Origin of the sequence: Arthrobacter sp. Soil762 (genome assembly GCF_001428335.1) — a bacterium.
Taxonomy (GTDB): Bacteria; Actinomycetota; Actinomycetes; order Actinomycetales; family Micrococcaceae; genus Arthrobacter.
In genome coordinates this window covers 1-55,940 of record NZ_LMSG01000007.1, presented here as the reverse complement: position 1 = coordinate 55,940, position 55,940 = coordinate 1, and the positions used below count along the sequence as shown (strand labels likewise).

Genomic DNA, 55,940 nt, shown 5'->3' with positions numbered 1-55,940 from the left:
CCCCGCAAGCTCCGCCGGCCGCCGGTCACGCTTGCGCGGGCGCAGCACCACCGTGAAAGCACGGAAATACCCGCCGGGTTAGAGTGGAAACACGACGACCAGGCAGGAACCAACCATGAGCCACGGATTCATCCTCACCGATCAGGACAAAGCCCCTGAAGGCATCACCGCGGCCGAAGAGGCCATCGAGCTCGCCATCCTGGGTAACGACGAAACGAAGTCCCCCGCGGACTTCACCTGGGACAACCAAGGCCAGCAGTACTAAGACTCCTGCAGCGATGTTGCTGCACTTATAGATTTCCTTTTGCTGAGGGAAAACAGGAAGGGCCGGCGCCTGCAAGGTGCCGGCCCTTCCGCCCGTTAACAAGCCCCTGGCGCGACTAAAGTACTCACTCCCTGGGGGAGCTGGCGCGACTAAAGTACGGGATTTTGTTTGGTGTTCGGGCAGGCTCGCTGGGCTCGCCCCGGTTGCGGTGCAACCAGTTGAGGTCGTCCGCTCACCTTTGTCTACGTCTTCGACGTTTTTTGGTTGCTGTCCTTCGGATTCTAGGCGTCCGCTCCACCCCGTCTAGCCCCTCCTTCGTCGGGGCCTGCGGCGAATGAATTTCCCTCCGGCGCTCCTTCGTCGCTGATTTCCTCCGCGAATTTCCCCCACCTTGCCCTGCGGGTAGACAGGGCTCCGTCGGCCGCCGAGCAAGCGAGCTTGCCAGCAACCAAAAAACAACGGGGGAGAGGGGCAGCTGGCCCGGTTACGAGGTCCCCTCACCATCCCAATCCTCAGCAAAGGACAAACACCATGAACATCACCGGAGACCGTACGGCCCGCGCAGCACTGACCCGCCTGTTTGAACCCGCTGATCGGGTTGTGGCCGCCATTATCGGCCAGCTCGGCGCGTACGCCACGTTGCGCCTCCTGACCGGAGAGCAGGCACCCCACGCCCTGAAGGGCGTCACCCCGGAAGAACTTACCGCCGCAGTGGCCCGCGCCGCACAGCACTACACCGGAGACATTGACCCGCAAAAGGATCTGGACGACGCGGCCGCGATGGGCGGCGGGTTCCTCATTCCCGGAGACGAGCACTGGCCAGAAGGTGTGGATGATCTTGAAGTGCCCCCGCTTGGACTTTGGTACCGGGGGAACCTCACCGCCGGGATCCCGGCAACTGACCGCTGCGTGACCCTCACCGGATCCCGGGACTGCACTGCCTACGGGGCAGCTATCGCCGGAGACTTCGCCCACGGCCTGGCCCAACGCGGCATCACCGTTATTTCCGGTCTGGGCTACGGAGTGGACGCGATTAGCCACAAATCCGCGCTGGCCGGAGGAACGCCCAAGGCGATGTCGACCATCGCCGTGGTCGCCGGAGGCGTAGACCGGTTCTACCCCTCAGGAAACGCCGATCTTGGCCGGGCCCTTCTTGGAACCGGACTCATGATTTCCGAAATGCCAGCCGGGACCGCCCCCACCCGCCACAGGTTTCTCCAGCGCGGCAGGATCATGGCGGCCCTGTCCGGTGCCGTGTGTGTCGTGGAAGCCCGCTACCGTTCCGGCGCGCTGAACACCGCCCACCACGCCGAAACCATCGCCCGTCACGTCGCCGTCGTGCCCGGCCCGGTGACTTCCGCGAACAGCGCAGGCTGCCACAGGCTCGCCCGGGACGGTTCCGCCGTCCTCGTGACCGAAACCAACGAACTGATGGAACTCCTCACCAGCTAAAGCTCAGCGGTGGCCGGACTCCAAAGTCCGGTCACCGCTGGCGGTCCGCCGCTCACCGGATCCGCTGGGAGCGTGGTCACCAGCGACGGACCGCCATAAAGCCCCCTGGACTCCACCGCCTACCGCCGCTTAACTAGCGGCCTGCCCCGAAGGAAGGACACGAGTCGAATGTCGTACCGTGAAGATAACGTCACGCCCATGGTTGCAACCCAGAACAACAGGAGCCACAAAGTGCAGAACGACGACAGGCAGGAAAGCCCGCAACGCCGCTATGGCCCTTGGTATCGCTCTGGTGAACCCTGGATGCTGATCGCCCTAGCTGTCGCCACGGTACTCACTGCGTGGTCGGCATTGACCAACAAGCCCCAAGCGATTGATTACGCCTGCGCCCGTCAAGTTTTTGAGACAGCTTGATTGATTTTCTTCTTACGCTGCTATCTGGTTGATCGTGTTTTGGTATTCGGCCAGGGCGCGTGCCGGGGGCAGGCCGCGGTTGTTGGCATGGGGCCGGCGCCGGTTGTACCAGGACTCGATGTATTCCATCACCGCGGTCCTGGCCGCCATGTGGTTGGGAAAATCGTGGTGGTGATACATCTCGGTCTTCAGGTGCGAGAAGAACGACTCGGCCACCGCGTTATCCCAGCACACCCCGACCTCTCCCATGGACTGGGTGATGCTGTTCGCCGCGCACCAGCCCTGGAACCCGGCAGAGGTGTACTGCGAGCCACGGTCGCTGTGAAAGACCGCCCCTCCGGGGTGAAGCCGGCCATGGTCACGTGCCATGCTGAGCGCGTCAATGATCAACGAAGTGCGCATGTGGGAGGCCATCGACCAGCCCACAACCATCCGGGTCGCCAGATCGATCACGGTGGCCAGGTACAGCCATCCGGAGCCGGTGTGCAGGTAAGTGATGTCCCCGACCATCCGTGTTCCCGGCACGGTGGCGGTGAAGTCACGGTTGCCGTCACCGTCCTGCATGTGGTTGCGTATATGACCGGTCCTGGCAGCGGGGTCAACGACCGTGGTCTTCTTCCACGCCCGCATCCGCACCGCCCGCAGGCCCCGCTTTTTCATGATGGCACCTACCGTTCCCTGGGCCACCGGGACGCCCTCATGGCCCAGGATCGTGGTGATCTGGTCCCTTCCGGCCATGCCCTTCTCGCGGCCAAAAACACGCTCCACCTCCAGGGTCAGCTTATTGTGGCGGAGCTGTGTCGGGGTCGGTTCCTTCGGGGCCGTCCAGCGGTAGTACGAGGATCTGGGGACCTTCAGCTGGTGGCACATCCAGTCGATCTTGTAGTTGGCCTTCTCCTGCCAGATAAACGCGAAGTAGTCGTCTATCGTTGCTTCGCGGCGAAGAAGGCGCTGACTTTTCCCAGGAACTCGATTTCCCGTTTCAGCTCGGCGTTCTCGGCCTGCAGCGCCTTGTACTTCGCCCACTCCACCGGGCCCGGCTCATCGGCAGCCACGTCGGGATGCTCTTCCTTCCAGACCCGCACCCAATTCCCCAACGTCCCCTCATTGACCCCTATATCGGCCGCGACCTGAACAACCGGACGGCCCGAGGAAATCACCAACTCAATGGCCTCAGCCTTGAACTCCGGACTGAATTTACGACGGCTAGACATGAAACAGATTCTCCTAAACCCTGTCTCAAATCACCATACGGGCGCAGCCATCTGGGGCGTTGTTGTCGTGTTGGTTTTGGTGTGGATTGTTTCGCTATTCCGCAAGTGGCAGCGGCGGCGAAGCCCTTCTCAATGACGGGGCGTAGGGCCTAAACAAGAAGTGCAGAACCACAGGCTAGATGGTCGGGAGCGGACATGCTCCCGGCCATCCCTCATTTCCGGGGAAAGTTCGGGCGGTCCGCCGCGCGTGGCTGGCTGTGGGGGGTGGTAGCCGGCGACGAACCGCCTTCCCGACAAGGAACGGTGGTGGCCCACCCGGGCGTGCCGGTCTCACCCTGGGCGGCCGGGATCCTGGGCGGGGGCACTGCGGGGTCCGGGTGAGGGCAGTCTCGCCAGGGCTCGCCCCTGGTTTCCGCTGCGCTTCACCCAGGTAGACGGGCGTCCGCTGCGCGTCACCTTTGTCTACGTCTTCGACGTTTTTTGGTTGCTGTCCTTCGGATTCTAGGCGTCCGCTCCACCCCGTCTAGCCCCTCCTTCGTCGGGGCCTGCGCCCTGGATGATCTGCTGCGGCGCTCCTGCGTCGCTTATTTCCTTCGCAGATCCCCCACGTCTTGCCCTTTGGGTAGACAGGGCTCCGTCGGCCGCCGAGCAAGCGAGCTTGCCAGCAACCAAAAAAACAACGGGGGGAGAGGGGAAGCTGGCCGGTCACCTGAGCCGCCCCTCCCACCCAATCCTTGGGCAAAAAGGAGCCACACCATGAACACAACACCCACGCTTGAAATGATCGACCCGGCAACCCTGATCGTTGACATCAACGTCCGCAAAGACGCCGCCCTGACCCCTGACTTCATCGCCAGCATCAAAGAACACGGCGTGATGGAACCCGTCATCGCCCACCGCAAGGAGGACGGCAACGTGCACGTCCTGATGGGCCAGCGCCGCACCCTCGGAGCCGTCGAAGCAAAACGGGACCTCATCCCTGTGATGATCGTTTCAAGCCCCGAAGAAGCCGAAAGGATTCTCACGCAGGTCGTGGAGAACATCCAGCGGACCGAACTCACTGCCGCCGACGAGGCCGACGCCTACCACCAACTCTCTCTGATCGGCGTCTCGGCCGGATCGATCGCTAAAAAGACCGGACGGGCCAAAGCCGCTGTAGAAGGCGCACTGAAGGCCAGAGCATCCGACGCCGGAGCCGCCGCCCTGGGCAAAGGGCTGACCATCGAGGAAGCGCTCATCATGGCCGAGTTCGAAGGGGACCAGGACGCGACCGAGGAACTGGAATCGGTCATCCAGGATGAACCAGACCAGCTGTTCCACGTCGCCCAGCAGCTCCGGGACGACCGCGAACGCGCCGCCGCCCTCGCGGCCTTCACCGCTGAACTGGAAGCAGCAGGAACCACCATCGTTGATGCACCCGGCTACGGCGACGACAACGAAACCCTCCGCGTCAGTTCCCTGACCCGCGCCGACGGGGAACGAGCCACAGAGGAAGACCGGAACGCTGTCTACATCGAAACGGGTTACAAGGGCGAATACTCCACCGTCCCGGTGATCGCCGGATGGAAGGAACTCGGCTTCACCCCCCGGCACAGCTACCTGTCCTCATCATCGGCCAACAAAGGACCCATGACCGACGAGCAGAAGGCCGAACGGAAGACCCTGATAGCCAACAACAAAGCCATGGATTCGGCTTCGACGATACGCCGCGAGTTCGTGAAGGGTCTGCTGGCACGCAAGCAGGCTCCGAAGGGCTGGCAGTACTTCACCGTCCACGCCATCACCCACCACTCCGAAACGGCCAGCGGCTACGACGGAGAGGTAGCCGCAGAGATGGTCAGCGCGAAGGTCGAAGGGGAGAAGACATGGGCATGGAACCCGCTCCGCACGCACGTGGCCAAAGCCACCACCCGGCCCGAGTTCTCCCTGATCGCGCTTGTCTGCGCGGGATATGAGAAGACCATCGCCAAGGACTCATGGCGGTCCCCGTCCCAGACCCACCGGGACTACCTGAACCAGCTCGTCACATGGGGATACACCCCCAGCGAAGTCGAACAAATCATCCTCGATAGCGCCAAGCCAGCCGGGGACGAAACGGCAGCCTAAGAGCCCTTGCCGGGCGGAACCCCCACCGCCCGGCAAGGCCCCGCCGTACTCACCACGAGCAGGGCAGGGACCCTCCCAAAGTCGGGCGGTCCGCCGCCCAGGGCGAACCACAGCAGCCACTCACCAGCGACGGACCGCCGTTTCCCGCGACAACGCAGAATCCACACCAGGTGCCGCACGCACCCGAAACAGGACTGCTAAAGTCGTCTACAGATTTCCTTTGCCCAAGGGAAAAACCAGGAAAGGCCGGCACCTACGTGCCGGCCTTTCCGCCGTTAACCCACCAGGTGTCTTCCCTCGCCGCGAGAAGCGGACGGCATGCCCTGGCTAGCTCTCGGGCTCAGTCACGTACGTGACCCGGTCTGCGCTGTAGTAACCGCAGAATCCGTCCAAGGGGAAATGCACTCCCACGCAATACACCGCTCCCACGGAACCAAAGTTATGGCCGCCGTGAACAATCTCTCCCAGATCCTCCCGTCCAATTACCTTGACCAATTTCCGCTTATTTTCCGGTGTTATGTTGATGCTCATAGCCCCAGTGTTCGGCGGGAAAATGGCCGGTTGTGGGATGCCCCGCAGAAACACAAACGTGTCTCGTGCCCGCCGGGCATGAAGACGGATACGTCCCCCATGGTCCAGGCGTTGGCGTTGTCCGGCCCACCTGGTCGTTGTGGCCGGCTTCTTTTCAGCAGGGACGACACACATTTGATGTCCCGCTGCGGGTTCCGGAGCGAAGGATCCTCACCCATGGGGCAGGTCTTCAAGCGCGGGGGGATTCTCCCGAACTGCTGCCGGGCGGTGGTTACCACAGCTGGCGACGGCGACAATCACCACCCAGTCCCGCAGGCCCGCGTCCAAGCAATGGTGAACAAATCCGGAAACCTTTTCCACAAATCTCCTAGGGGGACTTGTGAAGAATCTCCTAGGGGGGATAGAATCGAGATATGGAAACAAGTGGAGCAGCTCGGCAAATGACCCAATCCGGCTACTGGTGCCGGTGTGGATTTACCGCAGACCGCAGTCGTGCCGCAGACCAGGGACGCATTGCGGCCCACGAAGCCATGCATGACGCCGAAGATGATGCCTGGCTGGCCGCCAACGGCCTGCAGGCGATAACGCCAACTGATAACCCCTAAAACACAGCCGCTCGGAAAGGAACCGGATCATGATCCACAAGTGCATTGCCCTGGTTGTTCCCGCTCGATTGAGCGAGGAAGTCACCGCCGGAATTCTGGACGTCCGGCACGGGACACTCCAAGCCCTCTACGGGCCACTCGATTGCATCGTCTGTGGCGATTGGCAGGTCTACGTCCGGGCCGACAGCAGCAGCGGCCTACGGCCCAACGTTCGGGCCACGCAACTACTCCACGAGACGGGGCTCTATCTGCCCGAGGTTGCAGGAAACGCCCTCTACCTCGGACGCACGGACCACGGCTGGGACACCGACGCACCCGCCCATCTGATCCGACTGGCAGAGCGCCTGTTCGATACACGCCTGGCAACCGCCGAACTCGTCTAGACACCCATGTGAGCTCCTTGAATGACCGCCCTGCCGGCTACGCCCGGTAGGGCTTCATTTTCGCTCAGAAACAGTTCCCGGCACTTCCATATCTCCATGGATCCCAACATCCCCTAGCTTCTCCTAGCCCGCCTAGCGGTGACGCGCAAGGGGGGCTAGCGTGGGTTATGAAGGAAGTTAAAAGGGAAAGAGGCAAGCACGACATGTTGGCCTCGCCGGAAGGGACGGCTGTTCTCCGGCACCGGACCATCAGCCCGGGAGCCGTCCGGCAGATACCCAAGGGGCTGCCGGCCACGCCGAGCGGCTGGCAGTAACCTTCCCGATAGAGGACCTCAGGGCCCCTGCCGGCCCACCGCCCGGCAGTACGAGAGGAAACAATGACCATCAAGCGCGAGCTCGAAGCTGTAGCCCATAAAGAGGGCAAGTGGTGGCTGATCCACATTCACGAGTTGGACCAGGTCACGCAGGCCAGCAGGGCAAAGGATATCCAGGACATGGCCACGGACCTTGCGGCCGTGGTGCTCGACCTCGACCCCGACGAGGTTAAGGTCAATGTCACGCTCCGGGCCCCCGATGAGGCCATGAAGCGCTGGACCCAGGCGAGGGTAGATATTGAGAAAGCCCAGGAGCTTTCCGCCAAGGGAGCCGCGGAATCACGCGCCGTCGTCGCAGAACTCAGCGAGCACTTCACCATTACCGAAGTCGCCCGCATGCTCGGCATCTCCACCCAGCGAGTCTCCCAGCTCAAAGCAAAGAAGCCCGCAGAAGCATAATCAGAAATCTACAGAAACAACGTCCCCACGCGGACAGGATTCCCGTGGGTGAACAGTTACGCAGCAGCGGGACCATTCGTCGTGGTCAGGTTCTTTTCAGCCATGGACGACACGCATGTGAAATGGGGGCCATGTTCCGAAGTGACCGAACGCTGGCCCTGGCTGACGTACGGCCACGGAATCGCTGTGCAGATGCGTACTGAAATTTGTGCAGACGGGTGCTGAAAATGACAGCAGGCGCCGGACGCTGACGGACCCACCACCCCTAAAGCTCGCATAAAAGTGATTCAAAAACCTCTAGATTATGCGGCAAAAGCGTATTTATTCAGTTGAATAATTGCTAGAATGGAAGGTATCAAGTCAAGCAGTCGAACGAAACTTTTACCCATACGAAACCAGGTACTGAAAATGACTTCCATCACCGAATACACGGTCTACACCAAGCCGGAATGCCCCAACTGCGATAAGACGAAGGCTTACTTCGAGTCCAAGGGCATCACTTACATGGCCGTGGATATCACCGAGAACCCCGCAGCGCTGGAATACATCACCGAAGAACTTGGCTACGCCCAGGCGCCCGTCGTGCAAAACAATGCCGATGACCAGGACCACTGGTCCGGGCTCCGCCGGGACAAGCTGGTCCAGGCTTCCATGAACCACAGCCAGGCGGCGTGAACACCATGGCGGATGCGATGCCGGTGGACCGGTTCACCCTCAGCCCCCGACGGATCACTGACGCTGACTGGTTCGGCCTTGAAGCCAACCCGTCCGGCACCATTAACGTCCCCATCCACGACCCGTATCTGGCACCGTTGATCCAGCCGGTGCCCGGGGCCCGCGAGAATGATCGTGAGTGCCAGCGGCCCACACGCCGACGCTAAATTCCCATTCGAAGGAGACCGATGATGCCTGAATTCCACGACCAGCTCCGTGCCCGCGTCCAAGGCAGCTACACCCTGGAAGCCGGAACGGAAATGCTGATCCGCGCCTTCGGCGGCAGGTTCGCTGAACCAGGCAACCCGTGGATCGATGAGGACCCCATGAGTGGGAAAACGTGGATCGACTTCGGAGAGATCCCGCCCCATGTCGGGTCGCTCTCCGGTGGGGAGCGGCGGTTCCTGATGCTCGCGGCATCCGTGGCCGCCGATGTTCCGGTGGGTGTTGGCGAAATTCTCGACGGACTGGACCGTCCCCTGATGGAGATTGCCCTGGCGGGGTTCGCCCACGCCTCCGGAAGTCACGGGCACTCCGGGCTCCAGTTCAGTGATGATGGCTTGTCCTTTGTGCGCGGCGACCGCCCCGGCACCCTGTACCAATGGCCGGAAGAGACAACCAAGAGCTGACCATGACCAAACCGACGTCGCACATCACCCCGTACTTCACGCATGCCCAGGCCGATCAGGTACGCGCAGCGCTCCAAGCCGCCGGCCCCCTGGAAGGCTACGCCTCCCTGTCTGATTTGGTGGTGGCCGCGACGATGCGGGAAGTGAAACGCCTGCAGCGCAAACACAACGGCGGGCAGAAGTGGGAAGGCGTGCCTGCCGGGTCGATGCGTCCGGGCCGTCGCACCCGTGCAGAAACCGCAGCCAGCGAGGACAGGGCATGAGCCCCCACCGCGCACACCGCCGGCACATCGGAATGCTTGTGGCCGCAACGGCGGCGACCGCCGTGTTCTTGACCGGCTGCAATCCATACGACAACAAACCACTTACCCTGGACGCCGGGGAAGTGCCCGAGGCGGTTGGATGCGAACCGACCGGCACGGCGCCCAAGCCTCCGGCTCTTGTCTACGATGCCGGCGGCCCGTATCTGGTGGAGAGCGTGGTGGATGGGGACACGATCCGGATCAGCTGCAACGGGACCTCCACCCGCGTCCGGCTGGTGGGCGTGAACACCCCCGAGACCGTCAAAGAGGATTCCCCGGTGGAATGCGGTGGCCCTGAAGCGTCCGAATATCTGCACTCCCGGCTCGACGGCAAGGACGTGTTTCTGTCCGCGGATCCCGCCCAGGGGGAGAGGGATAAGTACGACCGTCTGCTGGCCTATGTCTGGACCGCAGACGGCGCACCGGTCAACCAGTCCATCGTGGAGCTCGGCCATGGGGAGGCCGCCGGTTACGGCAAGGACTATGCCATGAGCCGCATCTTTGAAGCGGCCGCGGAACAAGCCAGGGACAAAGCCCTGGGCTTGTGGGCCTGCCCGTCACCACCCGCACACGACCGTTAGGACCGGACCATGTTCATCTTTATCTTCCTGGCAGCTTTCGCGGCTGTTGCCCTGGCTGGATGGATCATCTACGCGCTCACCCACCCGGTCCGGGCCGGCCAAGGCATCCTGATCTTCCTCTGCAAAGCCGCCGGCGTGATCGCCCTGCTGTCCGCGCTTGGTTTCTGGATCGGCCAGGGCTTCGCCCAGGCCGTCCCCGGCTTCCTGTTCATGGCCGGCTTTTTCTTTGCAGCCAACAAGCTCGAGCTGCGCTGGCGCAGCTGGTGACCCCACGATGAGTCCCACCCCGGCAGAACGGTTCTGGGCCAAGGTCAGTAAAGGCCCGCGCCCGGGTGATTGCTGGCTCTACACCGGAGCCGTCTCTGACGATGGGTACGGGCGCTTTACCTTGAACGCTGAGGGACGCACCCGGGCGGTACGCCCGCACCGCTTCGCGTTCCATCTGGTGCACGGGCTGCCGCTGGATTCCTTCGGGGATCTGATGCACTCATGCGATGTGCCGATCTGTGTCCGGGCCACGACCGGAGCGGACACGCATCTGGATCCCGGAACGAACCGGGAGAACATGGCCGACCGTCTGGCCAAGGGCCGGGACTCCAACGGATCGACGTTCCGCTGGCGCGGGCTCTCCCGCGCACTCTTCGCTGACCGGTCCCGCCTGCTGCGCGATGAAGCCCGCGCGCACGGCTGGGACCGTGAGGACCGCATCCGGGCACTGCTCACCGGGGCGGACCCCGACGCCCCCACACTCTTCTAGAACGCGGCACCCAAGACGCAGATGGTCCCCGGCAGTACTGCCGGGGACCATCGTTGCGTGTGCTGGTTCGTGCTTAGGCTGCCTGCGCCGTCGCGGGCTCTTCCTTGCCCCGGGCATCGGCGGCATTAACGGGCGTGGACTCGCTTTGCCCGGCCGCGTCGAGGTCGAGCAACTTCTTCAGTTCCGCGCCGGAGACACCCAGGCGGGAGGCAACGGCGGACTTCGGTTCGCCGGCAGCAATCATCGCGGCCACCGTGCCGGCGGCGCCCCGTGTTGCCGCTTCGGCGTCTTCTTCGGCCTTGGCCAGAATCGCGTCAGCCTTCGCCTGGGCATCGGCGCGTACCTGGTCGGCCTGTTCCTGCTGCTCGAAGAATTCGGCAGCGAGGTCGATGAGTTTTTCGTGGCGGGCGGTGAGCTCCTGGGCTTTCGCCCGTGCCTTCTCGCGTGCGGCCAACTGCTGTGCGGACTTCCGTGGTGCTGCCATGTTCGTGGGTCCCTCCCCCTGGGTGGTTTCCATGGAACAGACCTAACGGCTAGCGCAGTGACTGGCCCATGGCCTGCGTGGCCGCCGGATCGGTCCTCGCTCTCGCTCGGCCTGGTCGTCAGCGGTTGATCCACTCGTGAACCAACCTACAGGAACGGACCTCACGATGTTCGGAGGATGCGTGGATTGGTTCCCCACACCTGGACAGCCCCGAGAGAAACCATGTCTCTGACCTGCCCACCTGTGGACAACCCAATCCGTAGCGGTTCCACACAATCGAACGCACCGTGGATAACGAAAAGCATGTTACCCACCGCCCATTCTCATGTGCAGAACCGCATCAAAGACTTGATGGCCAAAACAGAGTGCTTTTGCCTTCTGATTTTCTCCCCTGTCGAAAGGCAAAAGCACTCTTAATCTGTCACACCTCATGCATCATCGACGAGTGAGGTCCCCGAGCGGGTAGGCTGGGGCGATGATGACCGTGCACAAGCTCAGTGCCGGCGACGGATACACGTACTACACACGTGAAGTCGCCAGTGGTGACGAGCTGCGCACGAAGGACCGTTCACTGGGGGACTACTACACCGTGGACGGGAACCCGCCGGGCCAATGGGGCGGCGCCGGAGCTGCACTCCTGGGCGTCACCGGTGCGGTCACCGAGACGCAGATGGCGGCCCTGTTTGGTGAAGGGCTGCACCCGGACGCCGCTGCGAAACTGGCAGCGGACCCGTCCGCGAAGGTCGCTTTGGGTCAGCGATACCGTAAGTCAACGCAGAAAGACTATGAGCTGCAGGCGCGCATCAACACCGCCACCGGCGACTTCCAGCGGATAAACCACCGCGAGCCTGACGCGGACAATAGGCGCCTGATCCGGACCAAGGAAGGCGCCCAATACTTCCGCGAACTCAACGGCCGGAACCCTGGCGACAAGGAAGAACTGGGCAAGTTCATCACCGCCCAGACCAAACCCGGGTCACAGACCGTCGCAGGCTATGACCTGGTGTTCGCACCGGCCAAGTCCGTGTCCCTCCTGTGGGCTGTCGGCGGCGAGGACGCCCGCAAGCAGATCGAAGCCGCGCACCACGAAGCCATCGAAGAGACCATGGCCTTCCTCGAAAAGGAAGCCACATTCACCCGGCGCGGCCGCAACGGCGTCCGCCAGGAAGACGTGGAGGGCGGACTCGTCTACACGACATTCCGCCACTACGACTCCCGCAACGGGGACCCGCAGCTGCACGATCACGTCGTGGTTTCGAACAAGGTCATGGGCGCTGACGGGAAATGGTCAAGCTTGGACGGGCGCCTGCTGTACCAGTTCAACGTCGCCGCGTCCGAGCACTACAACCGGACCGTCATTGAGAAGGTCTGCACCCGCCTGGGCGTCGGAGTGACCGAACGCAAAGTCTCCGGTGACCGGCCCGTGATCGAGATTGCCGGGGTGGACCTCGCCGCCATTGAAGCCGGTTCCTCCCGCTCAGGGGATATCAAACCGGTACTGGATAAGCTGGTGCAGCAGTTCACCGATGACCACGGCTACGCGCCGAACACCAAGGCGATGATCGCCCTCGCGCAGCGGGCCACCCTCGATACCCGGCCCGAGAAGAAGGCCGCCCGCAGGCTCTCTGACCTCGTGACCGAGTGGACCGAAGAGTTCTCCCAGGTTCCCGGCATGGCCGTTGGACCTGCCGCCGTAGTGAGGGCCCAGGCCCACCGGCATGACGCCCGCGACGCCGCCGAGCGTGACGGCAAACCGCTCGTAACCCACGCTGACGAAGTGGACCCGGCCATCGAAGCCGCCGGTGTCATCCGCACCCTGGAGCGCAGCCGTGGCGTATGGGGAGAACACCACATCGACGCCGAAACCCGCCGCCGTCTGGGATCCAAGTTCGGTGAACTGCCCATCCCCAAAGACCTCATTGAACAGGTCAAGGCCCGCGCCATCGACCAGTTCTCACTGCGCATCACTGCGACCAACCCGGCCTCCGAGATTGACGCCCTACGGCTGCGGAACGGTGCCAGCCGGTACGGGAAAGTCCACTCCACCCTCTACACCTCCTCCGGTGTCCTGCACAGCGAAGACCGGTTGCTGACGGCCGCCCAGCGCACCGTTATCCCGGCAGCGACACGGGACGCTTTTGAGCTTGCCTTGGCCACCCAGGAAAAAGAGTTTGATGCCGGGCAGCTGCGCATGGCCGGGGAGTTCGCGTGCAGTGACAAGCTCCTGGTGGTCGGTGTCGGCCCAGCCGGTGCCGGTAAGACCACTGCCTTGAAGCTCGCCGCCGACACGGTAAGGGAGGCCGGCGGCAAGGTGATCGGCCTCGCCCCCACTGCCGCTGCTGCAGCAGTGATGGGCAAGGAGCTGGGGGCGAACGCGACCACCATTGACTCCTTTGTTCTCGGCTACAAGACCCAGAACCCCAACAGGGTTGCCCTGACTCCAGGGGACGTAATCTTCCTCGACGAAGCCGGCATGGTCGGCACAGAGCTGTTCGCCGCCGTCGTCACCATCGCGGAACAGCACGGCGCTGTCGTCCGAGCCCTGGGCGATGACAACCAGCTCTCTGCCGTTGGTTCCGGCGGCGCGCTGCGGTACTTGAAGAACACCGTCGGCGCTGTGCACCTGGAAGACCTGCACCGCTTCCGGAACGCCGACGGCACGCCCAACAACGCCGAAGCCGCCGCCACGCTGGCGCTGCGCGAACCGCCTGCCGTTGGTGAAGATGACCCGTGGGCCTTCTACCGGGAGAACCGCCGCGTCGTCGGCGGGGACGCCGAAACGATGACCTCCCACGTCTACACAGCCTGGGAGAAGGACACTGCCGCCGGTAAGCATTCAGTGATGATGGCGTTCGACAACGCCACCGTCACCGAACTGAACGCGCGCGCCCAGGCCTACCGGCTCGGCACCGGGACCCTGGCAGATGGCCCGGCCGCGACACTGCGTGACGGGCTCGCCGCCCGGGCCGGGGACGTCATTGTCACCCGGCAGAACAACCGCCGGCTGTCCCTGAACCGGGGCAAAGACTTCGTGAAGAACAACGACGTCTGGACCGTCACCGAGGTCCACGCCGACGGGTCCCTGACCGCCAAGCACCAAGGCCACGCCGGGACGATCACCCTGCCCGCAGACTACGTGCAGGGGAACACGATGCTGGGCTACGCGGCCACCATCCACCGCACCCAGGGCCTGACCTGCGACACCACGCACGCGCTGATCGGCTCGGGCCTTTCCCGCTCCCTGGCGTACGTCGCCGCGTCCCGTGGACGGGAATCCAACCACCTGTACGGCGTGGTCCAGGAAGGCGAAACCCTGGCCGACGTGCTGCGTTCCGTGGCGGGTAACCACGACGGGAACCTCACCGCACACGAACAGATCGACGCCGCCCGTGCAGCTGCCCGGGCACTGCCGGACATGGTCAACGTCTACAAAGACATTGACGACCAGGCCAACGAGCTCCGGATGGCCAACACCGCGCGCAGCATCCTTGGTGAAGGTGAGGCGGAGCCGTTCATCGACTCGGACGCGTGGGGCGCGATCGCCACCCACCTACGCAAGGCAGAGAACGAAGGCTTCAACGTCGGCAACCTCCTGACCGACGCCGCCCGGGATCCGTTCGAGGAATCCCAGGACGCCGGGGCCGTCCTGGCCTGGCGCGTGGAGGACAAACTGGACTACTGGCGCACCCGCGCCGAAGCACCCGTGCGCCGGCCACTGGAAGCCGTCAGCGACGAAGCTCTGGAACGTCTCCAGCGCCGCGCCACCGGTGAGCTGATGCGCGCCCAGGCGAACACGGCCGAGAACCCCGGTGCCCCTGCACCGGACAGGCGGGACCTGGCCCGGACCTGGCTGGCCGAGACCAAGGAAACACCCTGGCAGTCCCGGCTCCATGGCCACGTCACCGACGATGACCTGGACGCCCGGATCACCCGCGCCAAAGAGCAGCTGCGCACTGACGTCACGATCAACGATGACCCGGCGGCCGCCAAGGCCCGCTGGCTCGCCGGTTCCATGGAGAAGGAGAAAGCCTTGCGTGAGCTGATGCCTGAGCCGGTCCGTGCAGATGAAGCCTATGAACGCGGCGCGGTCACCAACTACAGCCGCGACGAGAACGCCCCCCGCGTCCAGGCAGCCGATCAGATCCTTCGCCGGATCGAAGCAGAGCAGCTGCTCCGCCGACGCCTGCCCGCACCCGTGGCCATCACCCCCGCCCCGGATGGTCTGCCGGCATGGATGGCGCCGGCCGACGTCATCACCCACAAGGACACCCCGGCACTGTGGCGCAAGGAACTCGAAGGCCGCCGCGAGGCCATGGCCCAGGAGGTCAACCGTCTTGGATCCCAGCTGGCCGCCGCCCCGCCAGCATGGGCCGAAGCCCTCGGGCCTGTCCCCTCTGACGCTGCCAAGCAGCAGCAATGGCGGGACCTGGCCGTGGAGGTCAAGACCTTCCGCGACACCTACCGGATCCCGGAAACCGAGACGGCCGTCCTGCCCGCCGAGTACACCGAAAAGGGAACCGGTGTCGAGCTGGCAGCCCGTGTTACGGCAATGCACAAATACTCCGCACAGACCGCGAAGGAACCCCTGTCTGCAGCGGACTCCGCCCTGATGGCCGATGCCGCCGAGGTCCAGGCAACAGTGGCCATCGAACCGACGCCGGCAGAGCGCGTGGTGGACGTGCTGCGTGAGGAACGCTCACAGGACGTGACCCTGACCCCGGAGCAGGAACGGGATGAACACGTTGCCGCCACGGCCCGCAAGGTCCGTGAGAACCTGGACGCCCGCCAGGGTGCACCAGCGCCGGAGCAGGCTCCGGAAGCCGTCATCGAGGCGCTGAAGGACATTGCCGCACGCCGGGAAGCGGAGCGCTCAATTGGCGACGCTGCTGGCGGGGAAGCCAAGAAGTCGTGGCAGGAACGGTTGGCAGCGGCACAGCAGAAGCAGCCTGCCATCGGCAACGACTTTGCCGAGAAGCTCGCCCAAATCCGTAAGGCTCAGGAAGACCAAGCGACTGAGGAAGCAAAGCGCAAGACTGCACGCCGCGGACCCAGCGTCGGACCCGACCATGGACGCCTCGGCCCCACCCTGTAGGGCGCTGACCTGTTCGCCGAATTGCTCAGAGCCAAAGAGCCGTCCGCGACGCAGATAGCCGCCAAGGCCTGCCTCTCCGGCCCACGCTGCACCGGAGAGGCAGGCCATAGGCATCTCTAACGTGAAGGCAGAATAGGGTGATGACGACTACCAAGCCTTCTCCAATTTTTGCGAAGACAACCCTGGAACGGGCTGCGGAACAGTTGGACGGATCAGCGCTGGCAGCTAAGGCACATACACCCTTTGGTGGGGCGGCTGCGGTTCAGCGGATCCTGGGGCAGGCTGGCGGGACCACCCTTGCCGGCTCCTTTGGTGGGGCGGCTGCGGTTCAGCGGATCCTGGAGCAGGYTGGCGGGACCACYCTTGCCGGCTCCTTTGGTGGGGCGGCTGCGGTTCAGCGGATCCTGGAGCAGGTTGGTGGGACCTTGCTGAAGGATCCTTCGCTCGTCCAGGCGAAAGACGTGGAGGAAATCGCCAATAAGCTCCGAGAGGCAGCGGACGAACAAACTGTGGTCGCAATTGATGCGGCTTACAGCCAAGTAATTGATGCCGACACCGCTGAAGGCGATGGCGTCAGTGACTTAGCGCTGACGTTACCTTTCCACGATCGTTACGTCCGGGCCACGCTGCAGCTCGTGGCAGTGACGGCTTATATGTCTGTTGCCTATATCGTCGGGTTGACCGCCGCTTTCCTGCCTCCGCTTTCCGCTGCTCTTTGGATGTCGGGCTACACTCCGAATCCGAAGCTGGTATGGAGAGCAACCGGAGAAGCTTGGGCTCGGATTCTGTCGCCGGAAAACAACCACTTCCCGCCAGAACCGCCGGAAAAGAATATTTGGTGAGAACGTTTTATCAGCAGAAGGGGCACGGAACATATGTTCCGTGCCCCTTCTGCCTCGGTCTACTCCGTTGCTCCTGTAGCTCCCAGTTCGGCAAGGAAGTCAGAGAAACCTGGATCGGTTGATGGTCTGAATGAGGGTCGGTGGTCTTTGTGGCTTCCTTCGTTGATGCACTCACTGAAGCCCCAGGGTTTGGACCTGATGCGTTCGAGCATGGGCCAGAACGTTCCGTCGTGCCATGAGGCTGCGTCCGTCACTGCATTTTTGTGACCGTAGTAGGCGGATCGCCATGCCACCCACGCGGCCGTGAGCTCTTCAACGACGGCTGTATGGAGGTACCAGCACCCGAGGATCCGGGAACTGTCCGTTACGCCGTACCGCTCGTTGATCCAGTCCACCCAGGCGCCTAGGGTTTCCATCAGCTCTGCGGCGTGGGGTCCGTCGAGCTCCTTCCAGTTCCACGGCGCAGGTTTGCTCTTAGGCGGGGCAGCAAGAAGATCATCGACCATCTCCACCAGTGCCTGCATGCCGTCCTGGAGGGCACCTATCTGCCCGACGTGGTTCAGGACTATGTCTTCCACGGAGGGGACTTCAACGTCGGCGGGCTCGTCCTCAAGCGTGGCGCTCATGCCTTATCCCCTCGCGTGCCGGCGGCTGCGGATTCAATGTCTGCGGCCTTTGTGGCCGCTGCGGCTTCGGTGAGCCGGTCCTGCTGGTACTGGGTTGCTGCGTTCGCTTCTTTGAGCGACTGCGCCGCTTTCTTGTCTTTGGTGATCTGGTCGGCGTCGGGACGTTCCCACCACGGAGTGAGCTTCACACGGGCCGGGGCCACGTTGCTGTAATGCATGAAGGCCTCGCCCACGGGCAGCTGCTGAATCTCGTAGCCGCGGATAACCGGGCGTTCTTCCTCACTGGTGGTGCGTGAGGACCCGTTCCTGCCTTGGGAGGTCGAAACCCGCTGGTGCCGGGTGGTTCCCGCAGCACGGGCAATCTTGTCGAGTTCGTCGAGTTCTTCCAGGCCCGGCAGGAACAACCGGATCGAGGAGGTTCCACGGATGGCAGTGGCGGCCTCAGCACCCCACCGTTGACGGTTCTGGGCGAAGGACTGGCTGAATCCGATGATGCGGATCCCGCGGCCACCGGAGTCTGATAGTGCGCTTGCCATGTCCGGGATGGCGGCAACGTTCGGCGCTTCATCCAGGACCATGGTCAGGACCGGCCACAGCCTGCCCCCCGGGGCGCCCTGGGAAATGCGCTGGGCCTTGCGGAACATGAAGTCAGCAAACATGGCCACCAGTGGTGCCACCGGCGAACGTTCCCCGTCGGTGAGCAGGTACATGGTGTTCGGCTTCTCCAGGAACTTCTCCATGGTGAATCCTTCACCCTTGCGCGGGCTGAGGATATGCATTGCCTTGGGAGAGGACAACGGTTCCAGCAGGCCGGCCAGGGTTTCCTGGATGGAGTCCACGGTTTCCCCCGCGCGGGAGGAAATCAGCGCCTGCAGCCGGGAGGTGAACGCTGCGGGAGCGTTGTGCCGGCGGAGGATATCGAGCGGTTCGGTGTTGGAGAAGTTGTTGGTCCACTTCACAATGTCCTCGACGCTTTTCCCGCCCAGCGCTGCTGCGTGGAGGAACCGACCGAGCACGGCGGCTGCCTTGGAGTTGAAGAAGTCCCCGTTCTTGACGTCCCCCATGGGCTGGGCTCCGGCCCAGGCCTTCCCACGGGCCAGGGCCTCGTCGGGATCCTCGCATCCTTCGATGACGTTCCAGCGGACTATGTTGTCCCATCCGGAAATGTCCTGGAGGTCAAACACGGAAACACTGCCCTTGCGCTGCCGCGCTACGGCGGTGAGCATCGGCAGGTCATTCTTCGTGGACGTGGCGATCACGGCACCTGGTGCGTCCAGGACGATGCCCACGGCGAGGAACAGTGTTTTTCCGGAGCGCTGCGGTGCGAACACCCACATCGAATCCTCGTGCTGGACATAGAGGGTCTGCCCGTCGAGCTTGCACAGCGCGACGATCATTTCATCCTCAGTGGCCTCCGCAGGGAGTTCCAGCGACTGTTTGGCTTTCGCCAGGGCAGCCTTCTTGCCCATCCGCTTTTCGAGGTCCGTGTAGCCGGGCAGGCCGTCGTCGCGGTGGCGTTTGGAGCCGAACTTCGCGCTGAGGAAAGCCGCCCCAACGATAGAGAGGATGGCCAGGATAACGAGAATCCAGGTGGCCGCGCCAGGCCAGGCGAATGCGCCGGCCTTCACCTTCGCCCACAGCGCTTCAATGTCGGTCCACGGCATACCGGTTGGCGTGATCAGCTCACCAAGGAATGCCGATACCCATCCCAGGACGGCCAGGACACCGATGATGATGGCCAGGCCGATCTTCATGACCGAATCCGTGGACATGGATTTGCTGCTCATGCTGCTTCCCCCTGTGCTCCGGCTTCGACGTTATTCAACGTGGCGGTGGATTTCATGGCCTTGTCCGTGTCGGTCAGTTCGATTTCGAGGGCGCTGCGGACGTGGATGGCGATGAAGGGGTCTTTGCTGCCGATCCGCATCATGCAGGTTCCCTTGGTCAGGGATGAGATATCGGCTGCGGATCCGGCGGGGAGGTTGAACATCCGCTCGCATGCCCAGGCGTCATCGGACTTCTGCTGCTTGTACAGCAGGACCGTTCCGCATTCTTTGAGCATGGCGATCGCCGGGCTGTCTTCGGGAATGTCGGAGATGTGGTGGAACGCGAACATGCACGAAAGGGACAGTGCGCGGGAAAGCTTGGTGTTCCGCCGGGTGACTTTCGCGACCGAGCCCTGGACGGTGTGCCAGGCTTCCTCGATCACCAGGACCGTGGGAACCGGTTCGGTCTGCCGGTAGAGGGTGTTCGCCAACCAGGTGTTGATGATCGTCATGACAATCGCCAGCGCCGGCCCGTCCTCCGGGAGCAGGGACACGTCAAAGACCGTGAGGCCTGCGTTGAGGGTAATCTCCTCGCTCGTGGGACCGTCGATCAGGCCGGCCAGGTCGTCTTCAATCATGCGTTCGAGCTCGAACGCCGGGTCCTGGCCCCACTGCCGCAATTCCTCCGCCGTCAGGTTTGCGGCCTCTGCGGTGCCCTTGTCCGGTGAGTACAACGCCTTCAAGACGTGGCGAACATCCGCGACTTCGTTGGCGGCCGCAGCGGCCCGCAGCGCCTGCTTGTGGGCCATACGCACGGCTTTGCCCTCTTTGGGCAGCAGCGGCCGACCCAGGGCCTCTTCCACGACGGCCCGGACGAGCATGGACTGTCCTGCAGGGGTGGAGAGTGCGGTGTCGTCATGGTTGTCCTCGTGGAGGCGGGCCGCGATCCGGGGATCCAGGATGTTAATCCTCGCCCCGCCCCCGCCGACCATGAACTTCACCGGCGTAATGCCCAGCCGTTCGGCCAGAGAGGTGTATTCGCCGCCGTTCTGGTCCAGCTGGTACTTCTTATCGATCACCACGACGCGGCGGCCGAGGATCAGCTGACGCAGCACGGCCCAGGTTTTGATGCCCGAGGACTTGCCCTGTCCGAGGTCACCGATGAAGCAGACGTTCGGGGATTCGAGCTCGTTGCCATAGGAGGTGAAGGGGTCATGGACGATCATCCACCCAGACCCGGCGTCGATCCCGAACGCCAATCCCCGGTGAGAGGTGGGCGGGGAGGCGATCGCCATGTGCGAGAATTCCATCTGCCGTGTAGAGGACAACACCCCGGGCGCCGCCGGGTCGTAGAAACCCAGCCGGGAAGCCCGGACGTTTTTGTGCTCGTGACGCCAGGGGATGGAGGCAGCGGCCTGGGCCTCTGCCCTTTGGCGGAGGTTATCTTTTCTGCCCTCAGTCTTCTTCGTGGTGGTCCCGGACCGGCGTCTGGCCTCGAGGGCATCTTCGGTGGCCACTGCTGCCGCGTTGTGCTGGGAGACCCGTGCGCCGCGGGTCTGGGAGCGCTTGGCGCGGCGGGATTTGCTGGTCAGTGCCCAGGGCATCCGTAGCCCCTTGATGAGTTTCTGCGTGGTGTTCATCGGATTCCTCTCGTGAACGGCATGGTGGTGATCAGGGCCAGATCGTTGCGGTGATCCATCCAGTCAATGAATTCGATCCCGGCGTCCGCGGCGGCGGCTTCGATCAGGTCAGCGGTGGCCAGCAGCTCATCTTCGGACTCCACGGAGTAGGTGATGTAGAGCGCGTAGGAGGCCCCGTGGTGTCCGGAGCCCGGTTTCAGGTCCAGGAGCCGCTGCCGGGAGGCGCCCATCAATACCTCTTCGGCACCGTCAGAGAGTTTCCCGGATTTGCGGACGTCGTTGTCCTTGGCAATGTCCATGGCCGCGTCCGTGCGGGCCTTCCCGCGTGCTTTGCGGGCATCTTCGAGTTCCATGACCATGGAGACCGAATGAACGACCGCCGGCTGGATGCCGCTGACCAGTGCCTGGAGGGCCGAGACCGGGACGGCTTCGGGGCTGAACGCCGAGGCAGGGACGTATCCGGTGCGGGTATGCCAGTGCCCGTTGACAACCACCGAGGACTCAGAGCTTTCCCCGTCCAGGTGCTGCCAGCAGTCGGCCAGGTCAGCGCCTTCGTGGTCGTCAATGTCGTAATCCGGGTCCTGCAAATGACGCAGCAACCCGGCCATCTGTCCCGGTCCCAGGGTCCGGTAGTCCTGGATGGAGCCCATCATCTGCGCTTGGGACAGGGCCGAACGAATCTCCTGATAGATCGCCAGCCCGAGGCCGGTGTCACCATCTCCGAGCTTGTCTGCTTTCAGTGACAGGGTCGCTGACTTAGGAATCCGGAACGTCTCGTAGGTCCGGTGCTGTTCAGAGCGGGACTGGAGGGTCTGCACCAGGTCCCCGTAGGAGGCCAGCAGAATGTTCTGCACTCCCGGGGCCTGTCGGTCCCGGATCCAGATCAGGTGATCCGTGGAGTCCATCGGCACGGCCCGGGAGAGCGACTGCACGTGCGTCACCAGGGACTGCCGGCGGGCCAGACGTGCCAGGAACTGACCCCTGGCCACGTACGCGGAATCCTCCCGGTTCTCCTCCCGGATACCGGAGGACGAGCCCATGACCTCGACGGTGACGGTGTAGTACGGGACTTTGATGGCGCCCTGGTGCCGGAACACCGTCATTGGCCCGCCCGGGGTGAGGACGGTGAAGGCCCGCACGTCCCCGACCATGAGCGGGACATTGTTCTTGTGCCGGACCGGGACCTCGATCATGCCGTTCTCGTCCGCCCGGGCCCGGTCGGCCTTGCCCGCCTTGACCATCCGGGTCTGGTCCCGGAACTTCACCGGAACGAACGTCGCCGTCCCGTTCTTCTTCCGGGAGCGCTGATGCCTGGCCTCGATATACAGGGCACCCAGGGAGCGGTGTCCAGTCATTTTGCTCGGCGTCGTCAGCAATACACCGGCACCGACCAACACGGCCGCGATCAACAGTCCCACCCAGATCATGGCCGCTGAGGCGACGATGGCGAGGACACCAAGACCCACCGAAAGACCCAGGCCAATCCACTCCGGACCGGTCCGGTTCCCCCCGAACAGGCCACGGCGTGAGACCTCACCGCCGACAACGACCATTCTTCCCATGACTGCCTACTCCCCTGCGTCTGTACTACTTACCGGCCACTGATGTGGTCGGTATCGGGTGCCATTGAATTGACGCCCTGGCGGCCGCGCATCGAGGCCTGCCGTGCGCTCTCGCGGCCAGCGAGCAGGAACGCTGTCGCGCCGCCGGCGGCGACCTTCGCGGAACCCCGCGCCACGGATCCGGTGCCCCGGCCGACAGCTGCAGCACCACCGCGCAGGGACTGAGCCGCCTTGCCGGACGGGGTGCCCGCCCGGTCATCGGCCTGCATCTCACCCAAGGTGCGGGTTTCAGGTGCCGCTTCGCTGCCGGATTCCTGGCCGGCAGAGCCCTGCCGTGCAGCTGCACCGGCACCGCGCTGACCACCGGCGCCGACACCGGCACCAACAGCGGCAGTACCGCCGGCTGGGCCGCCCTGACTGGGCCGTGAGGACCCGCCGGGGCCGCTGCTCCCGCCGGAACCGGACTGGCTCTGTGCCGTCCGGCGTTTGCGGATCATTGAGCCCATGGCAGCGCCCGCGCCGGCCACCATCGCCGCGCCGGCAATTGACGGGCGGTTAGCGCCCAGGCTTGTGGCCGAGGACGGCAGGATCGGGACGAACTTGAACAACAGGGCCGGCGAGAACGCCAGCACCAGCATGGCCGCGGCCGCAGTGAACACCGACGATGCGTTGATCATTGCGTCATCCGTTCCCTCGCCCTGAAACGCGGGACGGCTGCTGATGAAACTGAACAAAGCCCCCATCAGCAAAAGGATCAGCGGCTTGGACAAGGCAATACCGAGCCACAGCGACCCGGTTTTAGCCACGCGGGCGCGGTACTGCGGGTGGATCATGAAACCGATCATCAGCGCCAGACCCACACCCAGCAGATACAGGGCGAGCGGCTGGAGGGCAAAGAGCCCCAGAAGCGCCCACGCACCAACGAACAACAACCCGAACAGAAGCACGGCCGCCAACGGGCCGAACACTCCGTTCGACTCATAAGAAGCGAACCGGGAAATCGTCGTGGCGAAATCCATGATCTGATTCGACGTCCACGGACTGATGGCGCCGGTGAGGTCCGTCAACCAGCTATTACCCACATACGCCAGAGCCGGACCGAAGATCGCCAACAGGATCGACAGCGGGCCGAACCAGAACAACGATTGCCGCACCGTATCGAAGTCGATCTTCTCGTCCGAGAGATCCTTGAACAGCTTGAAATACATCAACGCCAGGAGCACGATACCGATCCCGGAGAAGATCCCCCACATGTCCCGGAACGCGTCATCAACCTGAAACGAGGAGACCTTCAAGAGGTTCATCAAAACCTCGTTCGTGGCTGTGACGCCGGCCTCCTTGGTCGAATTCGCGAACTTCTCAAACCCGTCCTTGGCATTGGCAATGAAAGCCACAGTGTCCACTGCACCCAGCACGAACTGACCGCCCGGCTGCATACCAACAGCCGTGCGCAGGGCAACGCCAGCAAGCGGCTGAAACTTTTCCCACGCTGCCTCAGCTATGCAAAAACCAGTGGTTACCGGACGGGCACCTTCGTTGGCCAGGGCGGCACAAAACTGGCTTTTGCTTACCTCGGGTTTGTAATCGAGGGACTGTTCCGGGGTGGTCAGAAAGCTGTTGAATGCCCGTGCGGACATCCCTTCGCAGTCCTGGCCAACCATCGTTAAGCTCATCGGATTCGGCTTGCAGAGGTTCTTGGCCATCTCCCGGTTGAAGCGGTCGCGGATGCCATCCCGTTCGGCGGGCGGCAACCCCGCCAGACGTTTCAGCTGATCGGCATTCAGCTTCTCGGACGCGTTCACGTCGTCCGCTGCCTGGGCAGCTCCCGCGGTGATAACACCGAGGCCAAGGAATAAGACCAGGAACGCGGCCACGAGCCGCAGACGGGTGCTAGCGCGTAGCGTTCGCATACTCGACCCACCCTTCCTTGCTCAGATCCTCGAAGTACCGGGCCACCAGGGGCTCATCAAGTGGCGGTATCTTGCCAGTGGTAGTACCCCCGACACCTCCTGAGGGGCCTTTGTCTTTCAACTGGGACACCAGGTCTGCGTCATTGACACCTGTCACGACGTTGGAGATTTTCCAGTCGCCCTTCCAGGTCAGCTCCATGGTTCGGGTACCGAAATATGCCTCTGGCAAGGTGTCGCTGGTTCCGAGGGCACCAAAGAACACCTGCACTAGGGCCGTCTTCTTTGGCTCACAGGACACGGTCCGGTAGAGGCCGCCGGCCTTGACGTCAGCCTGGTCCATCCACCCGCCCCCGAAAGTTTTTAGCGCCGTACCTTGGGCTTTGGCATCGGAGATGATGGTGCCGGGAAGAAGGACCGTCTCCAGCCACGGCCCGGGGACGGCAAGGGAATTCAGGGTGGCCTTCTGGGTCCCCCAGGTTTCCAGATGCACGTCAACCAATGTTGGTGTGTAGTTGGCGGCCGCCTGGACTGCGGAGTCGCAGGTGCCGTTGTAGCCAGTGGGGGTTTTGCCATCGGCAGCAGTTTTTGTGCCGCCCTCTCCGATGTTGATTTTGGAGACAGGGAAGCCGAACTTGCCGGCAACCATGCCGTTATCGGCGCTTGGTTCAGGCTGTGCAGCCTGTGCGCCCGGCCGGAGGTTGATGAGCACCACGGCTATCGCCACGATAATCAGCACGGCGGCGATGGCCGCGAGGGCTTTCCAGTTCTTTTTCATGAGTCGCATTCCATTCAGTGTCGGAGGTTCCGTGCGAGCTGGACGCCCAATAACTGGCCTCCAGTGCTCCGATTAGGCTCCTGCTGCGCCTGCGACGGCGAGGAATGCTCCGATGAGGACGCTGGCGCCGGCGACGCAGCCGAAGGCGATACCGCTTCGTTTGGCACCTGTTGCCCCGTCGGAGATGTCGTCCACGCGTCCGTCCTTGCGTGCGATGCCCCACTTTGCGAGGTTCCAGATGAACGCTGCCGTGACTCCCAGCAGTGCCAACGCCCACAGGCCGCCCATGACGAGCTGGATGGCTCCTTTGAACTGGACGCCGAACACGTCAATGCTGGGTGTGACGCCGTCCAAGGGGTTTTCCGGGGCGGCGGCGATGGTGATTTTGGTCAGGATGTTGCTGAGCATGATGAGTGGTCCTATCGGTTGGTGGTGGAGCGGTTGTCTACCTCGAGCAGGCCGGCGGCGATTTCGGCCGTGGCGCGTTCGAAGGCGCGGCGGGCGGGATCACCGACCAGCTGCCAGTCGATGATCGAGCCGGTGTCCAGGGCACCGTCGTAGGGAATGTCGATGATCGTCCGGACAGCGGAACCGAGCTTTTCGCGCAGGTCCGCCTGCTCTGCGGCCGAGACTTTGGCCCCGCCGCCTTGGGTGACAATGACCACGGCCTTATCGACCAGGTTCTTGTAGTGCGGGTTCCCGGTGCGTTCGGTCATGGATTCGAGCTGCTCGATCATGCGAAGCGCGGAGACAACGGCATTGCGTTTGAGGGTTGTGGGGATCACGAGCTGGTCCGTGACCTCGATGGAGGCCAGCCAGTTTGCGGAGCGGGTGTTGTTGCCCGTATCCACAATGATCGTGTCGTAAAACCGGCTGACCACGGTGTGGATCCGGTTGAACTCATCCGCTCCGATGGACTTCATCCGGTCCGGGTCCTCGTCCGAGGCCAGGACGGAGAACTGGTTCTTGCCCTGATGCCGCGTGTAGTAGGTGAAGTCACCCTTGCGGGCGGAGATGGTTTCGAACTTCGCCAACACATTCAGCAGATCCCACACGGTGCGGGTGGACTCGTTGGAGTTGGTCCGGACGCCAAGGGTGCCCATCATTTCGTTGATATCCCAAACGATGGCGTGCTGGCCCGAGTGGATCCCGAAGGTGGAGCCGATCCCGACGCTGCAGGTGGTCTTACCGACCCCGCCCAAGGGCTGGGCGACCATGATCTGCATCGGGCGCGAGTACACGCGCTGGATCGCGGACAGGTCCGTCCGGCGTGCCAGCTCGGCCGCACCGACCTTGGGCTTGACCAGGCCGAAGGTGATCGCCCGGAGAAACGCCTGCCAGCCGGTAGCTGGTGGAAGCTGATCGTTGACGTTCTCCTTCCGCAGCACCGATGCGCTGCGGCGGCCACTGACCAGCGGGCCGTGCACGCCCTCGGCTGCGGACTCTGCTGGCTCTCTGGACGGCTGGACGGGCACAGCAGTGGCCTCCGTGGCAGGTACGGCGCTGATCACAGGCTCAGGAGCCTCTTGCGGGCTGTCCTCAGATGCCGGCTCTGTTGGATCGAGGAGGCTGATAGGGGCGCGGGACTTTCGCTCCGCGCCTGACCAGTTGGTACTCATGAGTTCTTCCTTTCACTCGTGGTGTGCTGACTTCGGGAAACATGTGTGGGCGGGAGGAACCGTGCGTCCTGGAACAGAACCGGGCCGGGCCCGCCATCCCTTGGGGCTGCTGTGCTGGTGGATGTTTCGTACTGGGCCAGCGGGTCCGTGAACAGCGGTGCCGTGCCGAACTCGTCAAGGCTCACGCCGTGGTGCCCGTTCACTGGCTGGCCTTTGAGCTGATCGAGGTCACAAGCCAGGGATCGTCCTGGCCAACGCGGTGCAGCATCATGTCCCAGGGGCCGTCGTTGGTGTAGAAGGAGGCCGTGACAGTCATTGGGTTCTCTGCCTCGCGGCTGATCGAGGGACCATCCGTGATCGTGGAGAACGGCACCCGGGCCGGGTCGATGTACCTGGCATCCTCCGCGTAGGCAGCAGCCAGCAACGGCTCCAGTTCGGAAAACCACTGCGTCTCCGGGACATCCGGGCGGGCGAAGAGCTTCATGGCCTTCGCCGCGGCCTCTTTGACCTTGACCTCGGAGTTGGCATCCCAGGTGACATTGGGGCCGTGATAGTGCTCGGTGGCGTGGTCGTGGCCGTCGTCGGCCGAGTGCTCCGCCTTTTCGTTTCCCCCGTCCGCGGAGGCGGTCTCTGACGCTGAAGGTGTCGTGCTGGCAGTGTTGGAGGCAGGTTCCCCGGCGCAGGCCGCCAGCAGGAGCGTGGTGGCCATCAGGGCCGGAGCGAGTACGAGTTTCCGCATCAGAGGATGCCTTTCTCTTTGAGGATCGGTGTCGGATCGATGGTGGCGTTGATCGGGATCATCGGATTCGGGAGCGCACCTGCGTAGAACTCCATGTGCAGGTGACGGCCGGAGACGTTGCCCGTCGCGCCCTCAGTTCCCAGCGGAGTTCCGGCGGCAACGGTGTCGCCTTCCTTGACCTTCAAGGAGCCGGCTTCCATGTGATACATGCCGATAGTGAGTTTGCCGTCCAGGGTCTGGCCCGTGACGCCCGTCCCGAACATGCCTTCAAGATTCCGGATCTTGACGATTTTCATATCCGTGATGGCCAGGATCGTTCCGGCCTGTCCGGGGGTGGAGAAGTCGATCCCGTAGTGGAAATTAGCCAGCACTCCCCCGGCAGTTCCCGGAGGTGCCGGCCGGGGGCCGTAGCCACTGGTCATCACCGCATCCGGAAGAGCCTTGACCCACTTACCGGCAAGATCCCCAACGATCTGGTTGCCCTCACCCGGGCAGACACCGGACGGATCAACCAGGGCAGCTGCTTCCCCACCCAGCGCCTTGACGATTTCCGTAGCCTTGGCACGGAACTGCGTGTAGTGGTTCGGGTCAGCGTTGCGCTGAGCACGGTGGATCGCAATCGTCGGTTCAAGAGTGTCCCAGCCCTCCACCCGCTGGAGTGCCTTGAAGAAGTTCGTGGCACTGATGTGAGGATCCATGCGGTCCTCATAGGACCCCCACGCACCGTTGGCCCGCTGCTGGAACAAACCGCGGGAATCCGGGCCGGCACCATCACCGAAATCAATCACCCGGAGCGTGGATTCACCAATGGACGCCTGCACCCCGATCAACTGGGCCGCTACGGGCAATCCCAGATCCGAGGCTGCTTTCATGATTGCCGCCGCGTTCTTCATCTGCTCGCCATCGAAACCGGCCACTCCCCCAGCCGGGGCCGGACCAGCGGCCACGCCTGCAGGTGCAGCACACGATGATGCTGCCTGCGCAGGGTCGCTGTCATCCAGGACAACAGTGACAAGGCCAACCGTCAGCAGAGCGACAATCGACGTGCCGGTGATGACTTTTCGGGCGATCATCGCTTCGCCGCTATACGGTGATTGCGGCGGGTAGGCAATGACGCGTTCATCGGACACTGTGTGCCGAACGGCAGGATGTTCTTCAAAACCTGTTCCTCCCCCATGGGCATCGCTTCCCGGTCTACTGCCAGCTATCGACAATCAAGTCGTTGGCTGGCAGGCAATTCTTCTCTCGTTCCCAACCAAGCTGCTTGTCACATCGCCAGCTACAATTTGACTGTAGCTCAAAGTGCATCATTTAGCGATACACTTTGTTCTAGAACTCAGGGCTATCCAAATAATCGGGCAAGATAGACGCATGCCGCGCCTCATCCAGCCCAATCACCCGCAGGAGGTTGAGGCAGCCATCGAAGTTCTCGGAAACCGAGCCCACGCGGCCATCCTGCGTTACCTGCACCAGAACGGCCCGTGTACCACCGGCGAAATCCTCAAGGGAATCGTCCTGGACGGCAACAAGAAGCTGACTCGGCCCAGCCTCCAGCATCACCTGGAAGCGCTCGAAGCTACCGGGGTGGTCACGGCCGACTCCCCCGCAGGCCAACGGCACGGCAAACGCGTGAAGTACGAGGCCAATATTGATGCTGTGGAGTTCGAGATGCTTCCTGCCTATGTCAACTATCTCCGCGGTAGATGAGATCCCGCATTTCATAACAAGCCTTGTCAAAGAGCAATACCTTCTTGTTTCCCTAAGCACGTTACATGGCCGTAGTGAACATGTGCAACGCCTGTAGTGGGCATGGGTTGTGCCTATATCAGGACTGAAGGACGTTACGATGTGTGGGTTTCCGTTTCTGCCTTGATCGGCGCTGGAGGATGAAGACCTAATGTTGACGACACGGCGCATCCTGGCATGCCTGGCGTTCCTTGTGCCGGCTGCCGGGCTATCTGGGTTCGCGGTCGTCATGGCCCGCAAGATCGTCAAGCGGGGCCCAAAGGACTACCGCCGGGCCGAGGTGATAGGAGACGGACGCCGAATCCGCATCGAGTTGGACGATTACACCAAAGCCCCGGGCGACTTCGGCGTGTTCGACCCGACGACAGAGAAGTACACGCGAGTCGGCGACGTCACGCTGATCAATGAGGATCAAAAGTACGTAGAGCGGCGGATCGATCCGCCCGGCTCCGGGCCGGGCCGTCTGGGGCCAATCGTCGATTGGACCCCGGATGTGTTCTTCGAGCCCTCTGCCGTCGGCGGACGCTACGAAGAGGTGGGCGTTCCCACCGCCTACGGTGCGGCGCCTGCATGGTTGTTCGAGGGGAACACGGACGAATGGGTGATCCACATCCACGGCAGCTGGACGGACCGCTCAATCATGTTCCGAGATGTCCACGCTTTCAGTTCATTGGGATTCACCTCCTTGGTTCCCACATTTCGCAGCGACCCGGAGGTCAGCCCACCACAGGCCGAATCGAGTCACCTTGGGCAAACTGAATGGCGTGACGTGGAAAGCGCTGTGACCTACGCCGTAGCTCATGGAGCCAGGCGCATCATCCTCTCCGGCTGGTCAATGGGTGGCACCATTGCCCTGCTTACAGCGGAGCGCAGCGCCCACCGGGACCGGATCGTAGGGATTGTCCTGGTAGGGCCAGTCACGAGCTGGCGTAAGACCATCACAGCAGGGGCGGCGCGGGCCGGCGTCCCGGCGATTGGTGCCGGCCTTGTCATGTGCCTGCTGCAGACTCCCCCATTCGCGAAGATGCTCGGGCTGGAGGAACCAATCGATTTCAATGCACTTGACTGGGTCGATGTACCTAACCGGGTGGCAGTCCCGACACTGGTCCTGCACTCCAACACAGACCAAGAGGTTCCCTGGGAGATCTCGGAGGCATTCCAACGTGCGAATCCGGCCACCGTCACTTTGATTTCACTACCTGAGGCTCACCATACCCAAGAGTGGAACGCTTCGCCTCAGGCGTTTACCGAAGAACTTACGGATTGGGTCAGGAAAACGCTCTTTACTGACCCCAGCTAGACCCGCGCATCGAGCTTTGTCTCAATGCGATCGATCCTGGTTTGAATAGATTCCGGGAACGTCGTCAAGTTCGCCCGCTCGTAGTTGTGCAGAACAATAAGGCTTTTGTAGACGCCATTTTCGAGCGTTTCATTGAAAAGGTCCCATGCCGGACTGACTCGTGATCGATCCGCATTAACCCGCATCCTCAACCCAGTCAGCCACAGAGCATCGATCATCCAGAGACGCAACCTCGGGAGCTGCTTCGACAGGAAAAGAATCAGCCACCCCGCCGCCGTCACCGAGAGGCCTGCGTAGAAGAGGCGGTCAAACCAAGATCCGATCTCTCGGGCGAAGGCGTCCCAGGGGGAGAAAAGGAACAACACCACGTACGTAATGTGGCACGAAACAGCCACCGCAACCACCAGTAGGCCCACTGAGAACGTTGCATACGGGCCCTTGGCCTTGTGCCGAAGCATATAGATGGTCCTGAGCACGGTGAACAACAACGCCAACATGTACGTGCCGCTGTACACGGCAGTTGCGAGCTGGTCCATCCGGGTATCAATGAAGTCCGCGGCCGTTGGAGCCTTGTCCTCAATCAGGGCGAAGCTGACGATCATGATGGGAACGCTCAGCAGCGGAGCGTAGTAGGTCCATCTAACAATGGGTACGTTCGCTAAACGCCGCACGCTGTCGTTGAAGAAGAAGATCGCCAGTAGCGCGAAGATGGCTTGAAGCAGGTTCGTCACGTTGACGCCACCGAGGTAGCTGTCGATAACCTCTAGCGGTGTAACCGTTCCCAGGACATAGAGCGCCACGAGACCGAACACCGACGCCACCCACGACGCCCGGGCTTCCGACACCTTCACCACAGCGGGGATCCGAAGGAGGCATAGGGCACTCAGCAGCGCAAAGAGCAACAGTTTCATGGTCTAGGAGAGGAAAGGATCAGGATTGGACGAGCTGCGTGAACGGGTCTTCTTCGACATCTCGAAAGCGAAATCCTCCACCCAGCGTTCTACAGGATGATTCGGGACAGAACAGCAGCTCATGCTTTTCGCACCAGCGGCCTCCTTCAGCATCTCTTCAGAGAAATCAGGCAGAAACAAGGAACCCTGGAAGCTCTCCAGATATATGTGTCCGAGCTCGTGATAAATGCAGTGAAGCTTATACTGCGTCGAGTCTTGCGGTGGGACATAGATCTTAAAATGATCTTCAAAGTCCAACTTGAAGGCTGTCAGTGTTCCCCAGGACCCCTCTTGCTCGATCAGTTTGATCGGCTTTTCGCAGATTGTGGCCAGACGCTCAAGGACCTCCGCCATTGATGTCGTGCCGTCACCGCATAATTCCCGAACCTTGTCCTGAACCGGTGGGAGATCCATTCACTCTTCCTCATTCATCGAGGCGTCGATGATTTCAGTGATTGTCCTCAGCGTTTCAGGTGACATGGCTCCCAGGTTTCTCGCAGCGAAGTTCTTCACCTTGAGCTTTCGCAACTGGACCAGGAAGTCCATCCGGGCCTCAACTTCGGGTGGAGTTTCACTATTGAGATCACAGAGGTAAGCAGCCGGCACCTTAAAAACGAACTCTGCGATGCCCCTTAGGAGCTCTTGATCTGTCACCAGGCTGCCAGTTCCATTGATCAAGTAGGACCACCGCGTTCGCGACAGGTGGATTCCGTGCGCCGAAAGTGCCTGCTCCACATGAGGATAGGTAAGCGCGGTGTTGTTGTCAGACTCCCAGATATCCACCAGGATGCCCATGCGATCCGCTAGCCGCTCCTTCTTCTGTTGCTGCGTAAGAAACACGCTGCGGCCCCCATTTGCCATCGTTAAAGCTCCTTCAGCCAAGGTCAGCTGCTTATGGTATGACCACTACACAGAGCAGGCGGACAGCTGACACAAAATGTTACCTGATGCCATTCATAGCGTATAGGCCATGAGTAACTATTGAGTTGTTCATGTGCGGAGCATGTCTGTAGGCTGTGGCGTACTTGATTTCTTGGGGGAATCAAGTTGATGCGCCGCCAACAGGTGCCAGGTAACTTCGCGCATCGCTAAAGGATGACCATTCGGGCGACACGCCGAGCGCCGGTACCGGTATCGGGGGGAAATTAAGTGAAGGATGAGGGTATGAGCGCATACAGCCCGTACGCCACGCCGAAGCTAGACGGCAATCGAGTAGCCCTTCGGGGGCGCATTTATCCCGATCAGCACAAGCGTGCCCACGAAGCCGCACAACGGCATGGGCTTTCCCTCAGCGACTATCTTGGTGCGCTCATTGACCGTGACAACGGTCTGCCTAACAAACTTGACGACGCAAACCAGGAGGCTCTGCCCATCAGTCGCATGGCCTCTTAAACGAAAGACGGCCCGCTTTCGCGGGCCGTCGCAAGTTTTCTCGTTCAGATCCATATCTTGGCGGATCCGATCTGAACATCCCCAACACCCACCCAGTGGGTGGATCTTGTTGTACCCATCCATTGGAAAGGAACTGGTCCCATCGTACCTGACCCGTCTTCGACGTCAACGCATGTCATGCCTCGTGTGTCGCGTCAAGTCACGCCTGAACAGGCGTGGGCTGCCTTGGCACCGTTGTTGGCGGGCCAGCCGCGTGTCCGGTTGTCGCGTGATGGTGGCAGGTCGTACCCACAGAAGCATGAAAGGGATCTAACCGGCGCTCTTCCCTCGTTCCCGGCCGCCGTGCGGATTTTCGGGAAAGACGGCGCATGCGCTGCGATCTTCCTGGACTTCGACTCCTCCACCGGCGGCGTCGACTGGGTTGAGGCGGATGTGAAGGCCCTCCAGACGTGGCTTTACTCCTGCGGTGCACGTTGGATTGAGGACTACTCCCCCAACGGCGGCCGCCACGTCTACGTTCCGTTGGAACGGCGCGTCAGCTTCTCGGAAGCGCGTGATTTTGTCGAGGCCCTGGGCACCAGGTACCGGAGCCTGGACAAGACCCCGCACCAGAACCTCAATCATGGCTGCATGCGTGTTCCAGGCTCACCGCACAAGCGTGGTGGCCACCAGGAACTGGCCATGAGCCTGAACATGGCTTACGACGTCCTCCGCCGGCCGAACAGCCCCGCCGTGTGGGCCACGTTGAACGCGGAGCTGGCCAGCGAGATCGCAGCCGCGCGCGCGATGCGGCTGGAGCAGTCATTCACTCCGTCAACGGCCGATGCACCCAAGGCCCCGCACCTGACGGGTCGGATGTCCCGGGCCATGCAGCAGCTGGCAGTCACCGGGCTTTACGACGCTAACCGCTACGGAACGGACTCTGAGGCCCGCCAGGCGGTCATTGTCGGAGCCGCGGCCGCCGGTCTGGAACTCACAGATGTTGAACGCCGGATGCTGCAGGGTGTTTGGCCGGGACTGGCCTCCTTCTATGCCAGGTACTCCTCCCGTGACCGTATGCAGGCTCTGCGGAGGGACTGGGCCGAAGCCGTCTCCTACCTGCACAAAAACCAAGGATCCAAATCGGGGAAGAACAATGCGCGTATATCCCCCACAAGCCAGCCTTCTACACAGGGCCAGGGGTTAAAGGAGAATTCCGTAGTCACTGATCCCGATGCTGAGCATCGGTTCATCCGGACCTGGCGTAACGCGCTCAGGCTCAAGGAACCTCGCTACCAAGATTCCCGGAACGGCTTGGCGCGGAGGATGATCCTTCGGGCGCTGGGAGAGGCTGCCCACATGACAGCGTCACGGTTCGTTGAGTTTGGTGTCAGATCGGTCGCCGTGGCCACTGGGCTCGATCACACCACCGTCGCCGGGCACCTACGGGCGCTGAGGTCAGAGAAAGACCCGCTGGTAACCCTTGTCGAACAAGGACGAGGAACCAAGGGAGATCTCTACATGCTCACCATCCCGGAGGACGTGAAGCCGGCGGCCGAGGACTTGTCGTGGCGAAAGGGCAAGATCCATGCCCTGCGCCCGGTATTCCGCGAACTGGGACTGCCCGCCGCCTTCGTGTACGAGGCACTGGAACACTCCCCCGAGCCGTTGCGGACCGTTGACCTTATTCAGGCTGCAGGTGTATCCAGGACCGCACTACGCGAGGCCCTGGAGATCCTGGCGGCATGGAACCTCATTGCCCGGGACAAAGGCCGTGCCTGGTCGATCGTGGCCACCACATCGCTGAAGGACCTTGCCGAGAGGTTCGGCGTACTTGAAGCCGTGGCCGTGCAGCTCCAAAAATATAAGGACGACCGCACCGTCTGGAAGGAATGGCTCTCCAAACGGGCCCATTCCGTCGCCGAGCTGCTGTCCCCCACCGATGATTACCCCTGGCACACCTACGAAGGCCCCCCAGATGAAGTCACCCTCTCCCACCTTGCCTTCAACCAGGCGGCATGACCCCAATCAGGACTGTCCTCAGGTACCTCCCCTGGCGATACATCAGCCCCGCCAAGGGACACCCTGCGAACCAGCTTGGTTCCACGGCGAAATGACCAGCCATTCCTAGTGAAGTTTTGCGCTAGCGTCGGATATTTCACTAATTCACAAGCCACCCCTGGTCGAAATGAGCGCTCTCGCCATGGTCCACCGCGACGGGGCCGCCAAGGCTGACGACGCCTACGCCCTGGGCACGGGAGCCGGTCTAGGTTTCGTACTGGTTTGGTACTAAACAAGCACCAAACCAGTACGATACTAGTATCGTTGTTAAGCGGGACACGGCTCACTCAGTGACGGTTTAGGTTTCGTACTGGTTTGGTACTAAAAAAGAACCAAACTGGTACTAGTGTCGTACTAGTTTGGTTCTCATGTAGTATTAGTCTCAAACAAGTACAACATTAGTTGATAATGGAAGGCTCGCCCATGATTACCACCGTAGGTTCGTTGAAGGGCGGCGTGGGTAAGAGCACCGCAACCGTCAATGTCGCGGTTGAACTAACCAGGCTGGGGAAGCGGGTCATCGTCGTCGACGCTGACCCGATCGGGACGACAGCCAACTGGATCAGTGATCGCGAGCAACACAGCTCAGATCTTCCAAAGATCATTGGCATTCAGAAGAGGGGCAATCTCCGCGCCACGCTTCAAGAACTGGACGAAACCTACGACGTGGTGCTTGTCGATGTAGGAGGCTATGACAGCCAAGAGATGCGGACTGCGGCTACGACGTCGGACCTGTTGGTGGTTCCGATGAAGCCATCTCCAGTGGACCTCGACACCCTACCTAAGTTCGTTCCGCTACTCGAACAATTCAAAGACTTCAATCCCGATCTCGCCATAGCCGGAATCTTCACGCAGGCTCCTACTCACTCCATGAGCAGGAAAGTCGACGACGCTAAGGAAATCCTCACCGATTACCCGGAAATCCCACTCTTCAGCACGACGCTTTACCAGCGGGCCGCCTACATGGACGTCATGCCGCTGGGTAGGGGAGTAGTGGAGTGGTCAGATTCCAAGGCAAAAGCAGAAGTACAAGTTTTCGTTCAGGAGTTGATGAACCTTGCCTAGAGTGCAGCCCAACCGCCGCCGTGCAATCGCAGACCCTGAACTGGAGCGAAAGATAGAGGAATTCAGCCGGAGTGCGTCGACGGCTCCAGAACCGGCAGACAGCGGTCCTCAGCCGTCAAGCCATCTAGAGGCGAAGCTCGCAGTGCAGCGCAGTGCCGCGACGGTGGGATTCAACTTCAAGATGACCCCAGAGGACCATCAGCGACTCAAGGCACTGTGCGCCAAGGAAGAGCGCAGCATTCAGTACATGCTCAACAAAATCGTTTGGCCTGCGGTGGAACGGTTGGAACGCGAGTCACAAGGTTAGTACCAATCTGGTACTAACCTTGTACAGTTCTGATCGATGCGCGCCCGCGACCTGAAGGCTCAGGGGCTTAAGCCGGCTGACATCGGGAAGATCCTCGGGGTCAGCCGCGCCACCGTGTACAGCTTCGGCATAGGAAGCAACGCTCCGATTCCCGCTGGACTACGACGCTCACTTGGGTTGGCGTTTGATGAAGGCCGCCATTCCAGGAACGGTGAATGCGATGACTCCATGTTCTGGAGCGTAGACCAGGCCCTTCGCAATCAGGTTCGCCCGAATCGGGCCGAAACTAGCCGGCCCTCGTCCCAGCCGTACTGCTATTTCGCCGGATGAGCTACCTTTGTCGTCGTCTTCGGCCATGGCCCTGAGGTAGTTCTGTTCGGCTCGGGTTGCCCGGTCCCAGCGGGCGCGGAAGAAGCCGCTGTCCAGAGCTGCCCGGCCGTTGGCGGCACCAACGCGGGCATCGTCGAAAGTGATTTTCACACCCGTTGCGGCGTTCCATGTGTCTTGTCCGAATTGCTGCAGGAAGTACGGATAGCCTGCGCTTTCGTCGACGATCAGGGCGACGGCGGAGTCCTCCCATTCGACCCCATCCTCGCTTGCCGGTTTCGTCAGGGCTTCGGAGGCGACGGTGCCGCGGAGCTCCTCGATCTTCTCGTAATTGAACCGTTCGGCGTAAGACTTCGCTTCGGCGAGGACCCTGGGCAGGCTCGGCAGTCCGGCAAACGCGAAGAGGACGCGCCAGTCGTCTTGCGCGGCGGCGTGGGCGATTGCGCAGAGTGCCACGAGTTCGGCCGGATTGAGATCCTGAGCTTCGTCAATCAGGATTGCCAGGCCGACGCTCTCCTCCTCTGCAGCCAAGGCCAGGTCGTGGATGAGCTTGCGGAGATCTGTTTCGAGGACGCCAGTGTCCGCTCCTCCGCCTGAGGCCCCGTCCAGGTCGAGACCGAAGTTCCAGGTTCCGCTCTGGTCGTAGGACGCTTTGAAGCTGACGGCTGTTTTTAGCGCCTTGAGTAGTCGCCTTCCGGCCGACGGGCGTGCCAGATCGGCAAGAGGCGCGTGAAGGGCTTCTCCTAGCGCCTCGCGAAGTGACTTGCCGGCGCCCGCTTCGACCTGTGCGACTAGCCAGTCCCGCTCACTCGCGGAGCGGCGGAAGTCCGAGAGAAGAACTGTCTTGCCCACGCCCCTTAGCCCATAGAGAACGAAAGGCTGGGCCGTTCTGCCGGATTCAACACGTTCGATGGCAATCTGCCAATCCCTGCGCGGTTGGTCGCGACCGACAAGGGCCGCCGGCTTCCGTCCGGCTCCGGGCGAGTAGGGATTCGATACGGGATCCAAGCGAGTCTCATCTCTATGAAGATCTACTGAAATATATACAAGTGTAGCAAAACGATAGATATCAGTAGATATTGCTACTGTTCGGGCTGACCCGACGGGGAACCGCGGTGCAGTTCAAACGTCGCCGCAGCCGTTCGGTCGCGTGGGATGTTTGGGGAGCCGGGCGGGCGTCCGCGGGTCCTGCCGTCACGCCAGCCGGGAAGGAGTGTGTTCAGCTGTTCTTCTTTGCCGTGGTCCAGTTCGTTGCGGCGGTACTTCATTCGTTGGATGTGCAGCCACATCCCCAGGGCCCGTTCTTGTTCGGTGTCTGTTTTCTTGTGGCGGGGCCAGTCGTTCCCTGTGCCCATGTAGGCGGTGAGCTCGATCAGGCGTTGGTTCCAACGTTTTTCGTCGTTGTCTTTGCGGGTCCGTTGTTCCCAGCCGGGGATTTCCTGCAGACCTTCGCTGTAGGTGGGGGAGAGGCTTCCCTGGTCGTGGTCCTGGCGTCGTCTGACCAGCCACATGGCCAGGGCACGCTCCCGCGCGGAGGGGGAACTGCTCGAGGGGAGTCGGCCCTCGGCCCGGTACAAGGCGAGGGTGTCGTCGAGGTTCCGCAGCCCTTCCGCGGTGATGCGCGTGGCCGGCGCTCTGCGGGCTGCATTGCGGTGGTCGTCCCTGATGGACGGTTCCGCGGCGGCGGCGATGGCCAGGTGGTAGCGGACGGTGCTTTGGCCGATGCCTGCTGTGGCGGCGATTTTGGCGGTGGTGAGGCCTTGCCGGTACATCTGGACCCACTCCGGGTGCGGCGCTGTCCTGTGTTCAGTCATGGTGGTCAGCTGTCCTTGCGGATGGCGATCAGCTTCGTGCCTTCGGGGATGGCGGCCTCAAGTACGGCCTTGGCGTTGTCGTAAGTGTCGCCCTGGGCGGTGATGTGGTCGGTGCTGCCGTCGGCCATTTGGATCGTTCCGGTGATTTCCACCGGATCAGCCTAGTTGACTCTGCCGGTTCCGAGCATGGGGTCATTCACCCCTGATAACCCCCCGTTGGTACCGTAGCGGAAGGGCCCTGCAGGTCATTCTTTGTTGGACCAGCGTTCGTGAGCGGATTGCCGGCTCATGCCACCCGGCCACACGGTTACGTCCACGACGGGCCGCGCCGCCCGGCGACCGGCGGTGCCCGGGGGGCTGGGGGAGGGGACCCGCTTCTGAACCGCCGTTCTAAACCCTTGAAAAGTAGTAGTAGGAGTAGTATCGTTACTACTCCTACTACTTTTTGGGAGAAGACGCCATGACGTCGAGTGTGAAAGACCGCGTGTTTGCCGCCGCCGAGCAGATCAGCGCCGAGCGCCGCCCGACCGTCTCCACGGTCCGCGCCGCCGCGGGCGTCAGCAACGCGGACGCCACCCGCTACCTGAAGGAATGGTCAGAGGAGAAGCTCGCCGCCGGCGGACAGGTCGCCGCGACACCGCCGGCCCTGCTCGAACAGGCGACCCGGCTCGCCGCTGCCTGCTGGGCCGAGGCCTCCACCCAGGCGGCCGAACGGCACGCCGCCGTCGAAGCGGCTTGGGCGCAGGAACGCAAGGACAAAGACCTGGAAATTGCCGAGCTCGTGGCGGACCTGGACAAGGCGGCCGCAGAGAGAGAAACCGCGGCCGCCGACTCTCAGGCCCGCGTCAGCGCCCTGGAGTCCAAGGCGCAGGCGTTGGAGCATCAGCTGGCCGCCCAGGGCGCTGCGCTCGAAGACTCACGTGCAGCAGAACGCGCCGCCGCCGGGGCGGCCGCGGAGGCGGAGAAGAAGCTCGCCAGCGCCGAGGCACGCAGCGCCACCCTGGAGAAGGTACACAACGCCTTGCTGCAACGCGTCGCCCCGGAGACGAAGGCCCCCGGTGCCTAAGAAGAACAAATCGTTCTCGCCCTATTTCACCGAAATGGACGCAGACCAGGTCAGGGCCCCCGGTGTGATTCGTCGGGGACCAGATGCCTGAGGGAGAGCAGGGCCGGCACACCCCTTGTCCCATGCTGGGACACCTGATAGTGTCCCAGCATGGGACAAGATAAGAAGTTTTCCGAGGTTACTGTTGACGATGCATTCGCCGCTTGGGGGCATATTCGCCAGGCTGACTTGGCACGTGTCCTCGTCCTGAGGGACGTCGTTCACGTCTTGACCGATAGGGGATGGACGGTCCGGCAGATCGCCGACAAGCTTGGCGTCGGTAAGTCCACGATCAACCGCATTGCGCGCTCACGAATCCCTATGGCCATCAACATCGGTGCTTCTGGGGATCAAGCCTTGGACTTCGCAGATCGAGCGTGGCAGCACGTCGGTGGCCGCCCGGCGGGCGTGCCCTGGGGCGAGGCCTCCTAGCGCTCACCTCGAGGAGCGAACCACCAACCGTGAGCTGCACGGCCCGCCGGCCGGCGACACGCCCGCCACGGTGCGTACGGAATCGTTGCACGAAACCCATTGGCCAACCAGGATGACTATGGCGGCCTGGCTTGAGACAGCTTTGGCAGGCCGACTCGCCCAGCTGCGACTCGGCCCTTGGTGTTCTCCAGTCTCGATAACGAAGGATTCCGAGAAGAACTCGAATCGAGGATCCCCGTGCTGGTCTGTCCGTGCGCACACGTGTTTGCGGCGGGTCTTGTCGAGATTACCGACGCGGTTGGCCACGTTAGTCCTCGATCGCGGCCCCCTGCTGTACTTTCGGAACGCAAAAGCCGGACAAAGCCCGCTGGAATCGGCATCACCCGCCAGACCCTCTACCGGCACGTGTCACCCGCCGGTGAACTGCGTCCGGACGGGGTGAAGCTGCTCTCCAGGTGAGTCGATTGTCCCCCATCCCGGACCACGACGCGGCGGCCATCGATCAGTGACTGTGGCTGGTTGGGTCAGTTTGTGCGGGGGAGTTTGCGGGGCTGGGCGTTGTGCGGCGGGGGTTACGGTGCGTGTGTTTGCAGCTGCCACTTTGGTATTTCATGGGCGGGGAGAGGCGCGGACCAGAGGTAGCCCTGGGCGTGGCGGACACCGAGCCTGCGTAGTTCGTTCAATTGCGCCGGCGTTTCGACCCCTTCGGCGATAACGCTGAGGTTCAGGACGCGGGCCATGCCGAGGATGAGTTGGATGATGGAGGCGCTGCTGGGATCTTTATAGCCGAGTTCTGACACGAAGGACTTATCGATTTTCAGGGTGTGGGCGGATAGCCATCGGAGGTGGCTCAGGGATGAGTATCCGGTACCGAAATCGTCGATGGCCAGGCCGACGCCGCAGGCATGCAGGCCTTGGATGATGGCGGTGGGCAGTTCGCTTTGATCCACGAGTACGGATTCGGTGATTTCCAGGGTAACGGCGCCCGGACTGATGCCGGTCGTGCGGAGAGCGTCCCGGACGGTGTCGACGAAGCGCAAATCCTGAAGTTGGCGCACGGAGACGTTAACGGAAATCGTGAGGTCCTTGGCGCCGGGCAGGGTATCGCGCCATAGCTGGGTCTGTTGGAGGGCCTGGTTGAGCACCCAGCTGCCAATGGGAACGATCAAGCCGCTGTCTTCGGCGAGGCTGATGAAGCTTGCCGGCAGAAGCAGGCCGTGTGTCGGGTGTTCCCAGCGCAGGAGAGCTTCGAAACCAACAGGTGTCCCGGTTTTGAGGTCGATCACGGGTTGATAGTGGAGCCTGAGCTCGTTCCGGTCCAGGGCGAGGCGGAGATCGGACTCCAGATTGAGCCGTGCAGTAGCGGCGGCCTGCGTGCCGGAGTCGCGGACCGCACTGCGGTCGCCGCCGGCATTTTTGGCCTGGTACATGGCCATGTCGGCTGCATCAAGCATGGTCTCAGCGGTGTCCCCCGGGCCGGCAGGGGCGATGCCGATGCTGATGTTCAGGAAAATATGGCGGCCGCCCAGGGAGAAGGCCTCCTTGACTGCGCCGCGAAGTCGTTCGGCGACCGCCTGGGCCTCCGTGGCGTCCAGATTCTTGCAGATCACCACGAATTCGTCGCCACCGAACCGGCCAACGGTGTCGCCGGGCCGGATGGCGAGACGGAGCCTGGCCGCGAGTTGAGCGAGGATGGCGTCTCCTGCGGTGTGGCCGATGGCGTCGTTGACAGTTTTGAACCGGTCAGCGTCGAGGAAGAACACCACAACCCTGGATGCTTTGCGGCCCAGGAGGTCATGGAGGATGGTGTTGATCAGGATTCTGTTGGGCAGCCCGGTCAGGGCGTCATGGGACGCCTGATGGGTCAGGACCGCCTCGGCGAGCTTACGGGCGGTGATGTCCAGGGCTGTGATGAGGACTCTGGTCCGGGTGCCGGTGTCGGTGACCCTGACGCTGACGTGAATCCAGCGCACGTCGCCGGTTGGTTGGATGAGGCGCAGCTCGCGGTCAAGATTCCGGGTACCGGCCCGGTCCAGGGAATGCCAGTCGGTTGTAAGACTGTCCCGGTCCTGGGGGTGGATCTTTTCCAGAAGCATGGGCCCGGCGACTTCCTCGCCGGTGGTGAGGTCCAGAAGACGGCCGAATTCTTCCGAGTGCCACCACCGTCCCGAGGAGAAAACATATTCGGCGCTTCCTACATGGGCCATCTCCTGGGCTTCGATGAGCCGTTCGCGTTCCTTGCCGGCCTCGTCCTGCAGCTGAGCAACCGCTGTGATGTCCCGGGCGATGGTTGAGCTGCCGATCAGTATTCCGGCGGTGTCGAACAGGGGTGAATGCGTCAGGGTAACGTCGGCGACGCGGCCGTCGTTGCGCCGCCAGCGGGCCCGGACAACGGATGCGGGTCTCCCGGCCCGGAGATGTTCCAGAGCCTCCTGATGGAGGATGGTTCCGCTCGTTGTGGTCAGCAGGTCATAGTTCCGGCCGATCGCTTCGGCAGCGCTGAAGCCGAACATCTCGGTGGCACCGGCATCCCAGGCAGTGATCGTTCCGTCCAGGTCACCGGAGATAAGGGCCTCGTGGACGGCCGGCGTTGGAGGAAGCATCGGTACCTGTTTCATCGGCTGAATCCTGCAGGTCTGAGACTGTAACGCATCTGCAACGGTCACCGCCGTGTCAGCCGTGAAGAGCCGCGGCCACCTTGTATGAGAACGCCCCGGCGCAACAGCGCCGTGGACCATGATGATTCTTAACCAAAGGTGTTGAGGCCAGACAATACGCAAAGGCGAACCATGCCGGAGCTTGCAGATGCTCGACATCCATCAATCGGATGTTTTGCATAGCCCCAATATCCGGAAGCCGACCCTAGACGAACCCTAACAGGCAAAGTATGCAATGCCTTGTGCTCGGAAAAATCAGATATGCCTGTATCCGCCCCAAGCGCAGATGCCACCCCCTCCTGACACTCTTAGTCATCCTGACCGCCCCGGAACCCTCGCCGACTTACAGAAAGCAACGGTGGAGCGCGTAGCGGCTAAATCCCCCCAATCAGGTGCTGGTCCCGTCCCCGGCCCGCAGGGAGTTGCAGGTCCTTGCTGCACCAGGAGGCGTCGGCTCCCGTCAGACCGTGGACCGAGAGGACTTCGCCGACGGCGGCCAGGCCATCGCGCATCAGCAGTGAATCAACCGCCGATCCCTAGGGTTACCTTCTCCATCTTCTTGGTTCGGCCCGGTCCATCCACACCGTCCGCCACGGACACCGGCCTTACAGCAAGGTATGAGCCGGTATATGGATTCCTTACATCGGGGAGGTTTTTATGAGGCCGGGAACGCTTAGGTGCCAGCAAGAGCGGCGATGACGACAATGACGGTAAGGGCCGTGAGAACGGCCAGCACGAGGTACGCGAGCCATTTCGGTCGCTGCCGGTGAGGGTTGATGTCGATGTAGGGCACGGTCGGCGGCTACTGCCCTTGGCTCGCCAGGTCCGCGTGCTTCCGCTTCGTATGTCGCATCAGGAGCAGGTGGGTGGAAAGCGCCAGCACGAACGAGGCGCTGAGGAAGACCGCGAGACCGGTGATATAGCGGAGGAAATCCATCACAAAGGTGCCTTTCAGTAGGCCAACCCGGCGATCCTAGCTGAAAAGGATCCCCGTACACAGTCAAGCTCAAGATGACCCGTACGGAAGCTCAGGATTTGCTCAATAATGCCTTGAGCGGCGACCGTGTCTAAGTCTGCGCACCTGTGGCCTTGCCGGTGCCGGGCGGTTCGGTGTATGCCCATAGGGAGGTCATGGGCCGACGCGGGCGGAAGCGTCGCAGGGGTTCCGTGACGTGCTGCTCAGGACTGGGCGTAGATCTCCCGGGCACGCTTCATGGCCTGCCTGGAGATTTTCGCGAGCCTGTCCCGGCCGGTGGTTCTGTACAGGTCATAGGCCCACTCGAATTCGGCTGCGGCGTCCCGGTACAGCGCCTCGTCGAAGAGGCGCCGCCCGATCTGGTGCCGCACCAGCGCTTCGCGTGCGCGGGTGTTTGCCAGGCGGAGGGCTTCCTCGTGCAATTTGGCTGCTTCATGCCACTTGTACTGTCGCTGATAGGCCTGGGCAAGCACGAGCAGGGGCCGGAACCGGTCCAGCGAGTCCGCCAGCAGGCGTCGTCCTTCGGCCACGGCTTCCTCGTCACGGCCGAGCAGCGAAAGGATCCAGACCCGCTCAAGTGCCGGACATCCCTCGAGTCTGCTCTCCACAGCGGCCCGGTCCAGGAGCACATCGCGCAGTGTGGCAGGATCAGTACGCCAAATCTCCGCTTCACCACCCACCGAACACGCGACCTCCCGGAATACGATTACAGGCCGGCCGGTTGGCACGGCGGGCCCAACGGACGTTTCGTCCAGCCAGTCCAATGCTCTCACGCACCCTCCACGTGCGGGCCTCCATGCGAGGGTGCCGCCGGGCACCGTGGCTTGCAGAAGCCCTCAGGAACAGCGTGTTCGAATCATTTGGTGCCAGAGGGATTAGAGTCGAATCATTCCTTGGGCTTCACACCCTGCGGAGCAGCCGTGGCGGCCAAGTGCCACGGTCGGGGTCGGTTCTTGGGGGGACCTTATGGCGCATCAAACACTGGCTGGCGATAAAGGCGCGCTGGAACTTTCCGGCGGCGTCCTGTACCTGCGGTGGAGCAGTGGAGCGGTTGTGACGGAAGAGGACGCCCGTGCCGTGATGGCGAAGGTCAGGGCCCTTTGTTCGAGCCGTCCCCGTCCCATGCTTGTCGACATGACCCGGATGGAAGGACTGGAGCACAGGGCCCGGACCGTGTTTGCCGGCGCCTGGCCGCTGACCCGCGTGGCGGTGGTCGGGGCTTCGCCCGTGGACCGGGTCATCGTGGATTTCTACGTGGCCCGCCATTCTCCGGTCTGCCCCACGAAGTTCTTCGCCTCTTTCGCGGACGCCATGAAATGGCTGGGCGTAGAGGCCGGCCAGGTGAAGACGCCGCAGAGCGGGCTCCTGACGGCCTGGGACACCGAGCATCAACCCGTCCGCGACGGCTCACGGGACGCCCGGGACGCGGACGTGATGCTGGATGTTCTGCTGGATCGCACTGAAGGGGTCATCAGCGACACCCATGCGGTGGCGAACGGAATGCCGCTTTTCGTGGTGGAAGCGGAACTGACCGAAAGACTCCAGGCTGTTCTCCCGGGAGTACGGTTCACCGCCCAGGACATCAGGGCCTGGGCGGCAGAGATTTCCAGCTGACCCGGGAGCGTGTTCCACCAGGGTGCTATCTGAGGCCGTTGCCGGGCGGCCGGAGGGGTTGGGGATGGGGAGGATCGAACCGTCCGGAATCCTGATATCGTCCGGATCGGATCGGGCCACTGCCCGCCCGCTCCGCGTGTTGAAAATCCTGGGGCTCCAGCTCAAAATGAGCCAAGACCTGGCCGCCCGCCACTTAGTGCCCTCCGGACAGAAAAAAGTAGCCTGAAACATTGGGGGGCGTTCCAGGCTACGGGGCCCACTTTACGGCACGCGTCGTGACGGCCAAAACGCGGCACCAAAGGTTGCTTCATTCAACCAGTTCACCCAAAGCCCCTTGTTCCTTGTAACTTAGGAAGTGTGCTGCGAATATCGTATCGGCGCTGGGCCGACGCGGATTCATGAAGTAACCGTGGAGGGGGGCCATGAGCGACTTAGGCGTGGCTGTAGTCATTGAAGACGACGCCGATATGCGCAACCTGATCGAGGGTGTGCTTCTTCAGTCAGGTTTTGAAGTCCACACCGCGTCGCGCGGGCGCGAAGGCGTTGAACTTGTTCGGGACACGAGTCCCGATGTCGTGACTTTGGACGTGGGCCTGCCGGACATTGACGGGTTCGAGGTCCTGCGCCGGATCCGCCGGTTCAGCAACGCCTACATCGTCATGCTCACCGGCAGGACCGAGGAGACCGATCTGCTCAGTGCCCTTCACGGCGGAGCCGATGACTACATCACCAAACCGTTCCGGCCAAGGGAGATGCGGGCGAGGATCGCGGCGATGATGCGCCGACAACGGCCGCAGACACCAGTGGGGGCCCCGACAGCACCACAGTTGGAGCCCTCGCCCCCGGAGGAGGGTGGCAGCGAGTCGGTTCTGCGGCACAACGGCTTGGCCCTGGACTGCAGGAGCCGGACAGCCTCTGTCAGCGGGACTGCCGTGGAACTGACGCGAAGCGAGTTCGACCTGATGCAGGAGCTGCTTCGTGGGGAAGGAGCGGTCCTGACGAGAGCCGAGCTCGTCCGCGCCGTCCGGGGCGGATACTACGACCAGGATGCGCTCATCGGTGACTCCGATGAACGGGCTGTGGAGGTGCATATCGCGAATATCCGCCGCAAGCTCCGCGATGATCCGGACTCGCCGCGCTGGCTGCTGACGGTCCGGGGAGTGGGCTACCGGTTAGCCAAGCCCCGATGAACGGCAGTCCGGCCTGACCGGTGGAACGGGGCGCCGGCGAGGCTATCCGACCGACTGAAGGTACCGCAGCTGAAGTTCCTTCACCGTCGCCTGCCCGTGGAGCGAAATCAGGGCCAGCAGCTCAGCGCTGCCACGCAGATCGCCTTTACGGATGGTGGTCTCCAGCGTCTGTGCGAGCCGCGCCAGCCGCAGCCCGCCGACCATGGCCGAGGATACTTTCAGGCTGATCACCGCATCAAGGGCCGCCGCGTGATCCTCACGCTCGATTGAATCCAGGAGGAAGCGCTGCCGCAGCCCCCACATGGCGGCGTAGTCATTGACAAAGCTCCATGCCATCTCCGGCTGCCCGAGTTCATCTTCCAGGTCCTGAAGCACCGACCCATCCAGCAGCGGCAGCTCCTGACCGCCAAGAGGCAGGACGCCGCTCCCGGGCGCCGTGGAACGTGGCGCCGCACCGAAGGTGTGCGTGCCGGCGTCACCGGAATCGGCTGCTGAGATGGCCATCAGTTAAGGCTAAGTGCACATTTCACGGCAGGGCCGGACATCGGCTGATCCTGCGTAAACCTTAAGTCTTCCTTGATGGAGGCAGCACGCACCAATGTCCGGGCTGGCCCAGGATGCGGCCTGCGACCGGAATGTCAGCATTCAGCCAATACGCTTCCGCAGGGTCAGTGCGGCGTTCACCCCGGTTTGTCCCAGCTTCGTGAGGGTTCCCGCAGGTTAATCCAAAGTCTTGATTAAACCTTGATTTTGGCTGTTAAGTTCTAGGTGTCGATGAAAGCCAGGCAGCAAAAGGGGCCCGTGTGTTCGTTGGCAGCGGCATCCAGTTGTACTTGGGGGTTGCAACCGCCGCGGGGCCCGCTCAGGGGTGCCGGGCTTCCTAAACCGAAAGAGAAAACCATGCGCACATCTGTAAAGATCATCACTGCTCTGTCCGTCACCGGTCTCGCCGTTGCCGCGGGATCTGCCTTCACCGGCACTGGCCTCGCCACCACAGCGGGTTCAACCCAGTTCGTCGGCGGTACGGTGAGCCAGTCCGTTACCGGTGCGACATTGACCACCATCGCATATTCCTACGCCGACTCAGGTCCCAAGACCCTCGTCAACAGCATTGCCCTGACGTTCAGCGGTACAGCGGACGGCCGCGTCGTCGCGGCGGCACCCTCCGGTGGATCGGGCGGAACATTCACCTGCACCGCCGTCGCCTCCAACGCCTCCACCTGCACCTTTGTGGAGGACCCGGCAACGGCAGGCGTCACGGAAACGGGCTACCTCAACCTTGGCAGCCTTGCCGTCACCGTCAGCTAGTTTCGGTCCCGTGAGCGGCCAGCCCGTTGGGGGCTGGCCGCTCGCTCCCGTCCCGAACCGATAGGGGTTTGCCTTGGCACAGCGGCTGACGCACCGTCTGCGCACCGCCTTCCTCTTGGCGGTAGCCGTTCTAGCGGCGTGCGCAGGGATTGTTCTGGTCAGCGGCCAGGCGGCAGTGGTCATCACCCACGGTGTCAGCATGAACCCCGTTTACCATCAGGGCGACCTGGTTATCGTCGCCCGTGCATCCTCGTACTCGGTGGGCGAAATTGCTGCCTACAGCCTTCCCGGCAAGGACGAGGTGGCCCTTCACCGGATCATCGGCGGCAACGGTGAAGCCTTTGTCTTCAAGGGCGACAACAACCAATCCGTCGATCCCCTCAGCCCCCGCGGTGAAGACCTCGTTGGCCGGGCCCTGCTTCACATCCCGCAGGGCGGGCTGTGGCTTGAAATTCTCACGAGTCCTCCGGTCCTGGGCCTGACCACATTTGTATTGCTGGCCGGCGGCAGCGCCGCAGTAACCACCCGCCATCGGCGCAAACGAAGGAGAGCAGCCGTGTCCCGCCACATCAGCACCCGCCCCGCTCAGCACCAGGTCCTGGACGGCCTCCCGTCCGCCCTGCGGATTTCCGCCGCCCTCGGCGCCGTCCTCGCATTAATGGGCGTGACCCTCGGTGTTCTGGCCTGGTCCGGGCCGGCCGAGGAGGCCTCGACCGCCCAGGTCAAGAGCGGCACCCGGATGGACTTCTCCTATACCGCCGCCGTCGGACAAAGCCCGGCATACGACGGAACCACCGCACATTCGCCGGACCCGGTCTTTCGCAAACTCACCAACACCGTCGATGTCCATTTCACCTATCACGGCGACCCCGGGACGGTGACGGTGAGGGCAGAGCTGTCCACACCCGGAGGCTGGCACTCAAGTCTCCCGCTTACCGGACCCGTCACCTTCACCGCCAACGACTATGACGGCAGTGTACGGCTGGACCTTGCCACCCTCGAAGCCAAAGCGCAGGCCGCATCGGCCGTCACCGGCCTCCCCTCCGGACCGCTCAGCATCGCCCTGACGCCACAGGTCACATCAACGACCGGAACCGAATTTCAGCCCGAACTCAAGCTCAACCTCACCCCGCTCCAACTCGCCCTCACCGGCGCTCCGGACACCCTGACCGTCACCGACACAACCACCACCCAGCAGGCAACCATGGTTCCCCGCATGATCGCGTGGAACGGTGTAGGCATCAGCGCCGCGACAGCCCAGGTCGTATCAGCCGTTCTGCTTCTCGCCGCCCTGGCCATCGCCGTCATCCTCGTGATCGTCGCCCGCCGTACCGCGCCCGCCGACGAGGCAGCGGCCATCCGCCGCCGCTACGCCTCACTGCTCGTCCGGGTCCAGCCGATGCCAGCGCCCCAGGGCCGGCCCCTCATCGACGTCACCACCTTCCCGACGCTGGCCAAACTTGCCGAACGCTACGGGCTGCTCGTCCTGCACTGGAACCGCAGCGGCGTGGAGACCTTCATCGTCCAGGACGAAAACATCACCTACCGTTACCGCGCCGGATCCGACCCTGTGCCTGCGGAACAGCCCTCCGAGCTGGCGGATATCCAGCCATGACCCTGGCCCCCGACCGGAACCGCCATTCAGCGGACGGACCCCTGCGTGCCGTTACCCGCCAGGGATTCTCCAGACGGCTAGCATGGGAAGGGGGTATCAGATGGTCCTGGGGTCTAAACCGAACATCCTGTCATTCATTGGCAGCCACCTGCTCCTGTGCGTGCTCAGTGTGCAGATCGCCTTCGCCATCGCGATCGTCACGGCACTGAACTCCGGGGCCACGGCAGCCACTGACTCGCCTGCGCTGACCGGGATCCTTGGCTCCGTCGCCGGAGGCCTGATCCTGCTCGCGGTCTGGACCGCGGCGCGGGGCATCCGCACCCAGCGCAAGCAACGCGACCAGGGCCGGGCCATCTCGGAGCTCATGGAGACCGTACTGGACACCAGCCGCGAATGGCTCTGGGCCATCGATGACCGCGGGAACTTCACCTTCTCAAGCCGGACCAGCACCACACTTCTCGGCTACGACCCTGCCGAACTGCTCGGCAGACCGGTCAGCACGGTCATCGATCAGGACGAGCTCGCCAGCTCCCGCCACTCTGTCGCCGGCGCCCTCGGTGACCGCGGCTCGGACTGGGCCGGCGTCGTGGTCTCCTGCCGCCACCGCAACGGCGCACCAGTCTGGATGGAAGTATCAGGCAAATCACGACAGGACCGGGACGGACGGTCCACAGGCTTCGAAGGCACCAGCCGCCTCCTGCCGGCCCAGACGGTGCGCACACTCCTCAAAGAACGCGTCCGGGAACGGATCGACAAAACGGTCCACAGCCAGATGATCCTCACAGCCTTCCAGCCCATCCACGACCTCACGACCGGAACCATCACCGGCGTCGAAGCGCTGGCGCGTTTCCCCAGCGACGATGGCCGAAGCCCGGATCACTGGTTCAACGAGGCAACCAGCGTAGGTCTCGGCGGGGACCTCGAGTTCGCCGCACTGGAAGCAGCCCTGCACAACACGGCCAAGCTCCCGGAACATCTCTACATGGCCCTGAACCTCTCACCCGAAACATGCCTGGACCCCCGCTTGCCCGGATTCCTGGAACAGTCCGGCCTGGCCGTTGACCGGATCGTCCTTGAACTAACCGAACACCTGGCCGTGGACGAGTACGCGCCGCTCCTGGCAGCTCTTGCACCGCTGCGCCGCCGCGGGCTGCGGATAGCCGTTGACGACGCCGGATCCGGCTTCTCATCAATGCGCCACATCCTCCAGCTCAGGCCCGACATCATCAAACTCGACCGGAGCCTCATCGCAGGAATCGACAGCGACCAGGGCCAGCGCGCCCTCGGCGCGGCGATGGTCGGATTCGCCAAACAAATCGGCGCCCGGATCGTGGCCGAAGGAATCGAAACCCAGGCAGAACTCACCGCCGTCACCGAACTCGGCATGACCTCAGGGCAGGGCTACTTTCTTGGGCGTCCCACCATCCGGCCGAGCGATTGGGCAGCCTGGCACAAGGCTTACACCAGGGACTCCAACACGCTCTGACAGGCCGCAAGGGGCAAGATGGGTTCAGGAGCGGGACGCGCCTACGCTCATTGATGGGTCTTTCAGTTTCCGGCTCCGGTCCGCTGACGGTGCTGTAGTCGCGGTCTCCGGCGCGATGGGCAGCATCTGTACCGTTAAGACCGCTTTCCTGGCAGTCCGAGAAAGCGCAGCGACCGGTCACGTGGCACAGGACCCTTGCCGTGACCGTTGACAGTGACAACGCCGCTGCCATCGCCCTCTACCTATCCCGAGACTTCCGCCGCCTGACCCAACACATCTCGAACGACTAGCCTCACGTGAGAAACGCTCGCGAAATCATGGACCGCCACGGGCACGGCGGTGACGATGAGGGATGGACCTGTTGGTCGGGCTGGACACCGATTTTGCCGGCCTTCGCGTTCTGCCGACATTTTCGTATAGCTCCTGCTCCACGCGAGCACAAATAGCTGAGGCACTTTCGCGGGGCATCTTGACGGTGAATCGTTACACCATTACAGGTCCCACAGGCTCGATGGTTCCGCTTACGGCAGCAACCAGCCGGGCCTGCGTTCGTCCCACAGCCGTCCACAATAGGGAGCGAAGCCCCGGACGGCTTACAAGGTAGTCCCAGGAACCGGCAAAACCCTCATCCCCTGCAGGTCCCGCACGGACTTCGGGGTGCCGGTAGCGCCTGGCAACGAATCGAGCGGGGCTGATGTCCCTTTCATCTTTCCGATGCTCCTCGTGCCTGGGGCCGGCTGCCGGAGCCATCGCATCGCTGCCGCACGAGAGGTGAAGAACCGGGCCGGGCACGGCGGAGGGCAGCGGCGCAAACAGAAAGTGGCGATGACGGCGTCAACCGGTGATGATCCCAGAAGAGCTATCCGGGTAGCGGGACTTACCGACATGAACAGACCACGGGCCGCATGCGTCACGGCCCGGATCCCTGTGATGTTCACCAGCAACGGATAGCGACGGCCACGACACAAGCGCACCACCAGCGCGTTGGCTGCCTTGGCATCTTCGCCCTCGATGGTCGAACCGGGCGCCCAGCTGACGCAGATCACCTCGTCGCGCTGCTCGACCATGGCCTTTCCGCCCCGGACCGGGAGTGGCTTCACCAGCGGGACTCCTCTCTCATCGTAGGCGGCACCGATGAAGGGCCTGCGGCCCTTGACGTGCTACGGCAATATTTCCCGCCGTCTGAATTCCCGTCAATTCCATTCCCTGAAGCCAGACATACTGACTATCGGAAAATCCGGACCCAACCTGCTCCGGCTTCGTCACCAAAACAAACATCAGAGGGATTAAGGGACATGATCTGGGCTGCAGGCTAAATTTCTGGCTGCCAGGAAAACAAAAGCTTCTTCTCCCGGCAAGCCAGGCGCCGGGGCGACTGCCCTGTGTGACGGTGCGGCCCTCGGTGCCATACTGATTCCACAACATGACCTGACGGGGGCACAGATGATGCTTGATAGCGCGAGCCTGCGTGTCGCTTTCGGCGTGATCGCACTTACCCTGCTGGTTCTTTTCTACCTTGTGACGTTCCGTCAGACCCGTTCCGCATACAGCGCCTGGTGGTGCGCCGCACTTGGCCTGTTCCTTTTCGGATCCACGGCTTTTCTTCTGGACGGAACCTCCCAGCAGGTGTGGGCGAACCCGCTGGGAAACACCCTGCTGGTCGCCGGCACCACCAGCGTCTGGTCCGCGGCCCGGTCGTTGAGGACCAGCCGGGCTCAATGGTGGCAGCTGGCCCTGGCACCGGCCCTCACGGCGGTCGCCTCGACACTGGATCATCCGGCCACCAACGACTGGTCAGGGGGCCCGGTCTTTCTGGCACTGATGTCATTAATGATCGGCCTCGCCTCCCGGGAACTGTGGCTGCTAAAACCCGATGACTCCCGTGTCCACCGGCCTTTGGCTGTCGTATCCGGGCTCCTCGCGGCCTACTACTTCTGCCGCTGGCTGGCCTTCCTGACCGAAAGCCCCACAGGGCCCGTATTCCGCACATACTTCGGTTCGGTACCAACGACGCTTCTCACCATGGCCCTCCTCGTGGTTGTCTCCTTCAGCATGGCCGCACTCAGTTATGAACAACTGACAAAAGACCTCAACGACCGCGCCACACGCGACGGCCTGACAGGCGTCCTGAACCGCACGACGTTCCTGACCCTCGCCGCCGCTGACCTGCGCCGCCTCCGCCTCACGCGCGCCCCGGCGTTACTTGTTCTCGCCGACCTTGACCACTTCAAAGCCATCAATGACAGATACGGACATCCCGCAGGAGACCTGGTTCTTCAGGCCTTCGCCGCAGCCTGCACGGCCACGGTCCGCTCCACAGACCTCGTGGGAAGATACGGCGGAGAGGAATTCATCCTCTATCTTCCAGGCGTCGACCCGGACCGCGCCGAATCCCTCGCCCGGGACATAAGCCGCCGCTTTGCCGCCCGGAACCCGCCGGAGAACGTCCGATATCCGACCGTCAGCTACGGCATCGCGTCCAACAACTCCGGCACCGCGGACCTAAGAACGATGATCGCATCAGCCGATTCCGCCCTGTACCGGGCAAAAGCAACCGGACGAAACCGCACAGCCCGGGACACCTGACCAAACGAGCCGGAAAGTCACTCGCCGCCTCCTTGCTCACTTCGGCTGGAACCCGGCGAACCAGCCGATCCGAGCCCGGAAACGACCACATTCCGCTTACACGGCGTCTTCGACGGCTGAAAGCTCGCTGCCCACGACCCCATGGGGCCGGTCGCGGCCAGAAATTGCCTAAACCCTCCCCGAAACCTTCCCCCAAGCTGCGGATAACCGCCGGAATCCTTGATGCCAGAACGCCACTATTGATCCAAAGACATACAGGCGCGACCGGACCTGGTAGGCGAATACAAAGTATGGGGATGCAAGGGAAGCAGGGAAAGTCATGAGCCAAACAGCAACTCTGGACAAACGTACCGCGGGCGCAGTCATCACAGAGGACCTCACCGCTGACTTCCACGCCCTGGGACTCGCCGGCTGCATCGACAAACTCACCGTTCCACTGCGCCACCAAGGGGTGTGCGTGCGCTGGGAGACCCCGCACCACGGCGTCGAAATACCGGCCACCTGCGCCAACCTTCTCTATCATGCCGCGCAGGAAACACTCACCAACGCATTCAGGCACTCCCACGCCACCGAGTTGACCGTCCGGCTCGCAGCCGTCGACCACGGCGTCCGCCTGACCATCACAGATAACGGCGTGGGCTTCAACTACAACAGCCAATCCACGAGCAGAAAGCGCGGGTACGGTGTATGCCTGATGACCATGGCCGTGCACGAAGCCGCCGGCACCATCTCCATTGACTCCGCACCAGACAAAGGCACTCAGGTCGCCATCACCATCCCCCTTGACTGACGACGGAATCGAACAAGGTGCTTAATCTGTTCCCTTGAAGCCCAGGATCATGCAGGTGTTTTACCTCCCGGCTGAGCGTAGCTGGCCGCCACCCGGGTCCGGGAAGCGGGCCGTGTCACGGTACCGACATGTCCAGATGGGCCTCGGGGATGGTTAGTCGTGGAGTCTCTGACTACGGATGGATTCAGAGACTCAAGCGCCCCCGTAGCAGGGTCTGCGTTACTTCGCCTGTCGGGCTTGGCCGCTGGCGTGTACAGTCCGGTTCATGTTTCTTGCGGTGCTCGGCGCGGTCCCGCTGACCTCGGCTGAGTTGCAGCGTTGGCCGGGGTGCTGCGGTTCGAGAATCAGACCGCACTGGCCGCCCGTGTCGGGCCCGATTCTGCTGTTCGTCGCCGCCATGACCACGGTCACGGGATTGTGCAGCGAAGCCGGCGTCTTTCGGGCCCGGAGGCTACGTCATTGGGCCGGGGACAGGCCTGGTTCCTCTGGCTGCTGGTCTCAGTCACGGCGATAGCCACGACGGTGTTTCTGTCCTGGACACGGCCGCAGTCCTCCGACCCCATCCCTAGGGCAGATATTTGGCCCTCGGCGCGAACAGCGAGCTACGCACCGCACTGACGCATAACGAGCTCGCAGACAGCGTCGGAACTCCCCCGATGGGAGCTGGACATGAAGCGGCAGCACCATCTGGATATGAGTAACGCCGACCGGTTCGTTGAGCAGTTCGTTGATCGAGCTCTGGCCTGCCAACTCGCCGGCATCGTCCCTTTCCATGTATCCGACCATATGCGCGCGTCGGTGCCGTGAATCCTAAGACGGGCGTGTCGGACCTACCCGCCTCGTCGATGTCTTCACATCATGAGCATGAAATCGCGGGTTCTCACAAACGAAGGATTCCAAGAAAGCATCGAATCGAGAATCCCGGGGACGATCGCTCACCGAAGTGACGCGACGTCCTGCCGCGGAAAATTGGCTCGACGAAGAAAAATCTGCAACCCGCCCCCCGTTCTCACAAATAGTTCTCGAATCTGTACAGTCGAACTAAGACCCCGAACCGAGTTTTGAGAAGAGAACACCCTCCATGACCACGCACCGCATCGGCTACGCCCGGGTTTCCACCCGGGACCAGAACCTGGACCTGCAGCGCGACGCCCTACAGAAGGCCGGATGCGACAAGATCTACAAAGACACGATCAGCGGCACCAAGTCCCAACGCCCCGGCCTCGACCAAGCGCTGGACAACCTGCGCAAAGGTGACACCCTGGTGGTGTGGAAGCTGGACCGCCTGGGCCGGAGCGTGAAAGACCTCCTGGATTTCGCCGGCGGACTGAACGACCGCGGCGTAGGATTCGTCAGCCTCACCGATGCGATCGACACCACCACGGTCTCCGGACGCTTCTTTTTCAATGTCATGGTGATGTACACGTTCGGGTAAAGGCAGAGGTTGCGTGAGATGTTG

At 62.6% G+C, this 55,940-nt stretch carries 56 protein-coding genes; 33 read left to right on the top strand and 23 right to left on the bottom strand.

Annotation, left to right across the window (positions count from 1 at the left end):
* The first annotated feature begins 115 nt into the window (after nt 1-115).
* The 3 genes from ASG77_RS21725 to ASG77_RS07250 all read left to right on the top strand — a co-directional run bounded on the left by ASG77_RS21725 (nt 116) and on the right by ASG77_RS07250 (nt 2,131).
* On the top strand, nt 116-265 hold the full coding sequence (locus ASG77_RS21725; protein ID WP_156380210.1) for a hypothetical protein: 150 nt from the start codon (nt 116-118) through the stop codon (nt 263-265).
* A 531-nt stretch (nt 266-796) separates the two neighbouring features.
* Complete coding sequence (locus ASG77_RS07255) at nt 797-1,717, top strand: DNA-processing protein DprA (protein ID WP_056343160.1); 921 nt, start codon at nt 797-799, stop codon at nt 1,715-1,717.
* A 198-nt stretch (nt 1,718-1,915) separates the two neighbouring features.
* Nucleotides 1,916-2,131, top strand: a complete 216-nt coding sequence (locus ASG77_RS07250; protein ID WP_156380209.1) for a hypothetical protein — start codon at nt 1,916-1,918, stop codon at nt 2,129-2,131.
* 12 nt (nt 2,132-2,143) lie between these two features.
* On the opposite strand, the gene ASG77_RS07245 is transcribed toward ASG77_RS07250, so the two are convergent.
* Nucleotides 2,144-3,345 (bottom strand): IS3 family transposase gene (locus ASG77_RS07245; RefSeq protein ID WP_156380208.1). Its coding sequence is split into 2 segments (ribosomal slippage): nt 2,144-3,093 and nt 3,093-3,345, totalling 1,203 coding nucleotides; the frame shifts between segments, so codons are not numbered across the junction.
* A gap of 756 nt (nt 3,346-4,101) precedes the next feature.
* On the opposite strand from ASG77_RS07245, the gene ASG77_RS07235 reads away from it, so the two are divergent.
* From ASG77_RS07235 to ASG77_RS07190, 11 genes are all read left to right on the top strand, one after another.
* Nucleotides 4,102-5,451 (top strand): ParB/RepB/Spo0J family partition protein, encoded by a 1,350-nt coding sequence (locus ASG77_RS07235; protein ID WP_056343156.1) that lies wholly within the window; start codon nt 4,102-4,104, stop codon nt 5,449-5,451.
* A gap of 971 nt (nt 5,452-6,422) precedes the next feature.
* Complete coding sequence (locus tag ASG77_RS21720) at nt 6,423-6,587, top strand: hypothetical protein (protein WP_156380207.1); 165 nt, start codon at nt 6,423-6,425, stop codon at nt 6,585-6,587.
* 29 nt (nt 6,588-6,616) lie between these two features.
* The gene (locus ASG77_RS07230; protein ID WP_056343153.1) at nt 6,617-6,970 is read left to right on the top strand and encodes a hypothetical protein; all 354 of its coding nucleotides are present in this window, start codon (nt 6,617-6,619) and stop codon (nt 6,968-6,970) included.
* Nucleotides 6,971-7,347: 377 nt separating this feature from the next.
* On the top strand, nt 7,348-7,743 hold the full coding sequence (locus tag ASG77_RS07225; RefSeq protein WP_056343151.1) for a hypothetical protein: 396 nt from the start codon (nt 7,348-7,350) through the stop codon (nt 7,741-7,743).
* A gap of 408 nt (nt 7,744-8,151) precedes the next feature.
* Nucleotides 8,152-8,418, top strand: coding sequence for a glutaredoxin family protein (locus ASG77_RS07220; RefSeq protein ID WP_056343150.1), 267 nt, complete (start codon nt 8,152-8,154; stop codon nt 8,416-8,418).
* Nucleotides 8,415-8,624 carry a hypothetical protein gene (locus ASG77_RS07215; RefSeq protein WP_056343149.1) on the top strand — a complete coding sequence of 70 codons (210 nt, stop codon included), beginning with the start codon at nt 8,415-8,417 and terminating at the stop codon, nt 8,622-8,624. The genes ASG77_RS07220 and ASG77_RS07215 overlap by 4 nt, the downstream gene beginning before the upstream one ends.
* A gap of 24 nt (nt 8,625-8,648) precedes the next feature.
* On the top strand, nt 8,649-9,086 hold the full coding sequence (locus ASG77_RS07210) for a hypothetical protein (protein WP_056343215.1): 438 nt from the start codon (nt 8,649-8,651) through the stop codon (nt 9,084-9,086).
* Nucleotides 9,087-9,088: 2 nt separating this feature from the next.
* Nucleotides 9,089-9,349: a ParB family protein gene (locus tag ASG77_RS07205; RefSeq protein ID WP_056343148.1), complete on the top strand. Its 261-nt coding sequence runs from the start codon at nt 9,089-9,091 to the stop codon at nt 9,347-9,349.
* Entirely contained in the window at nt 9,346-9,969 is a 624-nt protein-coding gene (locus ASG77_RS07200; protein ID WP_056343147.1) for a thermonuclease family protein, read from the top strand. Before ASG77_RS07205 ends, ASG77_RS07200 begins: the two co-directional genes overlap by 4 nt.
* Before the next feature lie 9 nt (nt 9,970-9,978).
* Complete coding sequence (locus ASG77_RS07195) at nt 9,979-10,236, top strand: hypothetical protein (RefSeq protein WP_056343146.1); 258 nt, start codon at nt 9,979-9,981, stop codon at nt 10,234-10,236.
* 7 nt (nt 10,237-10,243) lie between these two features.
* Complete coding sequence (locus ASG77_RS07190; protein ID WP_056343145.1) at nt 10,244-10,726, top strand: hypothetical protein; 483 nt, start codon at nt 10,244-10,246, stop codon at nt 10,724-10,726.
* 73 nt (nt 10,727-10,799) lie between these two features.
* Here the strand turns inward: ASG77_RS07190 and ASG77_RS07185 are convergent, their stop codons facing one another.
* Entirely contained in the window at nt 10,800-11,243 is a 444-nt protein-coding gene (locus tag ASG77_RS07185; RefSeq protein WP_200950688.1) for a hypothetical protein, read from the bottom strand.
* Nucleotides 11,244-11,685: 442 nt separating this feature from the next.
* On the opposite strand from ASG77_RS07185, the gene mobF reads away from it, so the two are divergent.
* Nucleotides 11,686-16,302, top strand: coding sequence for a MobF family relaxase (gene mobF / locus ASG77_RS07180; RefSeq protein ID WP_056343142.1), 4,617 nt, complete (start codon nt 11,686-11,688; stop codon nt 16,300-16,302).
* A gap of 140 nt (nt 16,303-16,442) precedes the next feature.
* Complete coding sequence (locus ASG77_RS07175; RefSeq protein ID WP_056343137.1) at nt 16,443-17,144, top strand: hypothetical protein; 702 nt, start codon at nt 16,443-16,445, stop codon at nt 17,142-17,144.
* 59 nt (nt 17,145-17,203) lie between these two features.
* Here ASG77_RS07175 and ASG77_RS07170 read toward each other — a convergent pair whose 3' ends face one another.
* From ASG77_RS07170 to ASG77_RS07120, 10 genes are all read right to left on the bottom strand, one after another.
* On the bottom strand, nt 17,204-17,770 hold the full coding sequence (locus ASG77_RS07170; RefSeq protein WP_056343134.1) for a hypothetical protein: 567 nt from the start codon (nt 17,768-17,770) through the stop codon (nt 17,204-17,206).
* Nucleotides 17,767-19,557: a type IV secretory system conjugative DNA transfer family protein gene (locus ASG77_RS07165; RefSeq protein ID WP_056343131.1), complete on the bottom strand. Its 1,791-nt coding sequence runs from the start codon at nt 19,555-19,557 to the stop codon at nt 17,767-17,769. The genes ASG77_RS07170 and ASG77_RS07165 overlap by 4 nt, the downstream gene beginning before the upstream one ends.
* Complete coding sequence (locus ASG77_RS07160) at nt 19,554-21,176, bottom strand: ATP/GTP-binding protein (protein WP_056343128.1); 1,623 nt, start codon at nt 21,174-21,176, stop codon at nt 19,554-19,556. The genes ASG77_RS07165 and ASG77_RS07160 overlap by 4 nt, the downstream gene beginning before the upstream one ends.
* Nucleotides 21,173-22,738 (bottom strand): hypothetical protein, encoded by a 1,566-nt coding sequence (locus ASG77_RS07155; RefSeq protein ID WP_056343127.1) that lies wholly within the window; start codon nt 22,736-22,738, stop codon nt 21,173-21,175. The genes ASG77_RS07160 and ASG77_RS07155 overlap by 4 nt, the downstream gene beginning before the upstream one ends.
* Before the next feature lie 29 nt (nt 22,739-22,767).
* Nucleotides 22,768-24,540 (bottom strand): hypothetical protein, encoded by a 1,773-nt coding sequence (locus tag ASG77_RS07150; protein ID WP_235564377.1) that lies wholly within the window; start codon nt 24,538-24,540, stop codon nt 22,768-22,770.
* An 88-nt stretch (nt 24,541-24,628) separates the two neighbouring features.
* Nucleotides 24,629-25,423: a hypothetical protein gene (locus ASG77_RS07145; protein ID WP_056343123.1), complete on the bottom strand. Its 795-nt coding sequence runs from the start codon at nt 25,421-25,423 to the stop codon at nt 24,629-24,631.
* 72 nt (nt 25,424-25,495) lie between these two features.
* Nucleotides 25,496-25,831, bottom strand: coding sequence for a hypothetical protein (locus tag ASG77_RS07140; protein WP_056343120.1), 336 nt, complete (start codon nt 25,829-25,831; stop codon nt 25,496-25,498).
* Nucleotides 25,832-25,842: 11 nt separating this feature from the next.
* Nucleotides 25,843-27,042: a MinD/ParA family ATP-binding protein gene (locus ASG77_RS07135; protein ID WP_056343117.1), complete on the bottom strand. Its 1,200-nt coding sequence runs from the start codon at nt 27,040-27,042 to the stop codon at nt 25,843-25,845.
* 199 nt (nt 27,043-27,241) lie between these two features.
* Nucleotides 27,242-27,781 (bottom strand): hypothetical protein, encoded by a 540-nt coding sequence (locus ASG77_RS07125; protein ID WP_056343115.1) that lies wholly within the window; start codon nt 27,779-27,781, stop codon nt 27,242-27,244.
* Nucleotides 27,781-28,854, bottom strand: a complete 1,074-nt coding sequence (locus tag ASG77_RS07120) for a M23 family metallopeptidase (RefSeq protein WP_056343208.1) — start codon at nt 28,852-28,854, stop codon at nt 27,781-27,783. The genes ASG77_RS07125 and ASG77_RS07120 overlap by 1 nt, the downstream gene beginning before the upstream one ends.
* 298 nt (nt 28,855-29,152) lie before the next feature.
* On the opposite strand from ASG77_RS07120, the gene ASG77_RS07115 reads away from it, so the two are divergent.
* Both ASG77_RS07115 and ASG77_RS07110 read left to right on the top strand, forming a co-directional pair.
* Nucleotides 29,153-29,488: a winged helix-turn-helix domain-containing protein gene (locus ASG77_RS07115; RefSeq protein WP_056343114.1), complete on the top strand. Its 336-nt coding sequence runs from the start codon at nt 29,153-29,155 to the stop codon at nt 29,486-29,488.
* A gap of 268 nt (nt 29,489-29,756) precedes the next feature.
* The gene (locus ASG77_RS07110) at nt 29,757-30,827 is read left to right on the top strand and encodes an alpha/beta hydrolase family protein (RefSeq protein WP_235564376.1); all 1,071 of its coding nucleotides are present in this window, start codon (nt 29,757-29,759) and stop codon (nt 30,825-30,827) included.
* Here ASG77_RS07110 and ASG77_RS07105 read toward each other — a convergent pair.
* Genes ASG77_RS07105 through ASG77_RS07095 form a run of 3 tightly spaced genes read right to left on the bottom strand, consistent with a single transcriptional unit; the run spans nt 30,824 to nt 32,659 of the window.
* Nucleotides 30,824-31,738, bottom strand: a complete 915-nt coding sequence (locus ASG77_RS07105; RefSeq protein ID WP_235564373.1) for a hypothetical protein — start codon at nt 31,736-31,738, stop codon at nt 30,824-30,826. The genes ASG77_RS07110 and ASG77_RS07105 overlap by 4 nt on opposite strands.
* 3 nt (nt 31,739-31,741) lie before the next feature.
* Complete coding sequence (locus ASG77_RS07100) at nt 31,742-32,191, bottom strand: hypothetical protein (RefSeq protein ID WP_056343108.1); 450 nt, start codon at nt 32,189-32,191, stop codon at nt 31,742-31,744.
* Nucleotides 32,192-32,659: a hypothetical protein gene (locus ASG77_RS07095; protein ID WP_235564371.1), complete on the bottom strand. Its 468-nt coding sequence runs from the start codon at nt 32,657-32,659 to the stop codon at nt 32,192-32,194. It lies immediately after the preceding gene.
* A gap of 282 nt (nt 32,660-32,941) precedes the next feature.
* On the opposite strand from ASG77_RS07095, the gene ASG77_RS21150 reads away from it, so the two are divergent.
* The 4 genes from ASG77_RS21150 (at nt 32,942) to ASG77_RS07075 (ending at nt 36,581) form a co-directional block, all read left to right on the top strand.
* The gene (locus ASG77_RS21150) at nt 32,942-33,169 is read left to right on the top strand and encodes a hypothetical protein (RefSeq protein WP_082575879.1); all 228 of its coding nucleotides are present in this window, start codon (nt 32,942-32,944) and stop codon (nt 33,167-33,169) included.
* A 177-nt stretch (nt 33,170-33,346) separates the two neighbouring features.
* Entirely contained in the window at nt 33,347-35,170 is a 1,824-nt protein-coding gene (locus ASG77_RS07085; protein ID WP_056343103.1) for a GntR family transcriptional regulator, read from the top strand.
* Nucleotides 35,171-35,632: 462 nt separating this feature from the next.
* Nucleotides 35,633-36,274, top strand: coding sequence for an AAA family ATPase (locus tag ASG77_RS07080; protein WP_056343102.1), 642 nt, complete (start codon nt 35,633-35,635; stop codon nt 36,272-36,274).
* Between the two features lies 1 nt (nt 36,275).
* Nucleotides 36,276-36,581: a hypothetical protein gene (locus tag ASG77_RS07075; RefSeq protein WP_056343092.1), complete on the top strand. Its 306-nt coding sequence runs from the start codon at nt 36,276-36,278 to the stop codon at nt 36,579-36,581.
* A 168-nt stretch (nt 36,582-36,749) separates the two neighbouring features.
* On the opposite strand, the gene ASG77_RS07070 is transcribed toward ASG77_RS07075, so the two are convergent.
* The 3 genes from ASG77_RS07070 to ASG77_RS22200 all read right to left on the bottom strand — a co-directional run bounded on the left by ASG77_RS07070 (nt 36,750) and on the right by ASG77_RS22200 (nt 38,874).
* Entirely contained in the window at nt 36,750-37,916 is a 1,167-nt protein-coding gene (locus ASG77_RS07070; RefSeq protein ID WP_056343090.1) for an ATP-binding protein, read from the bottom strand.
* A gap of 74 nt (nt 37,917-37,990) precedes the next feature.
* Nucleotides 37,991-38,722 (bottom strand): Helicase associated domain protein, encoded by a 732-nt coding sequence (locus ASG77_RS07065; RefSeq protein WP_200950686.1) that lies wholly within the window; start codon nt 38,720-38,722, stop codon nt 37,991-37,993.
* 5 nt (nt 38,723-38,727) lie between these two features.
* Nucleotides 38,728-38,874, bottom strand: coding sequence for a hypothetical protein (locus ASG77_RS22200; RefSeq protein ID WP_200950684.1), 147 nt, complete (start codon nt 38,872-38,874; stop codon nt 38,728-38,730).
* Nucleotides 38,875-39,182: 308 nt separating this feature from the next.
* Here ASG77_RS22200 and ASG77_RS07060 point away from each other — a divergent pair, with 308 nt between their 5' ends.
* Nucleotides 39,183-39,788, top strand: coding sequence for a DNA-binding protein (locus ASG77_RS07060; protein ID WP_056343087.1), 606 nt, complete (start codon nt 39,183-39,185; stop codon nt 39,786-39,788).
* Nucleotides 39,789-39,938: 150 nt separating this feature from the next.
* Entirely contained in the window at nt 39,939-40,259 is a 321-nt protein-coding gene (locus ASG77_RS07055; RefSeq protein ID WP_056343084.1) for a helix-turn-helix domain-containing protein, read from the top strand.
* Nucleotides 40,260-40,831: 572 nt separating this feature from the next.
* Here ASG77_RS07055 and ASG77_RS07050 read toward each other — a convergent pair.
* From ASG77_RS07050 to ASG77_RS07045, 3 genes are all read right to left on the bottom strand, one after another.
* Nucleotides 40,832-42,877, bottom strand: a complete 2,046-nt coding sequence (locus ASG77_RS07050) for a putative bifunctional diguanylate cyclase/phosphodiesterase (protein ID WP_056343082.1) — start codon at nt 42,875-42,877, stop codon at nt 40,832-40,834.
* An 841-nt stretch (nt 42,878-43,718) separates the two neighbouring features.
* Nucleotides 43,719-43,856, bottom strand: a complete 138-nt coding sequence (locus tag ASG77_RS21715; RefSeq protein ID WP_156380206.1) for a hypothetical protein — start codon at nt 43,854-43,856, stop codon at nt 43,719-43,721.
* Between the two features lie 239 nt (nt 43,857-44,095).
* Nucleotides 44,096-44,665, bottom strand: a complete 570-nt coding sequence (locus tag ASG77_RS07045) for a hypothetical protein (protein ID WP_235564369.1) — start codon at nt 44,663-44,665, stop codon at nt 44,096-44,098.
* A gap of 193 nt (nt 44,666-44,858) precedes the next feature.
* Here ASG77_RS07045 and ASG77_RS07040 point away from each other — a divergent pair, with 193 nt between their 5' ends.
* Together ASG77_RS07040 and ASG77_RS07035 are read left to right on the top strand one after the other, a co-directional pair.
* Nucleotides 44,859-45,506 carry an STAS/SEC14 domain-containing protein gene (locus ASG77_RS07040; RefSeq protein WP_056343079.1) on the top strand — a complete coding sequence of 216 codons (648 nt, stop codon included), beginning with the start codon at nt 44,859-44,861 and terminating at the stop codon, nt 45,504-45,506.
* Between the two features lie 422 nt (nt 45,507-45,928).
* The gene (locus ASG77_RS07035) at nt 45,929-46,696 is read left to right on the top strand and encodes a response regulator transcription factor (protein ID WP_056343077.1); all 768 of its coding nucleotides are present in this window, start codon (nt 45,929-45,931) and stop codon (nt 46,694-46,696) included.
* 42 nt (nt 46,697-46,738) lie between these two features.
* Here the strand turns inward: ASG77_RS07035 and ASG77_RS07030 are convergent, their stop codons facing one another.
* Complete coding sequence (locus ASG77_RS07030) at nt 46,739-47,200, bottom strand: Hpt domain-containing protein (RefSeq protein ID WP_156380205.1); 462 nt, start codon at nt 47,198-47,200, stop codon at nt 46,739-46,741.
* A gap of 396 nt (nt 47,201-47,596) precedes the next feature.
* Between ASG77_RS07030 and ASG77_RS07025 the strand changes: the two genes are divergently transcribed.
* From ASG77_RS07025 to ASG77_RS22480, 3 genes are all read left to right on the top strand, one after another.
* A complete protein-coding gene (locus ASG77_RS07025; RefSeq protein WP_056343075.1) occupies nt 47,597-48,004 on the top strand; it encodes a hypothetical protein in 408 nt (135 codons plus the stop codon).
* A gap of 73 nt (nt 48,005-48,077) precedes the next feature.
* Nucleotides 48,078-49,619: a signal peptidase I gene (locus ASG77_RS07020; protein ID WP_056343073.1), complete on the top strand. Its 1,542-nt coding sequence runs from the start codon at nt 48,078-48,080 to the stop codon at nt 49,617-49,619.
* 82 nt (nt 49,620-49,701) lie between these two features.
* The gene (locus tag ASG77_RS22480) at nt 49,702-51,105 is read left to right on the top strand and encodes a sensor domain-containing phosphodiesterase (RefSeq protein WP_235564367.1); all 1,404 of its coding nucleotides are present in this window, start codon (nt 49,702-49,704) and stop codon (nt 51,103-51,105) included.
* 593 nt (nt 51,106-51,698) lie between these two features.
* On the opposite strand, the gene ASG77_RS22990 is transcribed toward ASG77_RS22480, so the two are convergent.
* Nucleotides 51,699-52,172 carry a DUF7793 family protein gene (locus tag ASG77_RS22990; protein ID WP_162254918.1) on the bottom strand — a complete coding sequence of 158 codons (474 nt, stop codon included), beginning with the start codon at nt 52,170-52,172 and terminating at the stop codon, nt 51,699-51,701.
* A gap of 376 nt (nt 52,173-52,548) precedes the next feature.
* On the opposite strand from ASG77_RS22990, the gene ASG77_RS07005 reads away from it, so the two are divergent.
* The 4 genes from ASG77_RS07005 to ASG77_RS06995 all read left to right on the top strand — a co-directional run bounded on the left by ASG77_RS07005 (nt 52,549) and on the right by ASG77_RS06995 (nt 55,916).
* Nucleotides 52,549-53,691, top strand: coding sequence for a GGDEF domain-containing protein (locus ASG77_RS07005; protein ID WP_056343069.1), 1,143 nt, complete (start codon nt 52,549-52,551; stop codon nt 53,689-53,691).
* Nucleotides 53,692-54,010: 319 nt separating this feature from the next.
* Nucleotides 54,011-54,481 (top strand): sensor histidine kinase, encoded by a 471-nt coding sequence (locus ASG77_RS07000; RefSeq protein ID WP_056343068.1) that lies wholly within the window; start codon nt 54,011-54,013, stop codon nt 54,479-54,481.
* Between the two features lie 669 nt (nt 54,482-55,150).
* On the top strand, nt 55,151-55,288 hold the full coding sequence (locus tag ASG77_RS21710) for a hypothetical protein (protein WP_156380204.1): 138 nt from the start codon (nt 55,151-55,153) through the stop codon (nt 55,286-55,288).
* A 274-nt stretch (nt 55,289-55,562) separates the two neighbouring features.
* A complete protein-coding gene (locus ASG77_RS06995) occupies nt 55,563-55,916 on the top strand; it encodes a recombinase family protein (protein ID WP_327019612.1) in 354 nt (117 codons plus the stop codon).
* Nucleotides 55,917-55,940 lie beyond the last annotated feature (24 nt).

Excerpts from the sequence above, each read along its gene's own strand:
- ASG77_RS21725 (WP_156380210.1), top strand. The coding sequence starts at position 116 with ATGAGCCACGGATTCATCCTCACCGATCAGGACAAAGCCCCTGAAGGC.
- ASG77_RS07255 (WP_056343160.1), top strand. The coding sequence starts at position 797 with ATGAACATCACCGGAGACCGTACGGCCCGCGCAGCACTGACCCGCCTG.
- ASG77_RS07250 (WP_156380209.1), top strand. The coding sequence starts at position 1,916 with ATGGTTGCAACCCAGAACAACAGGAGCCACAAAGTGCAGAACGACGAC.
- ASG77_RS07235 (WP_056343156.1), top strand. The coding sequence starts at position 4,102 with ATGAACACAACACCCACGCTTGAAATGATCGACCCGGCAACCCTGATC.
- ASG77_RS21720 (WP_156380207.1), top strand. The coding sequence starts at position 6,423 with ATGACCCAATCCGGCTACTGGTGCCGGTGTGGATTTACCGCAGACCGC.
- ASG77_RS07230 (WP_056343153.1), top strand. The coding sequence starts at position 6,617 with ATGATCCACAAGTGCATTGCCCTGGTTGTTCCCGCTCGATTGAGCGAG.
- ASG77_RS07225 (WP_056343151.1), top strand. The coding sequence starts at position 7,348 with ATGACCATCAAGCGCGAGCTCGAAGCTGTAGCCCATAAAGAGGGCAAG.
- ASG77_RS07220 (WP_056343150.1), top strand. The coding sequence starts at position 8,152 with ATGACTTCCATCACCGAATACACGGTCTACACCAAGCCGGAATGCCCC.
- ASG77_RS07210 (WP_056343215.1), top strand. The coding sequence starts at position 8,649 with ATGCCTGAATTCCACGACCAGCTCCGTGCCCGCGTCCAAGGCAGCTAC.
- ASG77_RS07205 (WP_056343148.1), top strand. The coding sequence starts at position 9,089 with ATGACCAAACCGACGTCGCACATCACCCCGTACTTCACGCATGCCCAG.
- ASG77_RS07200 (WP_056343147.1), top strand. The coding sequence starts at position 9,346 with ATGAGCCCCCACCGCGCACACCGCCGGCACATCGGAATGCTTGTGGCC.
- ASG77_RS07195 (WP_056343146.1), top strand. The coding sequence starts at position 9,979 with ATGTTCATCTTTATCTTCCTGGCAGCTTTCGCGGCTGTTGCCCTGGCT.
- ASG77_RS07190 (WP_056343145.1), top strand. The coding sequence starts at position 10,244 with ATGAGTCCCACCCCGGCAGAACGGTTCTGGGCCAAGGTCAGTAAAGGC.
- ASG77_RS07185 (WP_200950688.1), bottom strand. The coding sequence starts at position 11,243 with ATGGAAACCACCCAGGGGGAGGGACCCACGAACATGGCAGCACCACGG.
- mobF (WP_056343142.1), top strand. The coding sequence starts at position 11,686 with ATGATGACCGTGCACAAGCTCAGTGCCGGCGACGGATACACGTACTAC.
- ASG77_RS07170 (WP_056343134.1), bottom strand. The coding sequence starts at position 17,770 with ATGAGCGCCACGCTTGAGGACGAGCCCGCCGACGTTGAAGTCCCCTCC.
- ASG77_RS07165 (WP_056343131.1), bottom strand. The coding sequence starts at position 19,557 with ATGAGCAGCAAATCCATGTCCACGGATTCGGTCATGAAGATCGGCCTG.
- ASG77_RS07160 (WP_056343128.1), bottom strand. The coding sequence starts at position 21,176 with ATGAACACCACGCAGAAACTCATCAAGGGGCTACGGATGCCCTGGGCA.
- ASG77_RS07155 (WP_056343127.1), bottom strand. The coding sequence starts at position 22,738 with ATGGGAAGAATGGTCGTTGTCGGCGGTGAGGTCTCACGCCGTGGCCTG.
- ASG77_RS07145 (WP_056343123.1), bottom strand. The coding sequence starts at position 25,423 with ATGAAAAAGAACTGGAAAGCCCTCGCGGCCATCGCCGCCGTGCTGATT.
- ASG77_RS07140 (WP_056343120.1), bottom strand. The coding sequence starts at position 25,831 with ATGCTCAGCAACATCCTGACCAAAATCACCATCGCCGCCGCCCCGGAA.
- ASG77_RS07135 (WP_056343117.1), bottom strand. The coding sequence starts at position 27,042 with ATGAGTACCAACTGGTCAGGCGCGGAGCGAAAGTCCCGCGCCCCTATC.
- ASG77_RS07125 (WP_056343115.1), bottom strand. The coding sequence starts at position 27,781 with ATGCGGAAACTCGTACTCGCTCCGGCCCTGATGGCCACCACGCTCCTG.
- ASG77_RS07120 (WP_056343208.1), bottom strand. The coding sequence starts at position 28,854 with ATGATCGCCCGAAAAGTCATCACCGGCACGTCGATTGTCGCTCTGCTG.
- ASG77_RS07115 (WP_056343114.1), top strand. The coding sequence starts at position 29,153 with ATGCCGCGCCTCATCCAGCCCAATCACCCGCAGGAGGTTGAGGCAGCC.
- ASG77_RS07110 (WP_235564376.1), top strand. The coding sequence starts at position 29,757 with ATGGCCCGCAAGATCGTCAAGCGGGGCCCAAAGGACTACCGCCGGGCC.
- ASG77_RS07105 (WP_235564373.1), bottom strand. The coding sequence starts at position 31,738 with ATGAAACTGTTGCTCTTTGCGCTGCTGAGTGCCCTATGCCTCCTTCGG.
- ASG77_RS07100 (WP_056343108.1), bottom strand. The coding sequence starts at position 32,191 with ATGGATCTCCCACCGGTTCAGGACAAGGTTCGGGAATTATGCGGTGAC.
- ASG77_RS21150 (WP_082575879.1), top strand. The coding sequence starts at position 32,942 with ATGAGCGCATACAGCCCGTACGCCACGCCGAAGCTAGACGGCAATCGA.
- ASG77_RS07085 (WP_056343103.1), top strand. The coding sequence starts at position 33,347 with ATGCCTCGTGTGTCGCGTCAAGTCACGCCTGAACAGGCGTGGGCTGCC.
- ASG77_RS07080 (WP_056343102.1), top strand. The coding sequence starts at position 35,633 with ATGATTACCACCGTAGGTTCGTTGAAGGGCGGCGTGGGTAAGAGCACC.
- ASG77_RS07065 (WP_200950686.1), bottom strand. The coding sequence starts at position 38,722 with ATGACTGAACACAGGACAGCGCCGCACCCGGAGTGGGTCCAGATGTAC.
- ASG77_RS07060 (WP_056343087.1), top strand. The coding sequence starts at position 39,183 with ATGACGTCGAGTGTGAAAGACCGCGTGTTTGCCGCCGCCGAGCAGATC.
- ASG77_RS07055 (WP_056343084.1), top strand. The coding sequence starts at position 39,939 with ATGGGACAAGATAAGAAGTTTTCCGAGGTTACTGTTGACGATGCATTC.
- ASG77_RS07050 (WP_056343082.1), bottom strand. The coding sequence starts at position 42,877 with ATGAAACAGGTACCGATGCTTCCTCCAACGCCGGCCGTCCACGAGGCC.
- ASG77_RS07040 (WP_056343079.1), top strand. The coding sequence starts at position 44,859 with ATGGCGCATCAAACACTGGCTGGCGATAAAGGCGCGCTGGAACTTTCC.
- ASG77_RS07035 (WP_056343077.1), top strand. The coding sequence starts at position 45,929 with ATGAGCGACTTAGGCGTGGCTGTAGTCATTGAAGACGACGCCGATATG.
- ASG77_RS07030 (WP_156380205.1), bottom strand. The coding sequence starts at position 47,200 with ATGGCCATCTCAGCAGCCGATTCCGGTGACGCCGGCACGCACACCTTC.
- ASG77_RS07025 (WP_056343075.1), top strand. The coding sequence starts at position 47,597 with ATGCGCACATCTGTAAAGATCATCACTGCTCTGTCCGTCACCGGTCTC.
- ASG77_RS22480 (WP_235564367.1), top strand. The coding sequence starts at position 49,702 with ATGGGAAGGGGGTATCAGATGGTCCTGGGGTCTAAACCGAACATCCTG.
- ASG77_RS22990 (WP_162254918.1), bottom strand. The coding sequence starts at position 52,172 with ATGGTCGAGCAGCGCGACGAGGTGATCTGCGTCAGCTGGGCGCCCGGT.
- ASG77_RS07005 (WP_056343069.1), top strand. The coding sequence starts at position 52,549 with ATGATGCTTGATAGCGCGAGCCTGCGTGTCGCTTTCGGCGTGATCGCA.
- ASG77_RS07000 (WP_056343068.1), top strand. The coding sequence starts at position 54,011 with ATGAGCCAAACAGCAACTCTGGACAAACGTACCGCGGGCGCAGTCATC.
- ASG77_RS21710 (WP_156380204.1), top strand. The coding sequence starts at position 55,151 with ATGAAGCGGCAGCACCATCTGGATATGAGTAACGCCGACCGGTTCGTT.
- ASG77_RS06995 (WP_327019612.1), top strand. The coding sequence starts at position 55,563 with ATGACCACGCACCGCATCGGCTACGCCCGGGTTTCCACCCGGGACCAG.